The 56,072-nt window shown below is 71.7% G+C and carries 52 protein-coding genes, 1 tRNA gene and 1 riboswitch (1 of these 54 running past the window's edge); of the genes, 24 read left to right on the top strand and 29 right to left on the bottom strand.

Translation table 11 applies throughout. The features are described from left to right. The 3 genes from ACFYNU_RS26955 to ACFYNU_RS26945 form a co-directional block, all read left to right on the top strand. A protein-coding gene (locus ACFYNU_RS26955; protein ID WP_356595534.1) for a TerD family protein crosses the window boundary here: on the top strand, nt 1-64 show its end. 512 nt of this gene lie to the left of the window's left edge; only the last 64 of its 576 coding nucleotides appear in the window; its start codon lies off the left edge, out of view; the stop codon is at nt 62-64. A 51-nt stretch (nt 65-115) separates the two neighbouring features. Continuing rightward, the gene (locus tag ACFYNU_RS26950; protein ID WP_356595532.1) at nt 116-1,249 is read left to right on the top strand and encodes a DUF475 domain-containing protein; all 1,134 of its coding nucleotides are present in this window, start codon (nt 116-118) and stop codon (nt 1,247-1,249) included. A gap of 128 nt (nt 1,250-1,377) precedes the next feature. Further along, entirely contained in the window at nt 1,378-2,115 is a 738-nt protein-coding gene (locus ACFYNU_RS26945) for a Tellurium resistance (protein WP_356595530.1), read from the top strand. Between the two features lie 109 nt (nt 2,116-2,224). On the opposite strand, the gene ACFYNU_RS26940 is transcribed toward ACFYNU_RS26945, so the two are convergent. Continuing rightward, a complete protein-coding gene (locus tag ACFYNU_RS26940) occupies nt 2,225-3,178 on the bottom strand; it encodes a TerD family protein (protein WP_356595528.1) in 954 nt (317 codons plus the stop codon). 190 nt (nt 3,179-3,368) lie between these two features. Between ACFYNU_RS26940 and ACFYNU_RS26935 the strand changes: the two genes are divergently transcribed. From ACFYNU_RS26935 to ACFYNU_RS26925, 3 genes are all read left to right on the top strand, one after another. After that, nucleotides 3,369-4,532, top strand: coding sequence for an HpcH/HpaI aldolase/citrate lyase family protein (locus tag ACFYNU_RS26935; RefSeq protein WP_356595526.1), 1,164 nt, complete (start codon nt 3,369-3,371; stop codon nt 4,530-4,532). An 89-nt stretch (nt 4,533-4,621) separates the two neighbouring features. Next, nucleotides 4,622-7,207: a phosphoribosyltransferase gene (locus ACFYNU_RS26930; RefSeq protein WP_356595565.1), complete on the top strand. Its 2,586-nt coding sequence runs from the start codon at nt 4,622-4,624 to the stop codon at nt 7,205-7,207. After that, entirely contained in the window at nt 7,204-8,037 is an 834-nt protein-coding gene (locus tag ACFYNU_RS26925) for an HAD family hydrolase (protein ID WP_356595524.1), read from the top strand. Before ACFYNU_RS26930 ends, ACFYNU_RS26925 begins: the two co-directional genes overlap by 4 nt. Here the strand turns inward: ACFYNU_RS26925 and ACFYNU_RS26920 are convergent. Beyond that, complete coding sequence (locus tag ACFYNU_RS26920) at nt 8,006-8,632, bottom strand: DedA family protein (RefSeq protein WP_388767444.1); 627 nt, start codon at nt 8,630-8,632, stop codon at nt 8,006-8,008. The two genes, ACFYNU_RS26925 and ACFYNU_RS26920, sit on opposite strands and share 32 nt — an antisense overlap. 109 nt (nt 8,633-8,741) lie before the next feature. On the opposite strand from ACFYNU_RS26920, the gene ACFYNU_RS26915 reads away from it, so the two are divergent. Both ACFYNU_RS26915 and ACFYNU_RS26910 read left to right on the top strand, forming a co-directional pair. Beyond that, entirely contained in the window at nt 8,742-9,881 is a 1,140-nt protein-coding gene (locus ACFYNU_RS26915; RefSeq protein ID WP_356595522.1) for a sensor histidine kinase, read from the top strand. Continuing rightward, nucleotides 9,872-10,516, top strand: coding sequence for a response regulator transcription factor (locus tag ACFYNU_RS26910; protein WP_356595520.1), 645 nt, complete (start codon nt 9,872-9,874; stop codon nt 10,514-10,516). The genes ACFYNU_RS26915 and ACFYNU_RS26910 overlap by 10 nt, the downstream gene beginning before the upstream one ends. A gap of 19 nt (nt 10,517-10,535) precedes the next feature. On the opposite strand, the gene ACFYNU_RS26905 is transcribed toward ACFYNU_RS26910, so the two are convergent. The 4 genes from ACFYNU_RS26905 to ACFYNU_RS26890 form a co-directional block, all read right to left on the bottom strand. Then, the gene (locus ACFYNU_RS26905; RefSeq protein ID WP_031231787.1) at nt 10,536-10,757 is read right to left on the bottom strand and encodes a zinc ribbon domain-containing protein; all 222 of its coding nucleotides are present in this window, start codon (nt 10,755-10,757) and stop codon (nt 10,536-10,538) included. A 9-nt stretch (nt 10,758-10,766) separates the two neighbouring features. Beyond that, nucleotides 10,767-11,399 (bottom strand): DUF4383 domain-containing protein, encoded by a 633-nt coding sequence (locus ACFYNU_RS26900; protein WP_356595518.1) that lies wholly within the window; start codon nt 11,397-11,399, stop codon nt 10,767-10,769. 86 nt (nt 11,400-11,485) lie between these two features. Further along, nucleotides 11,486-12,850: a hypothetical protein gene (locus ACFYNU_RS26895; RefSeq protein WP_356595516.1), complete on the bottom strand. Its 1,365-nt coding sequence runs from the start codon at nt 12,848-12,850 to the stop codon at nt 11,486-11,488. Nucleotides 12,851-12,923: 73 nt separating this feature from the next. Further along, a complete protein-coding gene (locus ACFYNU_RS26890; protein ID WP_356595514.1) occupies nt 12,924-13,727 on the bottom strand; it encodes a DUF4097 family beta strand repeat-containing protein in 804 nt (267 codons plus the stop codon). A 200-nt stretch (nt 13,728-13,927) separates the two neighbouring features. On the opposite strand from ACFYNU_RS26890, the gene ACFYNU_RS26885 reads away from it, so the two are divergent. The 3 genes from ACFYNU_RS26885 (at nt 13,928) to ACFYNU_RS26875 (ending at nt 16,224) form a co-directional block, all read left to right on the top strand. Then, nucleotides 13,928-13,999, top strand: a tRNA-Val gene (locus ACFYNU_RS26885). Between the two features lie 380 nt (nt 14,000-14,379). Further along, nucleotides 14,380-15,732: a hypothetical protein gene (locus ACFYNU_RS26880; RefSeq protein WP_356595512.1), complete on the top strand. Its 1,353-nt coding sequence runs from the start codon at nt 14,380-14,382 to the stop codon at nt 15,730-15,732. A 33-nt stretch (nt 15,733-15,765) separates the two neighbouring features. Continuing rightward, nucleotides 15,766-16,224, top strand: a complete 459-nt coding sequence (locus tag ACFYNU_RS26875) for a helix-turn-helix domain-containing protein (protein WP_356595510.1) — start codon at nt 15,766-15,768, stop codon at nt 16,222-16,224. 20 nt (nt 16,225-16,244) lie between these two features. Here the strand turns inward: ACFYNU_RS26875 and ACFYNU_RS26870 are convergent, their stop codons facing one another. Continuing rightward, a complete protein-coding gene (locus ACFYNU_RS26870) occupies nt 16,245-16,709 on the bottom strand; it encodes a PaaI family thioesterase (RefSeq protein ID WP_356595508.1) in 465 nt (154 codons plus the stop codon). A gap of 84 nt (nt 16,710-16,793) precedes the next feature. On the opposite strand from ACFYNU_RS26870, the gene ACFYNU_RS26865 reads away from it, so the two are divergent. After that, complete coding sequence (locus ACFYNU_RS26865; RefSeq protein WP_356595506.1) at nt 16,794-17,021, top strand: DUF2277 domain-containing protein; 228 nt, start codon at nt 16,794-16,796, stop codon at nt 17,019-17,021. Between the two features lie 30 nt (nt 17,022-17,051). Here ACFYNU_RS26865 and ACFYNU_RS26860 read toward each other — a convergent pair whose 3' ends face one another. The 4 genes from ACFYNU_RS26860 to ACFYNU_RS26845 all read right to left on the bottom strand — a co-directional run bounded on the left by ACFYNU_RS26860 (nt 17,052) and on the right by ACFYNU_RS26845 (nt 21,470). After that, the gene (locus ACFYNU_RS26860) at nt 17,052-17,729 is read right to left on the bottom strand and encodes a VTT domain-containing protein (RefSeq protein ID WP_356595504.1); all 678 of its coding nucleotides are present in this window, start codon (nt 17,727-17,729) and stop codon (nt 17,052-17,054) included. Nucleotides 17,730-18,194: 465 nt separating this feature from the next. After that, a complete protein-coding gene (locus ACFYNU_RS26855) occupies nt 18,195-18,632 on the bottom strand; it encodes a DoxX family protein (protein WP_356595502.1) in 438 nt (145 codons plus the stop codon). Nucleotides 18,633-18,956: 324 nt separating this feature from the next. After that, nucleotides 18,957-20,672 carry an alkaline phosphatase D family protein gene (locus ACFYNU_RS26850; protein ID WP_356595500.1) on the bottom strand — a complete coding sequence of 572 codons (1,716 nt, stop codon included), beginning with the start codon at nt 20,670-20,672 and terminating at the stop codon, nt 18,957-18,959. 132 nt (nt 20,673-20,804) lie between these two features. After that, entirely contained in the window at nt 20,805-21,470 is a 666-nt protein-coding gene (locus tag ACFYNU_RS26845) for an HNH endonuclease family protein (protein ID WP_356595497.1), read from the bottom strand. Between the two features lie 251 nt (nt 21,471-21,721). On the opposite strand from ACFYNU_RS26845, the gene ACFYNU_RS26840 reads away from it, so the two are divergent. Together ACFYNU_RS26840 and ACFYNU_RS26835 are read left to right on the top strand one after the other, a co-directional pair. Next, nucleotides 21,722-22,459, top strand: coding sequence for an ABC transporter permease (locus ACFYNU_RS26840; protein ID WP_356595495.1), 738 nt, complete (start codon nt 21,722-21,724; stop codon nt 22,457-22,459). A 211-nt stretch (nt 22,460-22,670) separates the two neighbouring features. Then, nucleotides 22,671-23,408 carry an N-acyl homoserine lactonase family protein gene (locus ACFYNU_RS26835; RefSeq protein ID WP_356595493.1) on the top strand — a complete coding sequence of 246 codons (738 nt, stop codon included), beginning with the start codon at nt 22,671-22,673 and terminating at the stop codon, nt 23,406-23,408. Between the two features lie 180 nt (nt 23,409-23,588). Here the strand turns inward: ACFYNU_RS26835 and ACFYNU_RS26830 are convergent, their stop codons facing one another. Both ACFYNU_RS26830 and ACFYNU_RS26825 read right to left on the bottom strand, forming a co-directional pair. Beyond that, entirely contained in the window at nt 23,589-24,272 is a 684-nt protein-coding gene (locus ACFYNU_RS26830) for an HAD-IA family hydrolase (RefSeq protein ID WP_356595491.1), read from the bottom strand. Between the two features lie 119 nt (nt 24,273-24,391). Next, nucleotides 24,392-25,354 carry a peptidoglycan-binding domain-containing protein gene (locus ACFYNU_RS26825; protein ID WP_356595489.1) on the bottom strand — a complete coding sequence of 321 codons (963 nt, stop codon included), beginning with the start codon at nt 25,352-25,354 and terminating at the stop codon, nt 24,392-24,394. Between the two features lie 156 nt (nt 25,355-25,510). On the opposite strand from ACFYNU_RS26825, the gene ACFYNU_RS26820 reads away from it, so the two are divergent. Then, a complete protein-coding gene (locus tag ACFYNU_RS26820) occupies nt 25,511-27,556 on the top strand; it encodes an MDR family MFS transporter (RefSeq protein ID WP_356595486.1) in 2,046 nt (681 codons plus the stop codon). Between the two features lie 102 nt (nt 27,557-27,658). Here ACFYNU_RS26820 and ACFYNU_RS26815 read toward each other — a convergent pair whose 3' ends face one another. Next, a complete protein-coding gene (locus ACFYNU_RS26815) occupies nt 27,659-28,156 on the bottom strand; it encodes a GNAT family N-acetyltransferase (protein ID WP_356595484.1) in 498 nt (165 codons plus the stop codon). Nucleotides 28,157-28,273: 117 nt separating this feature from the next. Here ACFYNU_RS26815 and ACFYNU_RS26810 point away from each other — a divergent pair, with 117 nt between their 5' ends. From ACFYNU_RS26810 to ACFYNU_RS26800, 3 genes are all read left to right on the top strand, one after another. Further along, nucleotides 28,274-28,894, top strand: coding sequence for a hypothetical protein (locus ACFYNU_RS26810; protein WP_356595482.1), 621 nt, complete (start codon nt 28,274-28,276; stop codon nt 28,892-28,894). Then, nucleotides 28,894-29,733: a hypothetical protein gene (locus tag ACFYNU_RS26805; protein ID WP_356595480.1), complete on the top strand. Its 840-nt coding sequence runs from the start codon at nt 28,894-28,896 to the stop codon at nt 29,731-29,733. Before ACFYNU_RS26810 ends, ACFYNU_RS26805 begins: the two co-directional genes overlap by 1 nt. A gap of 99 nt (nt 29,734-29,832) precedes the next feature. Continuing rightward, nucleotides 29,833-30,963 (top strand): serpin family protein, encoded by a 1,131-nt coding sequence (locus ACFYNU_RS26800; RefSeq protein WP_356595478.1) that lies wholly within the window; start codon nt 29,833-29,835, stop codon nt 30,961-30,963. A 198-nt stretch (nt 30,964-31,161) separates the two neighbouring features. On the opposite strand, the gene ACFYNU_RS26795 is transcribed toward ACFYNU_RS26800, so the two are convergent. Continuing rightward, nucleotides 31,162-32,274: a DUF2330 domain-containing protein gene (locus ACFYNU_RS26795; RefSeq protein ID WP_356595476.1), complete on the bottom strand. Its 1,113-nt coding sequence runs from the start codon at nt 32,272-32,274 to the stop codon at nt 31,162-31,164. Nucleotides 32,275-32,449: 175 nt separating this feature from the next. On the opposite strand from ACFYNU_RS26795, the gene ACFYNU_RS26790 reads away from it, so the two are divergent. Next, nucleotides 32,450-34,597, top strand: coding sequence for a bifunctional glycosyltransferase 87/phosphatase PAP2 family protein (locus ACFYNU_RS26790; RefSeq protein WP_388767435.1), 2,148 nt, complete (start codon nt 32,450-32,452; stop codon nt 34,595-34,597). A gap of 31 nt (nt 34,598-34,628) precedes the next feature. Then, nucleotides 34,629-35,096, top strand: coding sequence for a GNAT family N-acetyltransferase (locus ACFYNU_RS26785; RefSeq protein WP_356595471.1), 468 nt, complete (start codon nt 34,629-34,631; stop codon nt 35,094-35,096). Here ACFYNU_RS26785 and ACFYNU_RS26780 read toward each other — a convergent pair. The 5 genes from ACFYNU_RS26780 to ACFYNU_RS26760 form a co-directional block, all read right to left on the bottom strand. Then, a complete protein-coding gene (locus tag ACFYNU_RS26780; protein ID WP_356595469.1) occupies nt 35,059-36,024 on the bottom strand; it encodes an ECF transporter S component in 966 nt (321 codons plus the stop codon). The genes ACFYNU_RS26785 and ACFYNU_RS26780 overlap by 38 nt on opposite strands. Next, the gene (locus ACFYNU_RS26775) at nt 36,021-37,730 is read right to left on the bottom strand and encodes an ATP-binding cassette domain-containing protein (RefSeq protein WP_356595467.1); all 1,710 of its coding nucleotides are present in this window, start codon (nt 37,728-37,730) and stop codon (nt 36,021-36,023) included. The genes ACFYNU_RS26780 and ACFYNU_RS26775 overlap by 4 nt, the downstream gene beginning before the upstream one ends. Continuing rightward, nucleotides 37,727-38,800, bottom strand: a complete 1,074-nt coding sequence (locus ACFYNU_RS26770; protein WP_356595563.1) for an energy-coupling factor transporter transmembrane protein EcfT — start codon at nt 38,798-38,800, stop codon at nt 37,727-37,729. The genes ACFYNU_RS26775 and ACFYNU_RS26770 overlap by 4 nt, the downstream gene beginning before the upstream one ends. 649 nt (nt 38,801-39,449) lie before the next feature. Then, a complete protein-coding gene (locus tag ACFYNU_RS26765; protein WP_356595465.1) occupies nt 39,450-40,115 on the bottom strand; it encodes an SCO2322 family protein in 666 nt (221 codons plus the stop codon). Beyond that, a complete protein-coding gene (locus tag ACFYNU_RS26760) occupies nt 40,112-41,383 on the bottom strand; it encodes a prenyltransferase/squalene oxidase repeat-containing protein (protein WP_356595561.1) in 1,272 nt (423 codons plus the stop codon). Before ACFYNU_RS26760 ends, ACFYNU_RS26765 begins: the two co-directional genes overlap by 4 nt. Before the next feature lie 146 nt (nt 41,384-41,529). After that, a riboswitch (cobalamin riboswitch) is annotated at nt 41,530-41,602 on the bottom strand. 376 nt (nt 41,603-41,978) lie between these two features. Here ACFYNU_RS26760 and ACFYNU_RS26755 point away from each other — a divergent pair. The 3 genes from ACFYNU_RS26755 (at nt 41,979) to ACFYNU_RS26745 (ending at nt 45,213) form a co-directional block, all read left to right on the top strand. Next, nucleotides 41,979-43,295: a glycosyltransferase family 4 protein gene (locus ACFYNU_RS26755; protein WP_356595463.1), complete on the top strand. Its 1,317-nt coding sequence runs from the start codon at nt 41,979-41,981 to the stop codon at nt 43,293-43,295. 92 nt (nt 43,296-43,387) lie between these two features. After that, nucleotides 43,388-44,122: a class I SAM-dependent methyltransferase gene (locus ACFYNU_RS26750; protein WP_356595461.1), complete on the top strand. Its 735-nt coding sequence runs from the start codon at nt 43,388-43,390 to the stop codon at nt 44,120-44,122. A gap of 2 nt (nt 44,123-44,124) precedes the next feature. Then, entirely contained in the window at nt 44,125-45,213 is a 1,089-nt protein-coding gene (locus ACFYNU_RS26745) for a prenyltransferase/squalene oxidase repeat-containing protein (RefSeq protein WP_388767490.1), read from the top strand. Nucleotides 45,214-45,262: 49 nt separating this feature from the next. On the opposite strand, the gene ACFYNU_RS26740 is transcribed toward ACFYNU_RS26745, so the two are convergent. The 5 genes from ACFYNU_RS26740 to ACFYNU_RS26720 form a co-directional block, all read right to left on the bottom strand. Then, entirely contained in the window at nt 45,263-45,556 is a 294-nt protein-coding gene (locus ACFYNU_RS26740) for a hypothetical protein (protein ID WP_031231803.1), read from the bottom strand. A 133-nt stretch (nt 45,557-45,689) separates the two neighbouring features. Further along, complete coding sequence (locus tag ACFYNU_RS26735) at nt 45,690-46,526, bottom strand: hypothetical protein (RefSeq protein WP_356595456.1); 837 nt, start codon at nt 46,524-46,526, stop codon at nt 45,690-45,692. Nucleotides 46,527-46,923: 397 nt separating this feature from the next. Then, nucleotides 46,924-47,913: an N-acetylmuramoyl-L-alanine amidase gene (locus ACFYNU_RS26730; protein WP_356595454.1), complete on the bottom strand. Its 990-nt coding sequence runs from the start codon at nt 47,911-47,913 to the stop codon at nt 46,924-46,926. Nucleotides 47,914-47,922: 9 nt separating this feature from the next. Next, nucleotides 47,923-48,612, bottom strand: coding sequence for a class I SAM-dependent methyltransferase (locus ACFYNU_RS26725; RefSeq protein ID WP_356595452.1), 690 nt, complete (start codon nt 48,610-48,612; stop codon nt 47,923-47,925). A gap of 86 nt (nt 48,613-48,698) precedes the next feature. Next, nucleotides 48,699-50,480 (bottom strand): MFS transporter, encoded by a 1,782-nt coding sequence (locus tag ACFYNU_RS26720; protein ID WP_356595450.1) that lies wholly within the window; start codon nt 50,478-50,480, stop codon nt 48,699-48,701. A gap of 223 nt (nt 50,481-50,703) precedes the next feature. On the opposite strand from ACFYNU_RS26720, the gene ACFYNU_RS26715 reads away from it, so the two are divergent. Further along, on the top strand, nt 50,704-52,224 hold the full coding sequence (locus ACFYNU_RS26715) for an MFS transporter (protein WP_356595448.1): 1,521 nt from the start codon (nt 50,704-50,706) through the stop codon (nt 52,222-52,224). 33 nt (nt 52,225-52,257) lie between these two features. On the opposite strand, the gene ACFYNU_RS26710 is transcribed toward ACFYNU_RS26715, so the two are convergent. From ACFYNU_RS26710 to ACFYNU_RS26695, 4 genes are read right to left on the bottom strand one after another with little or no spacing between them, the layout of a single operon-like run. Continuing rightward, nucleotides 52,258-52,863, bottom strand: a complete 606-nt coding sequence (locus ACFYNU_RS26710; protein ID WP_356595446.1) for a response regulator transcription factor — start codon at nt 52,861-52,863, stop codon at nt 52,258-52,260. Further along, nucleotides 52,860-54,203 (bottom strand): sensor histidine kinase, encoded by a 1,344-nt coding sequence (locus tag ACFYNU_RS26705; protein WP_388767428.1) that lies wholly within the window; start codon nt 54,201-54,203, stop codon nt 52,860-52,862. The genes ACFYNU_RS26710 and ACFYNU_RS26705 overlap by 4 nt, the downstream gene beginning before the upstream one ends. Next, nucleotides 54,200-54,925 (bottom strand): ABC transporter permease, encoded by a 726-nt coding sequence (locus ACFYNU_RS26700; protein WP_356595443.1) that lies wholly within the window; start codon nt 54,923-54,925, stop codon nt 54,200-54,202. The genes ACFYNU_RS26705 and ACFYNU_RS26700 overlap by 4 nt, the downstream gene beginning before the upstream one ends. Continuing rightward, nucleotides 54,925-55,842, bottom strand: coding sequence for an ABC transporter ATP-binding protein (locus ACFYNU_RS26695; RefSeq protein ID WP_356595441.1), 918 nt, complete (start codon nt 55,840-55,842; stop codon nt 54,925-54,927). Before ACFYNU_RS26695 ends, ACFYNU_RS26700 begins: the two co-directional genes overlap by 1 nt. Nucleotides 55,843-56,072: the final 230 nt, after the last annotated feature.

Genomic DNA, 56,072 nt, shown 5'->3' with positions numbered 1-56,072 from the left:
GGGACAGGGGTACGCGTCGGGGCTGCGCGGCATCGCTCTAGACTTCGGGGTCAACGTTTCGTAAAGCAGTGCTCTGCGCGGGGGAAAACCCGTTAAACACCAGATGGGGTAGCCAGTGATCCTGAAAACCTTCGGCTGGTCGTTCGCCATCACGGCGGCCGGCCTTGCCTTCGCGGCCTGGCAGTGGGGGTGGGAGGCGTTCGGGATCGTACTGATCCTGTCGATCCTTGAGATCTCGCTGTCGTTCGACAACGCCGTTGTCAATGCCGGGATCTTGAAGAAGATGAATGCCTTCTGGCAGAAGATCTTCCTCACCATCGGCATCCTGATCGCCGTGTTCGGAATGCGGCTGGTGTTTCCCGTCGCGATCGTGGCCATCAGCGCCAAGGTGGGCCCCATCGAGGCCGTCCAGTTGGCGCTGGACAAGCCCGAACAGTACGAGGCCCTGGTCACCGACGCGCACCCGGCGATCGCCGCGTTCGGTGGCATGTTCCTGTTGATGATCTTCCTGGACTTCATCCTCGAAGACCGTGACATCAAGTGGCTCTCCTGGCTGGAGCGTCCGCTGGCCAAGCTCGGCAAGGTCGACATGCTGTCGGTCTGCGTCGCACTGGTCATCCTGCTCATCACGGCCATGACGTTCGCCACCAACGCGCACACCAGCACCGGGTACGAGGACAAGTCCGCCACCGTACTGCTCTCCGGCGTCGCCGGTCTGGTCACCTACCTCGTCGTCAACGGGCTCTCCAGCTTCTTCGAGAACAAACTCGAAGAGGAAGAGGAGCGCGAACACGAGGAGGAGGAGAAGGCCAAGGCCGAAGGCAAGCAGGTCTCGGCCGTCGGACTCGCCGGCAAGGCCGCGTTCTTCCTCTTCCTCTACCTCGAAGTCCTGGACGCCTCCTTCTCCTTCGACGGAGTCATCGGCGCCTTCGCCATCACGAACCACATCTTCTGGATGGCGCTCGGCCTCGGTATCGGCGCCATGTACGTCAGGTCGCTCACCGTCTACCTCGTCCGCCAGGGCACGCTGGACGACTACGTCTACCTGGAGCACGGCGCGCACTACGCGATCGGCGCGCTCGCCGCGATCCTGCTCATCACCATCGAGCACGAGATCCACGAGATCATCACCGGCCTCGTCGGCATCGTGCTGATCGCCGCCTCCTTCTGGTCATCCGTGGTCCGCAACAAGCGAGTTGCGGCAGAAGGTGGCGGAGATACGGAAGACAAGACAACAGTCCAAGTCTGAGTCCGTCTCCTGGGTGTGACCAGGAGGGGATAGCGGGAACGCTCTGAGCGGGGCGGCCTGAGGCGGAAGCCTTCCGGCCGTCCCGCTGTTCACGTTCAGTACTGACAACTGGTGGGGGTGGAGCGGGGATGGCCTTCTGGGACAATCTATGGCGAAACAAGGCATCACAATTCGATTCGGGCAACTCATCGACGAACGCGATCGAGCTGACCAAGCGCAACCCGACGGTCTCGCTCACCAAGCAGGGCGCGGCCACCGGGAATCTCCGGGTCAACCTGTCCTGGCGAATGCGTACTTCGGACATCGAGGGACGCGGGAAACGGGGCGGCGGACTGCTGCGGCACCCGTTCAAACTCTTCAAGCCCGACGTGGTGCAGGCGCACACCCTGGGTGTGGTCAACGTCGACCTCGACATCGGGTGCATGTACGAACTGGCCGACGGCAGCAAGGGCGTTGTCCAGCCGCTGGGCGGATTCTTCGGCAGCCTGAACGAGCCGCCCTACATCAAACTCAGCGGTGACGACCGCTTCGGCGCCCCCTCCGGCGAGACGATATTCATCAACCTCGACCACTGGGAAGAGATCAAGCGGCTGCTCGTCTTCGTCTACATCTACGACCGCACCCCGGCCTTCGACCGGACCCACGCCAACGTCACGCTCTACCCGAGCAACGGCCCGCGCGTCGAGATCGAACTGGACGAGCGGGCCCCGCAGGCCCGGTCCTGCGCGGTGTTCTCGCTGGAGAGGGTGAAGGGCGATCTGGTGGTGCGGCGCGAGGTGAAGTTCGTGTACGGCTTCCAGGCGGAGCTGGACCGGCTGTACGGGTGGGGCCTCCAGTGGGGGCGGGGCTACAAGACGAAGACCTGAGCGGCCGGGCCGTCGAGTCGCCGAGCTGCCGCGTCGCCGGCTGTCGAGGGGGCGCGGGTGCGGGGCGTGGGGGCGCGGTGCGGCGCGGTGTGTGCCGTGCGGTGCGGGCCTACGGCCGTACGAACTGCGGTCCCATCGGCGGTAGCCGGAAATTCGGGTCCGCCGCGGGAGCCGCCGCCGCGGCCGGCTGCGGATATCCGTACGCCGGAGCCCCCTGCGGCACCGGCGGCGCGGACTGCGGCTGCGGACCAGGCGCGGGCGCGTGCGGATAGCCGTAACCGGACTGCGCCGGCGCGGGCTGCGGGTATCCGTAGGCCGGCTGGGCCGCCGCGGGCTGCGGATAGCCGTAGCCGGACTGCCCCTGCTGACCGGCCGGGAACTGCGGCTGCCGCGCGGGCGGTGCCTGCGGAGCGTTCTGGGTGCTCTGGGCGGGCAGGCCGGGAATCAGCGCGGTCGCGGCCTCCGCTCCGTCCGGGCCCTGCGCCGACCCGTCGGGCCCGTCGGCCCCTTCGGTCTCGTCGACCGAGATCCCGAAGGCCGTCGCCAGCCCGATCAGCCCGGTCGGATAGCCCTGGCCCACAGCCCGGAACTTCCAGTGGTTCCCGCGCCGGTAAAGCTCACCGCAGATGATCGCGGTCTCCTCGCCGGTCTCCGGCCGTACATCGAAGACAGCCAGCGGGTCGCCGTCGGCCTGCCCCGCGTCGTACAGCAGGACCCTCAGGTCATGCACATGCTGAAAGCTCGCCCCGTCCGACGACGCCGCGAGCACCACCTGGTCGACACTCGGGTCCAGAGCGGACAGATCGGCCTCGACGGTGTCCGTCAGCCCCTCGGGCACCTGCTTCTTCGGCAGCCGCCTGACCAGGCCCGACGGATGACGAGGCTGGTTGTAGAAGACAAAGTCCTCATCCGAGCGCACACGCCCCTCAGGCCCCAGCAGAAGCGCCGACGCGTCCACGTCAGGGACCCCCGCCCCCGGGGTCCAGCGCAGCACAGCCCTTACGGCCATGGCATTGAGGGGGACGTTCGAGCCCTTCACCATCGCGTGCGTCATGCCGTTCATCCTGCCTTCCCGCAGGCCGCGCGGACAACGTGGGGGCATGGTGGAAGGAGGTCGAGCGAGGGTGAGAGAGGGGCGAGAAGTGGACGAGTTACCTGAAATTCATGCAGGTGTGGAACTCTTGACTCCCGTCCATACGTACTATTACCGGCCACATGTCAACGCGACCACCGTGGCAGTACGGGGGATGTAAATGCGTCACTTCGGGCATATTCCGCCCACTGCTCGGCAAGGGCTGTTCCATCGGGAGCCCGGCGAGTTCACCTCGGCATCCCCGGCCCACATGCTCGCGACAGCCCTCGGGGCCACCCTCTACAGCCCCGCCACCCGGCCACGACTCGCCGACGACATCGTCAAGCTGGCAGGTCGCGGCGTGGTGTCGATGGTGCTGTGCCTTGAGGACTCCATCGACGACTCCGAGGTCGAATGGGCCGAGGAGAACCTCGTACGACAGTTCGCCGACCTCGACCGGCGCGGCGCGGAACTGCCGCTGCTGTTCGTCCGCGTCCGCGAACCGGACCAGATACCCGACCTCGTACGCCGGCTCGGCCCCGCCGCCCACATACTGTCCGGATTCGTACTGCCGAAGTTCACCGAAGAGCGTGGCGTGCCCTTCCTAGAGGCACTGATTTCAGCCGAACATGAGAGCGGGCGACGCCTCTTCGCCATGCCCGTACTCGAATCACCCGAGCTGCTCCACCTGGAGACCCGCGCCGAGACCCTCACCGGCATCGCCCGCACCGTCGACAAGTACCGGGAACGCGTACTGGCTCTCCGGCTCGGCGTCACCGACTTCTGCTCCGCCTACGGACTCCGCCGCGCACCCGATATGACCGCGTACGACGTACGCATCGTCTCCGCTGTCATCGCCGACGTCGTGAACGTCCTCGGCCGATCCGACGGCACCGGCTTCACGATCACCGGCCCCGTATGGGAGTACTTCCGACTCCACGAGCGCATGTTCAAACCACAACTGCGCCGCAGCCCCTTCCTCGAAGGACGCGCCGAGGAACTGCGCACCGCCCTCATCGAGCACGACCTCGACGGACTGCTGCGCGAGATCCAGCTCGACCAGACCAACGGACTGGTCGGCAAGACCTGCATCCACCCCTCGCACGTCATGCCCGTGCACGCACTGTCGGTCGTCAGCCACGAAGAGTTCAGCGACGCCCAGGACATCCTGCGGCCCGAACGGGGCCGGGGAGGCGTACTGCGCTCCTCGTACACGAACAAGATGAACGAGGTGAAACCCCACCGCGCCTGGGCCGAACGCACCATGCGGCGCGCCGAGGCCTTCGGCGTCGCCAAGGAGGACATCGGCTTCGTGGAACTGCTGGCCGCCGGGCTGAGCGAATGAGCACATCCGGCGCCAACGAAACCGGCCCGGACAGCGGGAACGACAGCGGGCTCGACAACGTCGACACAACGGCAGAGGAGAACGGCAACGTGGTGTGGTCGGGGTCATGGGTCGCCGAACGGCTGGGCATCACGCTCGTCGGCGGGGACGAACTGCGCGAGCTGCTGGGCCTGGCCCTGCGCCGCAACCCCAAACGCGCCCACCTCCTCGTCTCCAACGTCCTCGGCAAACACGTCCCGCAGCGGCCCTCCGTCGTCCACGGCGCGGGCGTCGCCCTCGGCGAGCGCGTACGGGACCTGCTCGGCGACGCCGCCGAACAGGCCGTCATCCTCGGCTACGCGGAAACGGCGACCGGCCTCGGCCACTCCGTCGCCGACGGCGTGGCACGCGCCCCGTATCTGCACTCCACGCGCCGTCCCGTGCCCGGTGTCGCCTCCGCCGGCGGGTTCGAGGAGTCCCACTCCCACGCCACCTCGCATCTGCTGCTTCCGGAGGACCCGCAGCTGCTGGCGGGCGACGGACCGCTGGTGCTCGTGGACGACGAGTTCTCCACGGGGAACACGGTTCTCAATACGATTCGCGCTCTGCACGCCCGCTACCCGCGCCGGTGGTACGTGATCGTGGCGCTCGTCGACATGCGCTCAGCCTCCGACCAGAGCCGGCTCGCGGAATTCGCCCAGGAGATCGGCGCCCGCGTCGACCTGGTGGCCATGGCCTCGGGCACGGTCGCCCTCCCGGAGGGCGTACTGGCCCGGGGGCAGGCACTGGTCGCGGAGTACGACAACGCTGCGGGGCCCGGAGCCGGAGTTGATGCCGGAGCCGGAGCTGGAGCTGGAGCTGGAGCCGGTGTTGGGATGAGGGTGGGGGCCCCCTCCCCCTCCCCCTCCCCCCAACCCCCGCCCCTCCCCGCCTCCCGGTCTGGTGCGACCGGAGCCGACGTCGTGCGTGTGCCGCTCGGCTGGCCCGACGGGCTGCCGGACGGCGGACGGCACGGCTTCACCCCCGCCCACCGCGCGCGTCTGGAGGCCGCCGTGCCCGGCATGGCCGCCGCCCTCGCCCAGGAACTCGGCGACGCCCGACACGTACTCGTCCTCGGCTTCGAGGAGCTGATGTACGCGCCCCTGCGCCTCGCACTGGAGCTTGAGCGGTCCGTCACCGGCATCGAGGTCCGCTACTCGACCACGACCCGCTCACCCGTCCTCGCCGTGGACGACCCCGGCTATGCGATACGCAGCCGGCTCGTCTTCCCCGCCCACGACACCGAAGCCTTCCCCGGCGGCGACGGCACCGGCGACCGGTACGCCTACAACGTCGCCGGCGGCGGCTTCGACGCCGTCGTCGCGGTCGTCGACTCCCTGGCGGACTCCCCGGAACTGCACGCCCCGGGCGGCCTGCTCGCCCAGCTCGCCGCTCATGTCCCCCGTGTCGTGCTCGCCGTCGTCCCCTCGTACCTCCCCTCTCCCTCGTACGCTCCCGACCGGCAGGAACCCCCCATGCTGCCCGCCCCTCTCCGTGGCCCCGCCTTCTCCTCGTACGCCGCCGACGACGTCGGCTGGCTCCTCCAGGACCTATCCGACGTGGAACTGGAAGCCCCGACGGAGGAGCGCGAAGAGGCGATACAGAGCGGCGGCGCCCACTACGCGGAGTCGCTGCCCGTCGAATACCAGCCCAGCCCCGAGTACCAGGAACTTTTCCGCTCCGCCCTCGGCACCTCCGCGGCCCGTATCGCCCGCGCCGTCGGCACCGTCACCGACACCGTGCTCGCCGAACACCCGCAGCGCTACGACGACCCGACCTCCCGGGAAGCCACCCAGGCCCGGCCCGTCCTGGTCTCACTCGCCCGCGCCGGCACACCCGTGGGTGTCCTGATGCGCCGCTGGGCCGGACACCGGCACGGACTGGACCTGACGCACTACGCCATCTCCATCGTGCGCGGCCGGGGCATCGACACCAACGCCATCCGCTGGCTCGCCGCCCACCACAACCCCGCCGACATCGTCTTCGTCGACGGCTGGACCGGCAAAGGCGCCATCACCCGCGAACTCGCCGACGCACTGGCCGACTTCCCCGACTTCCACCCCGAGATCGCGGTACTCGCCGACCCCGGCGGCTGCGTACGGACCTACGGCACCCGTGAGGACTTCCTCATCCCTTCCGCCTGCCTCAACTCCACCGTCTCCGGACTCATCTCCCGCACCGTCGTGCGCGCCGACCTGGTCGGCCCCGACGACTTCCACGGAGCGAAGCACTACCGCGAACTCGCCGACGCCGACGTGTCCGGCTACTTCCTGGACACCGTCGCCGCCCGCTTCGACGACGTCACGGACGCGGTGGACACCGAGGTCAAGGAACTCCTGTCCACCGACCGCGCACCCACCTGGGAAGGCTGGGCCGCCGTCGAGCGGATCAGTGAGGAGTACGGCATCCACGACGTGAACCTCGTCAAGCCCGGTGTCGGCGAGACCACCCGCGTCCTGCTGCGCCGCGTCCCCTGGAAGATCCTCGCCCGGCGCGGCGCGGGAACCGACCTCGACCACGTCCGGCTGCTCGCCGAACAGCGCGGCGTACCCGTGGAAGAAGTCGACGGACTTCCCTACACCTGCGTCGGGTTGATCCACCCGCGCTACACCCGTGGCGCCACGGGCGCCGACGGCACGGCGGTGGCCACCTCGTGAACGCGCCCATCTCCTCGGCGGCGCTGGTCGCCAGCGACCTCGACCGCACCCTCATCTATTCGTCCGCCGCGCTCCAGCTCGCCATGCCGGACGCCGAGGCGCCCCGTCTGCTCTGCGTCGAGATCTACGAGCGCCGGCCCCTGTCGTACATGACGGAGACCGCCGCCGCGCTCCTCGAAGATCTCGCCGGTGGCACGGTCTTCGTACCCACCACGACCCGCACCCGCGAGCAGTACTTCCGTATCCATCTGCCGGGCCCCGCACCTCGGTTCGCGATCTGTGCCAACGGCGGTCATCTTCTGGTCGACGGTGAGTCCGACCCCGACTGGCAGGCCACGGTGCGGGACCGTCTCGCCGAGAGCTGCGCCCCGCTCGGGGAAGTCAGGGAGCATCTGCTCGCCGCCGCCGACCCCGCCTGGCTGCTCAAGGAGCGCATCGCCGAGGATCTGTTCGCGTATCTCGTCGTCGACCGCGCACTGCTGCCCGAGGGCTGGGTGAAGGAACTCGCCGAGTGGGCCGACGGACGCGGCTGGACGGTCTCCCTCCAGGGCCGGAAGATCTACGCCGTGCCGCGACCGCTGACCAAGAGCGCCGCCGTGCGTGAGGTCGCCCGGCGGACCGGCGCCGAACTGACCCTCGCCGCCGGTGACTCCCTGCTCGACGCCGATCTGCTGCTGGGCGCCGACCGAGGCTGGCGGCCCGGTCACGGCGAGCTGGCCGACACCGGCTGGAGCGCCCCGCACGTGGAGACACTGACCGAGACCGGTGTGGCCGCGGGGGAGGAGATCCTGCGGCGGCTCAGTCGTGCCGCTTCTCCCTACGGGACCTGACGACCCGCCTGAGCACCAGCGCCAGGACGACGAGAACCGCGACACCCAGGACCAGCTTCGAATACGTCGAGACATAGCCGCTCACCTCCTTCCAGTTCTCGCCGAGCACATAGCCGGCCATGATGAACGCGGTGTTCCAGATCGCGCTGCCGAGTGTGGTCAGACCAAGGAAGAGGGGCAGCGGCATTCTCTCGACGCCCGCGGGCACGGAGATCAGACTGCGGAAGAGCGGAACCATCCGGCCGAAGAAGACAGCCTTCGCGCCATGCCGTTGGAACCACGCCTCCGTCTTCTCTATGTCGCTCGCCTTCACCAGCGGCACCTTGGACGCGAGAGCGATGGTCCTCTCCCGCCCGAGCCACGCCCCCAGCCCGTAGAGCGCGAGCGCGCCCACGACCGAGCCCGCGGTGGTCCACAGCACCGCCGCTATCAGACCTATCTGCCCGGTGCTGGCCGCGAAGCCCGCCAGCGGGAGAATCACCTCGCTGGGCAGCGGAGGAAACAGATTCTCCAAGGCGATTGCTATGCCCGCGCCCGGGGCTCCGAGCGTGTCCATCAAGCTGTTGACCCATTGCTCCGGGCTGTTTCCGATCATGACTCCCACGCTAGATGCCTGCTCAGGCAAGCACATTGAGGCGGACCGTATGGATTACTGAGGTTTCCCGCAGTGTGCGGGTACATGTCCCCGGCTAGCGTTATTGATCGTGAACACAGTGGTGCGTCGAGTGGCGCGGTTCGGGGTGGGGCTCAGTCTGGGCAGCTGCACGGCAGTGGTCGGGATGCTTTTCTCGCTGCTCGTGGGCATAGCTCTGCTCCTCGTGCGGGCGTGGCCGCGCGGGCGTCGCGCGGTCATGCGGCCGGTGGCGGCGGGTGCGCGAAGACTGGTCGACGTGGAGCGGCACCGGCTCCGCACGATGTTCGGCGAGCGGGTCTCGGCGAGTTACGAGCCGGCCGGAGCGCTCCGTTATCTCGCGACGCGCTGGACGGTCGGACTGTTCGGGACCGTCACGCTGTCGACCGCGATGGTCAGCGCCGGGTACAGCACTTTTTTCATCTACGCGTGGGCGATCACCGACCTCAAGCATCCGGGCACGCTCGTGGCGGCCACCTTCGGCGGTCTGTTCCTGTTGTTGCTCTGCGTGCAGGGGTTCTTCGTGACCGCCACCCTCGAAGGGCGGTTGGCCAGGCACTTCCTGGGGCCCAGCCGTCAGGAGGCGTTGGAGCGACGTATAGAACAGCTCGCCGTCAGCCGGGCGGGTGTGGTGGACGTGGTGCATGAGGAGCGCCGTCGTATCGAGCGGGATCTGCACGACGGGGTGCAGCAGCAACTGGTGGCTCTCGGGATGCTGCTGGGCCGTGCCCGGCGCAGCGCTGACCCGCGGCATGCGGACGAGTTGCTGCGGCAGGCGCACGAGCACAGCAGCCACGCGCTGAACGAATTGCGGGAGGTGGCCTGGCGTGTCTATCCGACGGTGCTGGACGAGGCGGGTCTGAAGGCGGCGCTGGAGACGGTCGCCGAGCGGTCCCCGCTGCCGGTGCGGCTGCGCTGCCGGCTGAGTGCCGAACCGCCGAAGGCGGCGGCGACCGTGGCCTATTTCGTGGTCTCCGAAAGCGTCACCAACGCGGTCAAGCACTCGGGGGCGACGAATATCGAGGTGAAAGTGGTCGAGGACTCCCGCACCTTGCGAATACATGTGACGGACGACGGCAAGGGCGGTGCCGATCTGTCGGGCAGCGGACTTTTCGGGCTGTCCCGTCGTGTCGACGCACTCGACGGGCTCCTGCGTATCGACAGTCCGCCCGGTGGACCCACCACGATCACCGCGGAGATTCCATGCGAGTAGTGCTGGCCGAGGACTCGACGCTGCTGAGGGAGGGCCTGGTGCGGCTGCTCTCCGAGGAGGGGCACGAGGTGATGGACGCGGTCGCCGACGCGGGGGCGCTGCTGGCCGTCGTCGCCCATGACCCGCCGGATGTGGTGGTGGCGGACGTACGGATGCCGCCCTCGCACACCGACGAGGGGCTGCGGGCCGCGCTGGAGATCCGCGAGCGGTGGCCCGCGGTGGGGGTGCTGGTCCTCTCCCAGTATGTGGAGAAGAGGTACGCGGCGGAGTTGCTGAGCGCGGACTCGGGGGGAGTGGGCTATCTGCTCAAGGACCGGGTGGTCCAAGTGGACGAGTTCCTCGACGCGTTGGAGCGGGTGGCGGAGGGCCGGGCGGCCTTCGACCCGGAGGTCGTACGGCAGTTGCTGGCCCGCTCCAACCGTACGGATCCGCTGTCCCGGCTCACCGAGCGTGAGCGGGAGGTGCTCGGCGAGATGGCCCAGGGGCACACCAACACGGCGATCGCGCGGCGGCTGTACATCTCGGTCAGCGCTGTCGAGAAGCACTGCAACGCGATCTTCGACAAGTTGGAGATCAGCGGCACGGGCGGCTACAGCCGCCGGGTCCTGGCCATCCTGCGCTACCTCAACACCTAGGGCAGTTCCGGCGGCGGCCCTAGGAGCAGCAGCCCCCGCCGCAGCAGCCGCCTCCGCCTCCGGCCGAGGGAGCGGGGGCCGGTGAGCCCTTCGCGGAGCCGCCCACCGCGACGGTGGACAGCAGTTTCACGGTGTCCTGGTGGCCGGCGGGGCAGGTCGCCGCCGCCGACGACTCCGCCATGGGGCGGCTGAGTTCGAAGGTGGTGTCGCAGGGGCGGCAGCGGTACTCGTAGCGAGGCATGGGGCCAGGCTATCCGGCCGTCCGGTGCGCTCCCTGCCGGTGCCGGGAGGTCACGGCACGGTGGGCGTGGACGGCGCGCTGCCCGGCGGCGGTCCGGTCGCGTCGCTCGTCCTCCACCTGGCCGGGGTGGCGGGCCCGCCAGTAGGGGTTGTTGTGCGGCAGGCCGCCGCTGACTCTCCCGTACATGCCGAAGAACATGAGCAGCAGACCGACCACGAAGCTGAACAGGACGTTCTGGATCCGGAAGTTGAGGGGGTTGAAGCCGGTGTCGATCAGCGCGAGATTGACGAAGCCGCTGAGGATGAAGAGAACGCCGAGGATCATGTTCAGTGTCGACGCGAAGTTCTTGCCGATGAGCATGCCGACGAAGAGCAGGACGCCGACGCAGATGGACAGGACGCTCAGCGCGCCGTTGGTGTTGAGACCGGCGGTGGTGTGGCTGCCGGTGCCGAAGACACCGATCTGGTTGATCAGTCCGAGGATGCCGAACACGAGCAGCACCAGACCGATCAGTCCCGCACCGATCCGGTACACGCGGCTCAGGGTGTGGTCGACGGGCAGGTGCTCGTCGAGCCTGACCCGCCGCCGGTGCTGGTCCTGTCGTTGCCGTACGGGGCGGGAAACGGTCCCTTGACCGGACATGAGCGGCCCCCTTCAGCCGTGCGTGCCTGTGGCCTGCGTACGTACCTCCAGGATCCGTCCGGCACCACCAAGGGACAAATCGGGCGTCAGGCTCCCGCGCCGCGCTCGTCCCGGATCTCCCCGACGACACGGGCCGCCGTGTTGCGGACCGCTTCCGTCTCCACCAGGAAGTGCCACCAGTCGGGATGCCGGCCCTCCAGCCCGGCCACGGCCCGGTCCAGCCGTGCCACGGCGTCGTCCAGCGGGCGCGCGTGCCGGGGGTCCGGGGTGTTGCGGCCCGCCATCGCGAGGCGCTGCGCGTCCCGTACGGCGAACCGTGTCCGGTCGATCTCGTGCTGCGGGTCCTTGGAGACGGCGTTGAGCCGCTGAAGCCGGTCACCGGCGGCGGACACGGCCTCGTCGGTGGAGTTCAGCAGCGCCCTGACCGTGCTGAGCAGGGCTGTCGCGTCGGGCCAGCGCTGCTCGTCGCGCGCCTTCGCGGCCTCCTTCAGCTTCTCCTCCGCCTGGTGCACGGAGGTCTCCGCCTGTGCGGGCACCGGCTGGAGGTCCTGCCAGCAGGCGGCGCTGAAGCGGCGCCGCAGCTCGCTCAGGACGGGCTCCACGGAGCCCGCGCGCGTCGTCAGGGCCTGGGCGCGGGTCCGCAGCGACACCAGCCGCCGGTCGATCTCCGCCGCGCGCTCCGGCAGCCGCTCGGCCTCGGCCCGTACCGCCTCGGCGTCCCGCAGCACCCGGTCGGCGCGCTGAATGGTCTCGGCCACGCCGTGCTGCCCCGCGCCCTGGTTGAGCTTCGTCAGCTCCGGCCCGAGCGTCGCGAGGCGCGCCGCCAGGTCGTCGGCGCGCAGCCCGCTGCCACGGACCGCGTCCAGGGCGTTGCTCGCGGCGAGCAGCGTCTGCCGTGCCCGCTCCACGGCGGGTGCCAGCCGTGCCAGCTGCGTCTCCGCCTTGTCGAGCAGCGGGCCGAGGCCGCGCTCGAAGCGGTCCAGCTCGCCCTTGACCCGGACGAGCTCGTCCTTGGCCCGGGTCAGCTCCGTACGGGCCGTGGAGGCGACGGACGGCTCCAGATCGTCGCGGTCGAGATCATGGGCGTCGACGGCGTTGATGTAGCCGCTGCTGGCCTCGTCGATCCGCTGTCCCAGCCGGGCGAACTCGTCCGCGACCCGCCGCGCGCCCGGCGAACTGTCGACCGCGGTGATCGTCTCTATCGAGATGCGCAGGTCACGCTGGGCGGTGTCCAGCTCGTAGAAGGCGGCTGCGGCGGCGTCCTTGGCAGCCTGCGCGTCCGCGCGCTGGTTCTCGCCGCGCCCGCCGAACCACCGCCGCGTACCCCCGCCCGCGAAGGCCCCGGGCAGGGCCGCGACGATCAACGGCACCGGCAGCAGCATCAGGGTGAGGACATCACGGACGCCACCCGCCCTCGCTCGTGCGTGCGGCTGCGCGTGTGTCGCCGTCACATCCCTCTCCCGTGCCGATTACGCCCCTGCCGAGTACATTCTCCCACCAGGAAGGGACGAACACACGAGTCGGTTAGTTCGCGCTTCGGACTGTGACTTTGCCGTTGTCGCTACGGGCCTTCACCACATGGCCGCTGGCGTCGTCCGTGGGCACGTCCACATCGACGCTCCCGTTGCGGCTCCGGGCGGTCACGGCGTAGGTGGTGCCCGACTTCGGCAGGTCGATCGTGACGGACCCGTTGTCGCTGGACGTGTCCACCGTGTCCGGTACGGAGCTGAGCCCCAGCCGCACCCCGCCGTTGTCGGAGCGGGCGTGCACCGACTTCGACGAGACGCCGTCGGTCGTCACCTTGCCGTTGTCGCTGAACAGATCGAGCCTGCCGCTGGAGTCGCGCACCTGCACGGAGCCGTTGTCGGAGCGCAGGTGCAGGTCGGTGTCGAAACCCGCCGCGCGCACACTGCCGTTGTCGTTCTGCACCTTCACGGCGATGCCGCGCGGGACCTTCACCTTGTGCCGGGACTCGCAGTTGTTCACGACGCCCGTGCACTTCACCTTGAGCGTGAGGGTGTCCTCGTCCAGCTTCCATACGGCGTCGGGCCCCGAGCCGAACATCACCCAGCCGTCGACCTGACGCGTCACCTCGATGTCCTTCACGTCCGCCGGCACCAGCTCGATCGAGGAGTTGCCCGACGCGATGTTCAGCGTCCGGCCGCCGAAGGCGAACGACCGCTTCTCGACCGGCGCGTCGTCGGTGTCGGCGCTCCCGCACCCACCGACGGCGACCACGGCGAGCACGGCGCCGCCGGCGGCGACGAGCGTACGGACGCGGCGGACGCGGCGGGTGCGGCGGGTGTGGTGCGTGCGGTGTGTGTCCACGGTGATCGGTCCCCCAAGATGGTCCTGCGGATGTGCCCCCACCGTACGAATCCCGCCGCCCCGGAACGATCCGGTCGGCCACCGTCTCCGTGGTGGGGATATCCCCCCGCCGCCGCGCTCCGGGGCCGGGCCGGGGGCCCGGTCCGCGAAGGCGTTTGCGGGCGGGGGCCGTGCTCCATGTACGCTGTTGCCTCATCCAAGGGTGCGTAGCTCAGGGGTAGAGCGCTGCTCTTACAAAGCAGATGTCGGCGGTTCGAAACCGTCCGCGCCCACCGGAAGTAACCGCAGGTGAGACCTGATCCGGCCTCTCGTCCAGTACATGGGCGGGGGGCCGTTCTGCGTGATCGGCGACACCGGAAGTCCACATGGCCCTGCCGGCTCTTCTCGCGCTTGCCCGTGCGGCGGTTGGCAAGATGGCGGAGAAATGGGTTGAGTTGGGTTGAAGTGCCGTGTTGTGTGGAGTGATCCGCAGGGGGTGGCTGACCACCGGCCCCGGAACGCGGCGGGACAGGCGCGGCGCCGTGCGCCGCCCGGCGACACCGGGGGAGTGCCACGCGTGCGGACTGACGTCGGGCCGGCCGTCGGCCGGGTCGCTCCGCGCGCCCGAGATGGGCGTGCAGAGGCGGTTCGGGGGCGGTGGGGGCTTGCCTGGGTGTGTGGGGCGTTCGTCGTTGTCGCCGGGGTGCTCGTGCCCGTCGGGCTGCCGCTGGGGTGGGACGAGATCGTCTACGCCAGCAGGTTCGGGCCGTACGGGGGCGGTGTGCCGTTCAGCGCGCCGCGTACGCGCGGGGTGCCCCTGTTGCTCGTGCCCGTCGCCTCGTGGAGCGATTCGGTGGTGCTCCTGAGGCTCTGGATGGGGGCCCTCGCGGGCGGTGCGCTGTATCTGGGGTGGCGGCCGTGGCTGGCGGTGCTGCGGAGGCCGGCGGGGGTGTGGGTGGCCGCAGGGCTGTACGGGAGTCTGTGGTTCGCACTCTTCTACGCCAACTCCGCCATGCCCAACCACTACACGGCGATGGGCGCGGTCGCCGCGACCGGTTGCTTCCTGCGGCGCGATCCCGGGCGGGGCGCGTACGCGGGGATCGCCGCCGGGCTGGCCGTCGTCACGCTGATGCGGCCCAACGACGGTGCCGCCGTGGCCCTTCCGCTGTTCGCCGCCGCGCTGCTGGTCCCCGCGTGGCGGAACCGGGGGCGAGCAGCCGCCGTGGTGGCGGGGGTCGCGGTCGGGGCGGCGCCGTGGGTCGTGGAGGCGTGGCTGCGGTTCGGCGGGGTGGCGCGGCGGCTGACCGAGGCGAGCGACACCCAGGGCGGCATGCGGCCCGTGCTCTCGCTGAAGGCCCATCTCACCGCCCTGGACGGCCCGTTGCTCTGCCGGCCCTGTACGGGGGACACCGTCGCCTCGGGCGTCGTCGAGTGGTGGCTGCTGCTGCCGCTGCTGGTCGTGCTGGGCATGTGGACCACGAGGCGCGCCGGGCGGGCCACCGGGCCGCTGTGGCTCGCGGTCGCCGTCGCGGTGTCCGTCTCGCTGCCGTACCTCTTCCTCGTCCCGTACGCGGCGCCCCGTTTCCTGCTGCCGGGCTACGCCCTGCTGGTGCTGCCCGCCGCCGTCGGACTGCTCGCCGCCGCGGGCCGGGCGCGCCGCTCACGCCCGCTCGCCGTCGCGCTCGCCCTCGTACTGCTGGGGCACGGCGCCGTACAGATCGCGCAGGTACGGACCCATGTGAGCGTCCAGGAACGGGCGCGCGGCGACTGGCAGCGGATCAGCGCCGTACTGCGCGAGAACGGGGTACGGCCGCCGTGCCTGATCAAGGGGAACAGCTCCGCGATCCCCGTCGCGTACACCGCGGGCTGCGCCTCCGCCGCCATGGACGACCCGGCTCCCGCCACGGCGGTGATCCTGCGCCGCAGCGAGCCGCCGCACTGGGCGCGCGACTGGCGGCGCCACGCGGTGCCCGGCACGTACAACCCGGGCTGGTCCGTCGCCGTACGGCCTCCGGCGGCGCCGTGACCGGCGGCCCGGCCCGGCTCCTACACTCGGCACATGCGGTGGAACGAGATCGGTGACGTCGACTGCTCGGTCGCGCGGGCCCTGTCGGTGGTGGGGGACCGCTGGACGCTGCTCGTGCTGCGCGACGCGTTCCTCGGCGTACGGCGCTTCGAGGACTTCCGGGCGAACACGGGCGCCTCACGCCCCCTGCTGACCGAACGGCTGGCCACGCTCGTGGAGCACGGGGTGCTGCGGCGGGTGCGGTACCAGGAGCGGCCAGAGCGGTACGAGTACCGGCTCACCGAGAAGGGCGTCGGTCTGTACCCGGTGCTCGTCTCGCTCCTGACCTGGGGCGACCGGTGGATGACGGGCGACGACGGTCCGCCCGTACGGCTGCGGCACGAGACGTGCGGGCACACGACGACGCCCGAGCTGGCCTGCCCCGACTGCGGCGAGCCGATCGACCCGCGGGACATGCGGCCGGTGCTGAGGGCCGACACGGCCCAGGGCTGAGATGCCCCGAAGGACACCCCCTAGGCCGCCGGCTGCCCTTCGGGGCGCAGGATCATGCAGGTCGTCGTCGCGTGGGCGATCAGCTTGCCGCGTTCGTCCGTGACCCTGCCCTCGGCCGTCGCCGTCCGCCGGCCCACGTGGATCGTCGATCCCACCGCCGTGAGCCGTCCCGCGTCCACGGCGACCGTACGGATGTAGTTCACCTTCAGCTCCAGCGTCGTGAAACCCACCCCCGCCGGCAGTGTGGTGTGGACCGCACAGCCGAGGGCCGAGTCGAGCAGCGTCGCCGCAATACCGCCGTGGACCGTGCCCAGCGGGTTGGCGAAGTCCGGCTTCGTGCTGAGCGACAGGACGACACGGCCCTCGTCCAGTTCGTCGAAGGTCATGCCGAGGAGCCGTCCCACGGAGGGCAGGTCGGTGGGCTGCCCGGCCGCCCAGCGCAGCAGTTCGAGTCCGGACATCGTGGTGAGGTCGGCAGTCGTCATGCGGCAGAAGCTATCAGTTCTGTTTCTGAACCCACCAGGGCCCACCAGGGCCCGCCAGGGGCGGCGATCGGTCACACTGGAGGTATGTGCCGCAGCATCAAGACTCTCCGTCCGCCCGTCATCCCCGAAGAGGCCACCGAGGAGGAGATCAGGGCCGCCGCCCTTCAGTACGTACGCAAGGTCTCCGGCTTCCGCGCGCCCGCCGCCCACAACCGTGAGGTGTTCGACCGGGCCGTGGAGGAGATCGCCGCCTCCACGATGCGGCTGCTCGACGGCATCGAGGTACGGGGCGCGGCCCGCACGCAGGCCTGAGACCGTCCGTCGGGACGGCTCGGGACGGGCTCAGACGACCGGGGCCGCTACCTGTCCCGGTGCGCCGTTCCGACGCCGTGCCGGGCGGCGTACCAGATACGCGGCCACCGACCCCGCCGCGAACAGCGCCAGCAGGGACACCGCCGCGCCGAACCAGCTCGCGCCGAGCCACTGGCCGCCGAAGTAGCCGAGCCCCACGCTGTAGCCCGTCCACGCCACGGCCGCCAGTGCCGACCAGGGCAGGAACTCCTTCACCCTGCGGTGCGCCGCGCCCGCGCTCAGCGAGACCACGGAGCGGCCCGCCGGGACGAAGCGGGCGATCACCACGAGGATCCCGCCGCCGGTGAGGGACGCGCCGAGGCGTTCCTGCGCGGTGGTCAGCCGGCGTGAGCGGGCGATGGCGCGCGCCAGCCGGTCCCCGCCGCGCCAGGCGAGGCGGTACGCGACGAAGTCGCCGAGTACGGAGGCGACGGCCGCGCACACCATCAGCACCAGCAACGAGGGCACTTCCTGCGGCACATGAGCCACGTGCGACACCTTGCCGGCCGCGTCGGCGACCGCCGAGGTCCCCGCTGCCGCCGCCGTCGCGGCCGTGATCACCAGTACGCCGCTGGGCAGCACGGGCAGGAACACGTCCAGAAGAACGGAGAGCGCCACAACGGCGTAGATCCATGGGCTGCCGGTCAGCGCGCCCAGACTCTCCAGCACTTTCGCATTCCCCGTTTCCGTAACGAAGCCGAAATGCCCCGGCCTCGTGTCCCCCCGACCGCCGGCCCCCTCGCGCGAAGTGACGAGAGGGTGGCTGTCAGCCATACAGCGTACGCCTGTGTGGTGGACCACCTTCCCACGGGGCGGGTGTTGTCCACCTCCTGTTTGTCGGATGGCTGAGATCGGGGAATGGCCGAATGTGGGCGTCCGGCTGTGTCCGCCGGACAGGGGCCCGGCGGACGGGAGCCCACCGGACGGGACTTCGCCGGACAGGGGCCCGGCGGACGGGACTTGGCCGGACGGGAGTCCATCCGGCAGGACTTCGCCGGACGAGGCTCCGCCCGAGAGGAGTCTGCCGGACAGCACGGCGCCCGGACCCCGCCGAAACGGGATCCGGGCGCCTGCGCTGCTGTTCGAGCTGTCCGGCCGCCGGTCAGGGCGCGGCCGTGGTGAGCTGATCGCCCGTCAGGCCGCGACCGCTGTGGGCTGGTCGTGGCGCTCCGGCTCGCGTGTGCCGCGCGTGCCGATGAGCCGGTCCAGCGAGAGCGCGCCGGGGCCGACGAAGACGATCAGCAGGAAGGCCCAGCAGAATATCGCCGAGGCCTCCCCACCGTTCTGCAGGGGGAACAGCCCGTCGGGCTGGTGGACGTTGAAGTAGGCGTACGCCATGGAACCCGAGGCCACGAACGCGGCGATCCGGGTACCCAGACCGAGGAGGACCAGGCTGCCTCCGACGAGCTGGATGACTGCGGCGTACCAGCCGGGCCAGGTGCCGGCTTCGAGCGTGTCCTTGCCGAGGACGCCGAAGAGTGTCGCGGCGCCGTGGCAGGCGAAGAGCAGTCCGATCACCATTCGGAAGAGTCCGAGGGCGTACGGCTGCGCGTGGTTGAGACGTGTGGACATGGGGGGTGGGGCTCCTTCGGTTCGGGACGTAACCGACGAGATGCCTCACGTTAGGCAGCCCTAAGGAATGCTTGCAAGTTCAACATCCCGCTGACGGATGTTTCTCGGCCGAACGTCCGTTCTCCGGTGCGAAGGTGAGGTCATGGCGTCTGACCTGCTTCTTCCGATCAACTTGTCGCGACTGCGACGGAGATCCCGAAAATCTGGGCATGGGCGGACCAATGTCCGGTACGGAGGAACCGGGCGCAGCGGGCGAATGCGGGCGAAGGGCTGCCCAAGGGGACGTATGTACGGCCCCGAGGTCACCTCGGCATCACCGCGGCATCACCGTGTCGCCAACTCCCGTTCGTCGACGGTCACCAGTCGCGCCGCCTCGCCGGGCTCCCCGTCCCGCGCCCGCACCTGCGCCAGGCTCAGCCGCGCGGACCGTCCCCGCAACGTCAGCGTCATCAGCTGATTACCGAACCACGGGCCACCGGTCTTCCCCCAGGAGACGGAGGGGGTGCTCACCCGGCCGTGCCGGGCGAACGCGAGCCCCAGCCGCCGGCCGGCCCTGCTCCAGCCGAAGCGGAAACCGAGACGTATCGAGAGCGGGATGGAGTTGTGCACGGGGGAGCAGGTGAGCTGGACGACCCGCGACCGCGGCTGAGCCGTGCGCCAGCGCGGCTCGGCGACATACGCGTGGTGCACATCGCCCGACAGCACACAGACCGTCGCCGGCGCGCCGGGCCCGCTGCCCACCTCGGCGAGCAGATTCGCCAGCTTCTCGAACGATGTCGGGAACGCCGCCCAGTGCTCCAAGTCCGCCGCGCGGCGCAGCTTCTCGCCGAAGCGCGCCCAGCGCGGCCCGCGCTCGCCCCCGGCCAGCGCGGCGTTCCAGCTCTCCGCGTCGTGGACCAGCGGCGGCAGCAACCAGGGCAGGGAGGTGCCGATCAGGAGGTGATCGCGGTCGTCCGGATCGGTCAGCGCCTGCTCACGCACCCAGCGCGCCTCGTCCGGATCCAGGATCTCCCGCTGCCCCTCCGCCAGGACGCGGGCCGCCCGCGAGTCGACCATCAGCAGTCGCGTCCGGCCGAAGTCGCGGCGGTAGCTCCAGCGCACACAGGCCGGATCGGCGTCGGCCTCGACGGCGAACTCCCGCAGCCGCTCGGTGCCGTCCGGCTCCGCCCGTACGGCGGCGTACAGCTTGTCGGCGGCCAGTTCGGCGGGGGAGAGATTCCCGAGGTGCTGATACACCCAGTACGACATCAGACCGCTGAGGATGCGCTCCCGCCACCACGGCTTCGTACGCATCTCGGCCAGCCAGGACGCGCTCGTGTTCCAGTCGTCGATCACATCGTGATCGTCGAAGATCATGCAGCTCGGCACGGTGGAGAGCAGCCAGCGGACCTGGGGGTCGCTCCACGACTCGTCGTAGAGGTAGGTGTACTCCTCGTAGTCGGCGACCTCCGCGCCCGGCGGCTCGGCCAGATCGCGGCGCCCGGCCAGCCGGCGGCGCGTCGCCTTCGACGTCTCGTCGGCGTACACCTGGTCGCCGAGGAGGATCAGGACGTCCGGGCGTACGGCTCCGGGGTCGGCCGTGAGGGCCGCGGCGAGGGTGTGCAGGGCGTCGGGCCCGACGGGGTCGGGCTCACCGACCGGCGCCGAGGCCCAGCGGCAGGAACCGAAGGAGACGTGCAGCTCGGGCGCGTCGGGGTCCGGGGCGCCGGGGTCCGGGGCGGTGTGCGGGGCGCCGGGGTCCGGGGTGGCGGCCGGCGTACGGATCACGCTCGGCGGGTACGGGGAGTCCTCGGGCGGCCAGACGCGCGCCTCGTCCAGCAGCACCTCGTACGCGACCGTGGTGCCGGGGGCCAGCCCGGTCACCGGGATCAGGGCGTAGTGGTGCCCGGCGATCAGAAACGTGCGCGACGAGCCGTACGCGCCGCCCTCGCAGCGGACCTCGGCCGTGCACGGCCGGTCCGTCTCGACCCAGATCGTGGCCGTGCCGGCGGATTCCCCGTCGACATAGCGCAGCAGTGGTCCCAGGCGCAGCCCGGTCATGGTGCCTCCTCCGTCGCCCCGTACGGTACGGAACGACGGAGGGGCCCGACCAGGTTCCGGTCTGTGACAGGCGGCACGATCAGCTGCCACGGGTGGTTTGTCCGCCTGTCGGCGGTGGTCCGGCAGGCGTCGTCAGCAGCCGTTGAGGACGCTCTGGAGCTTGCTCTTCTCGGCCGAGTCGACGCTCAGGTTGTAGGCGTGCTTCACGTCCACCCACATGCGGGCGTACATGCAGTGGTACGAGGCGCTCGGCGGCATCCACTCCGCCGGGTCGCGGTCGCTCTTGGACTGGTTGACGTTGTCGGTGACCGCGATCAGCTGCGGGTTGCCCAGGTCGTTGGCGAAGCTCTGGCGCTGGGCGGTGGACCAGCCGCTGGCGCCGGAGGTCCACGCCTCGGCGAGCGGAACCATGTGGTCGATGTCCACGTCACTGGCCGCGGTCCAGGTGGCGCCGTCGTACTCCGAGAACCAACTGCCGCTGGTCGCCGCACAGCTGGAGTTCGTCACGACGTTCGAGCCGTCGCGCTTGAGCACCGTCTCGCGCGTGTCGCAGGCGCCCGACTGGGTGATCCAGTGCGGGAACAGGTCACGGCTGTAACCGCTGGTGGAGCCCTCGGCGCGCTCGGTCAGCTGACCGAGGTAGGTGCGCGCGGTGGAGGCGGCGATCGGGGTGGGCGGGGATGCCTGGGCGGGCGTCGGGGCGACGAGCAGCGCGGTGGCCGAGACCAGCGCGGCGGACGCGGCGATGACGGCTATTCGGCCGGCGGGACGGCCGTGACGCGCGTAGATACCTGACATGCGAACTCCCTTGTCGTGGGGGCGGGAAGCTGATCGACCGGAACCGGGTGGGGCCGGAACCGAACGCTCATCGTCGCGGTGCCGGATTGCTGTGAGGTGGGCACCAGGTAACAGGGTGACGACATGGGCACGTCACATCAAGAGTTTTGGGACGTCAGTCGTGGGACTTGGGGCGCGTCAACCGCTCGCACGCGGGCGCTATCTGACGTACAGGCAAAATGTCCGTCACGGAACGGGGTTGGGTGAGGCACATGCTCTTGAAGGTCGATCTCACATTCGGAGTCGTCCTGGCGGTCCTGCTGGTCGCCGCCACGGGCACCGCCGCGCTCGCGCACCTCGGACGGGGGCGCGAGATCGCGACCGCCGGGGTGCGGGCGGCGGTCCAACTCGGCGCGGTCTCCCTGGTGATCGGGTGGGTCGTCGGGTCCGTGCCCGCTCTGCTGGCCTTCATCGTGCTCATGTACGCGGTGGCCGTACGCACCGCGGGGCGCCGCATCACGGACAACGGGACCTGGTGGTGGGCCGCGGTTCCCATCGGGGCGGGCGTGGCACCGGTGGTCGCGGTGCTGCTCCTCACCGGGCTCGTACCCGTCAAGGGCATCGCCCTGATCCCCATCACCGGCATCCTCATCGGCGGCGCGCTGACGGCGACGGTGCTCGGCGGACGGCGCGCGCTCGACGAACTCGGCGCGCGCCGGGGCGAGGTGGAGGCCGGCTTCGCGATCGGTCTGCCCGACCGGGACGCCCGGCTGGAGGTCGCGCGCCCGGCGGCGGCCGACGCGCTGCTGCCGGGGCTGGACCAGACGCGGACGGTGGGGCTGGTGACGCTGCCGGGCGCCTTCGTCGGGATGCTGCTGGGGGGTGCGTCGCCGTTGTTCGCGGGCGCGGTGCAGCTGTTCGTGCTGGTGGCGCTGATGGCGGTGCAGGCGGTGGCGGTGAGTGTGGTGCTGGAGCTGGTGGCGCGGGGGGTGGTGCGGCGGGGTGGGTAGGGGGCTCTTTCCTCTGTACCCACCCCTTCCCGGAACCGGGGTGCGCCCCGGACCCCCGGGGGTGCGGGGTGGTTGTTTTCGCCGGGCGGTTCCGGTCCCGCTTGAACGAGTTGTTCCGGCCCTACCCCTGTCGGGTCTCGGCTGGGCCCATGGTGGTTCCGCTGTCGGCGGACCGGCTGGATTTCAGGCGGTGGCCCGCAAGGATGGCCGCATGCGGAAGAACATGGTGGTGCGTCGGCTCGATCTCGGGTACTTCATCCGGCCCGCCTCAGAAGTGGGCGGCCCGCAACCACGAGTCGAACCCGTTCTTGCTTATCTGGTGCGACACGACAACGGGCTGCTCCTCTTCGACACCGGCATCGGGGACGCGGACCCCGAAACCGAAGCGCACTATCGGCCGCGCCGCCGTGCGCTGCGCGATGCCCTCTCGGCGTCCGGAGTCGCCCTCGCCGACGTTTCCATGATCGTGAACTGCCACCTGCACTTCGACCACATCGGCGGGAACCCGCTCTTGGCCGGCAAGCCCATCCTGGTGCAGGACATCGAACTGGCCACCGCACGCCGGGGCAACTACACGGTCGACGAGCTGATCGACTTCCCCGGTGCCACCTACGAGGAAGTCGCCGGCGAGATAGAGGTCTGGCCCGGTGTCTGGATCATTCCGACGCCCGGTCACACCGAAGGGCACCAGTCGCTGGCCCTCCTGCAGAGCGACGGCACAGTAGTACTCGCCGGCCAGGCATACGACCTCGCTTCCCACTTCGCATCCGAGCAATTGGCCCGCCACGCGACATCTCGCGGCGAGGAACAGCCGCTCCCTCCCTATCGGCCCTGGCTGGATCGACTCGCCGACTTCGACCCACGACGTGTGTTCTTCGCCCACGACTGCTCGGTCTGGGAACCAGCCGAATGGTGTCCGTCGGCCGGGGCCGGTGGCGGTGACGTGTGATTCACGACGCCCGCCCGGCCGCTTCCCCTGACAGGAACGCGAAAGGGCGGGCACCGTGTTGTGGCGCCCGCCCGCTTGTGGTCCACGCCGGCCCGGCCGCGGCCTACGGCCGCCGCGCCGGTCCCTACCCAGGGGTCCGGGGCTCGCCCCGGTTTCGGGAAGGGGCGGGAACGGGGAGTGTCACGCACCCACGTGGACCTCGAACGTGCCGTCCGGCAGCGGGGTCGTGACGCGGACGTCCGTCAGGTCGTACGTGTGGGCCGTCGGGGACAGTGATGCCGCCCGCGGGCCCACCCCCAGCACCCGCATCCCCGCCGCGCGCGCCGCCGTGATGCCCGCGTCGGAGTCCTCCAGGGCCAGGCAGTCCGCCGGGTCGACGCCCAGTTCGGCGGCGGCCTTCAGGAAGCCCTCCGGGTCCGGCTTGCTCGCCGAGACGCCTTCCGCCGTGACGCGGACCGAGGGGATCGGGAGGCCGGACGCCGTCATACGGGCCGTCGCGAGCGCCTCGTCCGCCGAGGTGACCAGCGCGTGCGGCAGCTCGGCGATGGCCGCCATGAACGCGGGCGCTCCCGTGATGGGGACCACGCCGTCCAGGTCCGCCGTCTCCTGCGCCAGCATCACGCGGTTGTCCGCGAGGTTCAGCTCCATCGGGCGGTCCGGCAGCAGTACCGCCATCGTGAGGTAGCCCTGGCGGCCGTGGACGACCTTCAGGGCCTCCTCGGGGTCCAGACCGTGCTCGATCGCCCAGCGGCGCCAGCAGCGTTCCACGACGGCGTCGGAGTTGACGAGGGTCCCGTCCATGTCGAGCAGTAGCGCGCGGACGGTCAGGACGGTGGTCGTCGTGGTCGGGGCGTTGGCCGGCATCGGCGGACTCCAAGCAGGGGATGAGCACAGACAAGAGCGGCCCCCGCCCGCCGGTCAGGGATACGGGCGGGAACCGCTTTGTTCAACGACTATACAAAGTAGGTGCGGGATCACGCCAGTCAGTCCCGGCCCCAGCCCTCTCCCCGGCCGGGCCCGCCGTCGCCCCCACCGCCGCCGCCCTGCTCCCGGCCCCTCCCGCTGGTCTCCGCCTCCAGCGCGCGCCGGGTGTTCGGACCGTACACACCGCTCGGGTCGCCCTCGACGCTCTTGTACGACTGGTAGACGCGGACCGCCGCTTCCACGCGCTCGCCGAACCGGCCGTCGTACGCGTCGTTGTACAGCCAGACCTCCGACAGTCTGCGCTGAAGCTCCTCCACCGCCGCCCCGCTGTCCCCGCGCCGCAGGCCGGTCCCGGCTCCCGCTCCGGCCCCCTGTGTCGCCCCCGTGCCGTCCGGCGGCGCCTGTGTCGAGGGGGTGCCCGGCGCGGCGGGTTCCGTCGTCGCCGACGGCGGCCCGCTCGTGGCCGGCTTCGAAGCCGACGCGGACGCCGATGCCGAGGCCGACGCCGAAGCGGAGGCCGAGGCGGAGCCCGACGCCGGCTTCGACGCCGAGACCGACGGATCCGGCAGCGCACTCGCCGTCGTCAGCCCCGAGTTCAGATCGGACGTCGCCTCGTCGTCCCCGTCGCCCCCGGTGAACAGCCCCCCGGCGTACGAGACCGTGCCGATCACCGCCACGGCCGCCGCCGTCAGCGCCACCCTCGCGAACGTCCGGCGCCCACCGGTCCGTTCCGGATCGGCCGCCGCGCCCGGCGCCGTCGTCCGCAGCCCCGGCAGCGACAGCTGCATCGTCTCGGCCGGGTCGGTCCCCTCCGACCGGTCGCCGCCCCACAGGGGCGGTGGCGGCGGGATGGACGGTACGGCCCCGTCCGGGTCCTCCAGCGCCACGTACGGCCGTATTCGCAGCGGGTCGAAGTCCTCGGCCGCCGCTATCGCCGCCCGCTCCGAGCAGTCGCAGCCGGCCCCCGGTCGGCCGTACGCGTCCCGCGGCGTACCGCATTCGGGACAGAGCTGTCCGGTCAATGTGGGTCCCCTCCCTTGGGCTGTCAGCGATTATGCAGCCCGGCCCCGCACCGGCAGAGGTGGGCCGTGCCGCCCGCCGCGTTCGGCAGGACATAACAGGCCATAAGCGGTCGGAACAATCAGGATGGGGGCAGACGCAGACCCGAGGAGATGCCGATGGCTCAGGAAGTGAGCACCCCGCCGCCGAGTCCGGTCCCCGGCGAGGGCCTGAGCCGGCGGACCATCTTCGTCTCCATCGGCGCCCTGCTGCTCGGCCTGCTGCTCGCCGCGCTCGACCAGACCATCGTCTCCACCGCGCTGCCCACCATCGCCAGCGACCTCGGCGGCCTCGACCATCTGTCCTGGGTCGTCACCGCGTATCTGCTCGCCTCGACCGCCGCCACCCCCCTGTGGGGGAAGCTCGGCGACCAGTACGGCCGTAAGAAGCTCTTCCAGACGGCGATCGTGATCTTCCTCGTCGGCTCGGCCCTCTGCGGCATCTCCCAGAGCATGGCCGAACTCATCATCTTCCGCGCCCTCCAGGGCCTCGGCGGCGGCGGGCTCATCGTGCTGTCGATGGCGATCGTCGGCGACATCGTCTCGCCACGCGAACGCGGCAAGTACCAGGGCCTGTTCGGCGCCGTCTTCGGCGCCACCAGTGTCCTGGGCCCGCTGCTCGGCGGACTGTTCACCCAGCATCTGAGCTGGCGCTGGGTCTTCTACATCAACCTGCCCATCGGCGTCGTCGCCCTGGCCGTCATCGCCGCCGTCCTGCACATCCCGGTGCGCTCCACCAAGCACACCATCGACTACCTCGGCACCTTCCTCATCGCCTCCGTCGCCACCTGTCTGGTCCTCGTCGCCTCGCTCGGCGGCACCACCTGGCCCTGGGGCTCGGGCCAGATCATCGGCCTCGCCGTCCTCGCCGTGATCCTGCTCGTCCTCTTCATCCGGGTGGAGCGGCGGGCCGCGGAGCCCGTACTGCCGCTCGGGCTCTTCCGTATCAGGACCTTCGCGCTCGTCTGCGTCATCAGCTTCATCGTCGGCTTCGCCATGTTCGGCGCCATGACCTATCTGCCGACGTTCCTCCAGATCGTGCAGGGCGTGTCACCCACCCTGTCCGGTGTGCACATGCTGCCGATGGTGTTCGGGCTGCTCATCACCTCCACCGTGTCGGGCCAGATCGTCAGCCGTACCGGCCGCTGGAAGGTCTTCCCGATCGCCGGCACGGGCATCATCGCGGTCGGGCTGCTGCTGCTCCACCAGCTCAAGGTCAACAGCGGCACCTGGGAGATGAGCGCGTACTTCTTCGTCTTCGGCGCGGGTCTCGGCCTCGTCATGCAGGTGCTCGTGCTGGTCGCGCAGAACTCCGTCCGTTACGAGGACCTGGGCGTCGCCACCTCCGGCGCCACCTTCTTCCGCTCCATCGGCGCCTCGTTCGGTGTCGCCATCTTCGGCACGATCTTCACCAACCTGCTGCGGAACAAGCTCACCGACTCCCTCGCCGGGCAGCGGCTGCCGCCGGGCGTCACCCCGGGCGGACTCGCCTCCGACCCGCGCTCCGTGGGGAATCTGCCGCCCTCGATGCGCTCCGGGGTGCTCAACGCGTACTCGACGTCCATCACGGACGTCTTCCTGTTCGCCGTGCCCGTCGTCCTGGTGGCCTTCGTCGTCGCCTGGTTCCTCAAGGAGGACAAGCTGCGCGGTTCGGTGACCGCCCCCGAGGTCTCCGAGACCCTGGCCAGCAACCCGGTCGAACGCTCCTCGCGCGACGAGTGCGCCCGCGCGCTGTCCGTGCTCGGCACCCGCGAGGGGCGCCGGAAGATCTACGAGAGGATCACCGAGAGATCGGGGTACGACCTGCTCCCGGCCGCCAGTTGGATGCTGCTGCGCATCCGGCGCCACGGCGTGGTCGAGCCCGCCCGGCTCGCCGACGCCACCCCCGTACCGCTGTCGGTCATCAACGACGCGTCCCGGCAGATCGAGGAGCGCGGCCTGGCCCGGCGGGACGGGCTGGGGCTGGTCCTCACCGAGCACGGTCTGGACGTGGCGAGGGTACTGGCCCGGTCGCGTGAGGAGTCGCTCGCCGAGCTGCTGGGGGACTGGTGGGGGCCGGACCGGCCGACCGATCTGGTGCGGCTGGTGGAGGAGTTGAGCGACGAGCTGGGCGGGTCCGACGCGGAGCGGCCGGGCACGGAGCCGCGCGGCGACCACTCGGTGTGAGTCTCGGCCACCTGAGTCTCCGCCACGCGAATCGCTGTCACGTGGGTCTCGGCCACCCGAGTCTCCGCCGCCTGGCTTTCCGCCACCTGATTCACGCTGCGATCACGGCGCGTCCGTGAGGTCCTTGCCGAACCAGATCTCGGAGTACGGACCTTCGTTGTACGCGGGAATCTCCGCGTAACCGCACGCGGCGTACAGACCCCGCGCCTCCATGAGGTCGAGGCGCGTGTCGAGCACGATCCGTGTCGCGCCGAGCCCGCGCGCCGCCGCCTCCAGCGCCGTGAGCAGCGCGCGACCGCCGCCCGTGCCGCGTGCGGCGGGGCGGACGTACACCCGCGTCAGCTCGGCCGTGGGTGAGCCGGGGCCGTCCAGCAGCAGTACGCCCCCGCACGACTGGGGCTCGCCCCCGTACCGCCCGACGACGAACTCGCCCGTGGGCGCGGCGAGTCCATCGGGCGGGTCCTCGGCCAGGCCCTCGTCGATCTCCGCCTCCGTCGCCGGGCGCCGCCAGTAACGGCTCGCGACCTCGTCGTAGTAGTCGCGGCGCAGCCGGGTGGCCTCGGGGGTGGCGAAGGACTCGGGGCGGACGTTCCAGTTCATGGTGATCTCCCTATCCCGGCCCGGCGCTGTTTGGCGAGCGGATTCCGGGCAACCCGACTCCCTGAGGCGCCCCTTCACCGGAACACGAGTCGAGTACGGGAATCCAGGAAGGCAACCATGTCCACTGTCCTGATCGTCGTCGCGCTGATCGTGGTGATCGCCGCCGCAGTCGCCGCCGTCCTGTACTACGGGGGCGGCAAAGGCGGTGGACGCGGCGGACTGAAGCGGCGGTTCGGCCCCGAGTACGAGCGTGCCGTCAACCGGCACCACGGAGATGTCAAGGCCGCCGAGAACGAGCTGAAGGAGCGGGTCAGGCTCCACGGCGAGCTGCGTCCGCACCCGCTGCCGGCCGAGGCGCGTGACCAGTACGTCGCCCACTGGGCCGGTCTCCAGGAGCGTTTCGTCGACTCCCCGCGACAGGCCGTCGTGGAGGCCGACAAGCTGATCTCCCGGCTGGCCGCCGACCGCGGCTTCCCGGACGCCGACCAGCATTCCGAACAACACCTCGACGCGCTGTCCGTGCACCACGCGCATCAGGTGGACGGCTACCGCAGGGTGCACCACGCCGCCTCGGAGGCGGGTCAGGGCGCGAGCACAGAGGAACTGCGCGAGGCGATGGTCGCGGCGCGCCAGCTCTTCGAGCGGCTGGTGCTGGACACCAAAGAGGACAGCCCCCGGCACCGTCCCGGAATCCCGGGCCGGAGCCCCGCACTGAGGCCGAAAGGGAGTGGCGTGTGATGACGTACGACGCGAAGGAACCCGGTAAGTACGACCCGAAGGAATCCGGTAAGGAATCCGGTGAGAAGGCCGCCGGCAAGGAGGAGCGCGTGCTCAGGAGTGAGCGCGGCAGCAGGCCCGTGACACCGGTCGTGCCGCTGTCCGAGACGGAGGGCGCCGCCGCGACCACCGGCACCGGAGCGGGCTCGGACGTGGGCTCCCGGCCCGCGCGGCCGACGGCGCCGCCTCCCACACCTCCCCTGACGGCGCCCGCCACTCCGGCCACGTCGGCCGCGGGGCCCGCCACGGCGCCGAGAACAGCGCGTGGGAAGGCCGAGGCCCCGGAGAAGGACCCGCTCGCGGGCCCGGTCCAGGACCCCGTGCACCCGGTGCACACGGCCTCGCCCACGACCACGTCGGGATCCGCGGCCACGTCGGCGCGTGAGACCGCATCTCCGGCCACGTCGGCGCGTGAGACCTCGCCCACGACCACATCGGGACCCGCGACCACGTCGGCGCGTGAGACCGCGCCCGGCCGGGCGCCGGAGACGGCGCCGCCGCAGGCGCCCCGGCTGATCCCGCAGGACGAGTCCGACAAGCTGAACCTGCGCCTCCAGGAAGCGCTGTCCACCTTCATCGACGGGCCCCGGCGCTCGGTCGAGGAAGCGGCGGACGTACTGGAGGAGGCGACCAAGCGCCTCACGGCCGCCCTCGCCGAACGGCCCCGTGCCCTGCGCGACAGTTGGGACACGGACGGGACCGGCGGCGGTAAGTCGTCGGCCGGCGCGGCCGACACGGAGGATCTGCGGCTCGCGCTGCGGAGCTACCGCGAGGTCACGGAGCGGCTGCTGCGGATCTGAGGCAGGGGCATCCAAGAACCCGGGGACGGCCGCGTTGGGACCGCGGTCGTCCCCGTCTGCGTGCCCGCATCACCCCGCCGCGCGTCGTACGCTCACCGCATGGGACAGGTGACAGGAATCACGACACACGCCGGGGCGATGCGGGCACTCGCCGAGCGATGGCTGCGGGTACGCGGCGAGGACGAACGCGGTGAGGGTGAACTCGGCCCGGTGGACGGCGACTTCGTCTGTTCGCCCGTGGGCCTGTGGCTGGCGCTCGGCGCGGTGACCGCCGGGGCGCGCGGCGAGACGGCCGGTGAACTGGAGGCCCTGCTGGGGCTGGACGGGGAGAGGGACGTCGCCGGGGCCGTGACCGAAAGCGCCCGCGCGCTGGCCCGTACCCGGCAACTGGCCGTGGCCACCCGGGTGTGGAGCCAAGTCTCGGTCTACCGCGCGTACCGGGAAGCGCTTCCCGACATCGCCTTCGATCCCATGGATCCCGCCGAGATCGACACCTGGGTACGGGAGGCGACCGGCGGGCTGATCGAGAAGCTGCCCCTGGACATCGACGGGGGCACGCTGCTCGCCCTTGTCAACGTCCTCGCGCTGAAAGCGCGTTGGGCGTACCCGTTCGACGCGGCGGACACCGCCGACCTGCCCTTCACGGACGCGGCCGGGGCGGTGCGTGACGTACCGACCATGCGCAAGCAGCTCCACTCGGGCGCCGCGTGGACGGTGGGCGGCACGCAGGTGGTCGAACTGCCCTGCGAGGGCGGCGAGTCCGCGGTGCGGGTGCGGTTCGTGCTGGGCGCGGAGGGGGCGCGGGCGGCGGACGTCCTGCCCGCCGCGTGGGCGCCGCTGTCGCGCCGCGACGTGATCGACGCCGAGGCGATCCATCTCGCCCTGCCGCGGCTCGAACTCCGTACGAAGACCGAGGTCACGGCCCAACTGGCGGCGCTCGGTGTGACGTACGCGACGAGTGACGCCGCCGACTTCTCCGGTCTTTCGCCGACATGGCTCGTGATCGAGAGGGTCGTGCAGGAGGCGGTGGTGAAGGTCGCCGAACTGGGCGTCGAGGCGGCGGCGGTGACGGTGATCGCGATGCGCGCGGGGGCGGCGGCGCCGAGGCGCGTCGTACGGATCGCCTTCGACCGCCCGTTCGGCGTGGTGGTCCTGGACGGCACGGGCGAGGTCCCGCTGTTCGCGGGCTGGCAGGCGAGCGCGCCGCGCGGGCCGGTGGCCGCGGGGTAACGCGACCCGGCGGGGCGGCGTCCGGCGGACCGGCGCCCGAACCAGCGCGCTTCGTCGCGAGGGGTGCCGTCGGCGAGACCTGTCATTTCCCGGCCGGGGCCGGGGCCCGAGGCGGGCGAGGAGCAGCAGGTCTTCGGCCCTGCGACGCCACTTCCGCGAGGAACGGACAACCCGTGTCAACGGGGCGCGGATCACCGTCTACGTACGGGACCACGGCCCGTCGGCCCGGTGAGACCGGCGGCGTACCCGTAGCACCGCCGTGCCCACCACCAGCAGGATCAGCAGCACGAACACGCCGCCCACCGTCGCCAGCCACGCCGGGACGCCCGCGAACACGCGCAGTTCGTCGTCGTAGTGGACCTGCCGGTACGGCGTGTCCGACGCTGTCGCGCGCAGCTCGTGGTCCGCGTCGATGCGTTCGGGGCGCGGGAAACGCTGATCGATCGCGGTGAGGAACGGCCGCCCGCCGCCCGCCAGTTCGTCCACCGCCGGTGACTCGGCCGCCGCGATCCGGCCCGCGAACCGCACCCGCGGCGCGTCGCCGCCGATGGCGTCGCGCGGTTCCATCCGGTGGTCGGCCAGCACGTACAGGCCCAGCGACTGGGGCTGGTCCGCCAGACGGGAGAGGCGCATCGGGTAGATCAGACGGTCGCTGGCGAAGCTCAGCCGGAGCGGGTCGAGCGTGCCGGCCAGCGTCGCGCCGTCCTCCTCCGGGGCCAGCCGCACCGCCACGTACTCCCACTCCTGGTCCACGTACGGCTTCAGCCCCGTCGCGAGATCGGGCGGCAGGTCGAAGCCGTTCGTGTCGAGCCACTCCCGCAGCGCGTCCGGGTCCGTCGCCGTCAGGCGGGCCACGTCGAAGGCGCCGAGGCGTTCGCGGCCGACGACACCGACTTCGGGCGCGCCGGGGGCGGTGGGCGGCGCGCCGGCGGTGGCCCCGTCGTCGTCCGAGGCGAACGGCCAGTCGCCGTCGCGCGGCCAGAAGTAGTGGCGCGTGCGCCGTTCGGGCGCCGTGAGGCCGTCGAGTTCGGAGAAGAGGGCCGGATCGCCCAGTTCCACCTCCGCGCGGCTCGGCACCGGCATGATCCACGCGGCCTCCGGCGCGTTCCCGTTCACCGTGAAACGCATCACGATCTGCTCCGTCGTCCCGTCCCAACGGACCACCGACGTCTCCCTGTCGACGCCCATCGTGGACTGCCGGCCCGGCACCATCGCGCCGCAGCCGCACGCGTACGCCGGCGCGATCAGTGATCCGAGCTGCGTCAGGAGCAGCGCGCACACCACCAGAAACGCCCGTTGAGCCTTCCGCATCCCCCGTGCCCCCCTCGCGTCAACCCAACGCCTCAGACGGCCCAGCACGCCGCTCCGGTTCCGCGTGCCGACTGTGGTGTCATCGGTGCTTTCATCGGCATTTGGACAAAACAGGGATGACACTCAGGCGAAGAGGGGGTTGCCTGAGTCTCCACAGTGGGGGAATGCGAGGCTCATGACCCAGGGTCGAGGGTTGGAAACGGAGGGTCGGCGCGGCGTGGCGAATGCGGAGCAGGGCGTGCGGGGCAGTACGGCGGCAGGGAGCGGATTCGGGGTCGCGGGGAGCGGATACGGTGTCGCGCGCGCGGTGCTGTGGGCGCTGGCGGCCGGTCTCGCGGTACGGCAGGCCGTGGCGGTCCTGCGGCTGCCCCCCGGTGAGCGGTTGCTCGATCTGGAGACGTGGATCGGGGAGAACGGCGTCCTGCACGTGTCCGGCTCGCTCTACGAGAGCGGGAAGTTCACCGGCACCCCCTTCGCCGGTCTGGTCCTCAAACCACTGGGGCGGGCCGCCGAACAGGCCCTCGGTGTCGCCTGGACCCTCGGCACACTGCTGCTCGTCGTCGCCCTCGGCCTCGTCGCGGCGCGCGCCCTGCCGGGCACGGTGTCACGCCGTACGCGGCTGCTCGCCGCACCGGTCGCGATCAGCCTGCTCATGCTGTCCCTGCCGGTCCGCAACAGCTTCCATCTGGGACAGACGAGCATAATCCCGGTCCTTCTGGTCCTCGTCGCCTTCTTCGTCGCGCGCGGCGACCGGGGCCAGCCCGGCCCCGGCATCCTCATCGGTCTCGGCGCCGCCCTCCAGCCCGCCGTGCTGCTGTTCGCACCGCTGCTCTGGCTGACCGGCCGCAGACGCCAGGCCCTGACCACCCTCGGCACCTTCGCGGCCTGCACGGCGCTCGCCTGGGTGGCGCTGCCGAGCGACTCGTGGACGTATGTCACGCGCCATCTCGCGGGCGCGGGCCTCGGCGAGAGCCCCGACAGCCTCGCCAACCAGTCCCTGCACGGCGCGCTGCTGCGGTTCGGCCTCGAAGGGCCGCTGGAGATCGCCCTGTTCGTCGTGCTGGCCGCCGCCGTCTGCTTCGTCGGGCTGCGCCGCGCCGCCCGCTACGCCCTGGACGGGCAGCTGCTGCTCGCCGTCGCGATCACCGGCTGTGTGGCCGTCGCGGTCTCGCCGACCGCCTGGCAGCACCAGCTGGTGTGGGTGCTGCTCGCGCTCGTCGGCCGGGTCGGCAAGCGGGCCGCCGACCGGCCCGTGTGGCCGGTGGTCGTGGTGATAGTGATGACGCTGCCGGGCAGGATGATGCTGCCCAACATGACGCTCCTGCACCCCGTGCGGGACAACGTGCTGCTGATCACGGCCCTCGCCGCCGCCTGCGCCGTACCGTTCCTCACCCGTACCTCGCCGTTCTTCGACCGGCCGATCCCCACCGCGTACGCGAAGCCCGTCGCCGCCCGCTGGAGACGGGTGCCGCTCGCGCCCTTCTGGCGGCGGCTCGTCAGCCGGCCGAACCTGCTGCTCGAACTGCTCGCCATCCGCGTCGGCTACTCCGTCTACTCGCACATCCGCGCCGCCGCCACCGGCGGACGCGAGGCCGCCGAGTCGCACGCGCACCAGGTCATCGCCATCGAGGAAGCGCTCGGCATCGACATCGAGCGGTGGGCCAACCACGCGGTCGTGAAGGCGGGGTGGGCGGAAGGATTCTTCGACTTCTACTACACCTCGTTCCACTTCGTGGTGCCGCTCGCCATCCTCGCCGTCCTGTACGTACGACGGCCCGCCGACTACCGCTGGGCCCGCGCCTCGCTCGCCTTCGCGACCCTGCTCGCGCTCCTCGGCTTCTGGCTCTACCCGCTCGCGCCGCCGCGCCTGATGCCGGGCCTGGACTACATCGACACCGTGCACGGCCCGCAGGACCTGGCGAACCCCGACTACGGCCCGATGACGACCATCACCAACCAGTACGCGGCGATGCCGTCTCTGCACTTCGGCTGGTCGCTGTGGTGCGGGATCGTGATCGTGCTGCTCGCGCCCAAGCTGTGGATGAAGCTGCTGGGGCTGCTGCACCCGCTGTTCACGGTCTGCGCGATCGTCGCCACCGCCAACCACTGGGTGCTGGACGCGGTGGGCGGGGCGCTCGTCGTGGGCGTCGGCTTCACCCTCACGTACGTGCTGTCGGGGCCGCGCCGGCTGGCGGGGGCCGAGCCGACGGCCGCGTCGATGCCGCCGACCGGAAGGAACCCGGACCGGAAGGGCTCGGGCGACATGACCGCGCCCGAGGTGCGGGAGGCGGGCCCGAAGTCGACGGCGCGACAAATCACTTGAGCCACGGCGTGGCGCTTCTATCGTTCCCGCCATGACGACGACGCTCCGGCTGGAGAAGATCACCCCCGCCAACTTCGAGGCCGCGGTGGGGGTGCGGGTCCGCCCCGACCAGCGGCATCTCGTCGCACCGGTCGTGACGTCCCTCGCCGAGGCGTACGCGCACCAGGACACCGCCTGGCCCCGGCTCATCCTCGACGGTGACCGGGTCGTCGGCTTCCTGATGGCCTTCCTCGACATCGACTTCGCGGGCGACGGCACAGGCCGGGACATCCGCTCCGGACTGTGGCGCCTCAACATCGCCGCCGGTGAACAGGGGCGCGGCTACGGCCGCTTCGCGGTCGAGTCCGTCGCCGCCGAGATCCGCCGCCGCGGCGGCACCCGGCTGACCGCCACCTGGGAGCCGGGCGACGACGGGCCCGAACGCTTCTACCTGCGGCTAGGGTTCCGGCCGACGGGGGAGATCAGCGGGGGTGAGACGGTGGGCGAGCTGGAGCTGTGACCGCGTCCGGGACCGGTCCCCGCTTCCGCCGCCACTTCCGCCCCCGTGCCTGTCCCTGTTCGTGCGCCGGTGCCGGTGCCGGTCCCTGGTCCGGTGCCTGGTCGTGGTCTCGCCCGTCGAAGGTGATCTCGGGGTCGAACGAGGCCCGGCGGGTGGCCCGGCGCAGTGCCTTGAGGACCGTGGCGCCGATCGTCAGGGTCAGTACGGCGGTGAGCACCGCCCGTCCCAGGTCCCAGCCGAAGGACGTCGCCGCGCAGTACGCGAGGAAGCGCACCAGGTTCTCGTGGACCGGGTCGCCCGGCCGGAACGAGATCCCGGACGAGAGCCCGCCGATATAGGTCCAGCCCTGGAGATTCATGAGCGTGCCGTACACGAAGGCGGCCACCGCCCCGTACGCAGCGAGCATCAGCGACTCCCCGCGCCCGCGCAGCCGGTCCGCGCCCGGCAGCAGGCCCGCGCCCATCGTGAACCAGCCCATCGACAGCATCTGGAACGGCATCCACGGCCCGACACCGCCCGTCAGCAGCGCGGACGCGAACATCGTCACCGAGCCGAGGACGAAGCCGAAACCGGGGCCGAGCACCCGGCCGCTCAGCACCATCAGGAAGAACATCGGTTCCAGCCCGGCCGTCCCCGCCCCGAGCGGACGCAGCGCGGCGCCGACGGCGGCCAGCACGCCGAGCATCGCGACCGCCTTGGCGTCCAGACCGGAGTCGGCGATCGTCGCGACGACGACGGCCACCAGGAGCGGGAGCAGGGCGGCGAAGAGCCAGGGCGCGTCCTGGGAGTGGGCGAGCCCGGAGGCGGAGTCGGCGAGCAGCGGCCACCCGAAGGCGACGACGCCGATCGCGCTGACGAGGGCGAGCGCGGCGACGGAGCGGGGACCGAGGCGTACGGCGCGGGCCCGGGGTTCGGGCGGGGTGCTCATGCCGGGTCCCCCGCGGCCAGCGCCCGGCTCACCTGGGACACCGTCAGCCACTCCTGCGGGGCCATGATCTTCGCGACCTGCGGTGCGAACGCCGGTGAGGAGACGACGACTTGGGATGTGGGGCCGTCGGCGACGATCTCGCCGTCGGCCATGATGACCACCCGGCGGGCGAGTTCGGCGGCGAGTTCCACGTCGTGGGTGGCCAGCACGATCGCGTGTCCGTCGGCGGCGAGCGCGCGCAGGATGTCCACGAGGCGGGCCTTGGCCGCGTAGTCGAGACCGCGCGTCGGTTCGTCCAGGAGCAGCAGCGGGGGCCGGCCCGTCAGCACGATCGCCAGCGCGAGGGCGAGGCGCTGCCCCTCCGACAGGTCGCGCGGATGTGTCGCGTCGGGCACGTGCGGCAGCAGTTCGTCGACCAGCGCGCGGCAACTGCCGGGTGTGGCGCCCGCGTCGGTGTCCGCCGCCGCGCACTCGGCGGCGACCGTGTCCGCGTACAGCAGGTCGCGCGGCTCCTGCGGGACGAGCCCGACCTGGCGGATCAGCTCGCGCGGATGCGTACGGTGCGGGGTGTGCCCGCCGACGGTGACGGAACCGGACGACGGTTCGACCATGCCGACGAGGGTGGCGAGCAGGGTGGACTTGCCCGCGCCGTTGCGGCCCATGAGCGCGACGGTCTCGCCCGGGGTGATGGTGAGGTCGATGCCGCGCAGCGCCTCGACGCGCCCGCGACGGACGGTGAGGCGGGTGACGGTCGTGACGTCGGTGGCCGGCATGGGCCGCGGCCGGCGGTGCAGCAGACGGCCGAGCGCGGTACGGGGGGTGCCGGGCCGGGCCCCCGGCGCCGCGGCCGGGGTCCGGGAGGGCGCCAACGGCGGCACCGTTGTCGCGAGTTGGGCGCGCAGGTCGCCCGCCCGGCGGCGGGCGTCCCGCACCGACAGCGGCAGCGGGTCCCAGCCGGCCAGCCTGCCGAGCGCCACGACGGGCGGGTGGACGGGGGAGCGGGCCATGATCCACTCCGGTGCGCCGACGACCGGGGCCTCGCCGGGGCCGGGGAGGAGGACGACCTGGTCCGCGTACTGCACGACCCGCTCCAGCCGGTGCTCGGCCAGCAGCACGGTCGTCCCGAGGTCGTGCACGAGCCGTTGCAGCACGGCCAGCACCTCCTCGGCCGCCGCCGGGTCGAGCGCGGACGTCGGCTCGTCCAGGACCAGCACCTTCGGGTGCGGTGTGAGCACCGAGCCGATCGCGACGCGCTGCTGCTGGCCGCCGGAGAGGGTGGCGATCGGGCGGTCGCGCAGCTCGGCCAGGCCCAGCAGATCCAGGGTCTCCTCGACGCGGCGCCGCATCACGTCGGGGGCCAGGCCCAACGACTCCATGCCGTAGGCCAGTTCGTCCTCGACCGTGTCGGTGACGAAGTGGGCGAGCGGGTCCTGGCCCACCGTGCCGACGACATCGGCGAGTTCGCGCGGCTTGTGGGTGCGGGTGTCGCGGCCGTCGACGGTGACCCGGCCGCGCAGCCGGCCGCCGGTGAAGTGCGGGACGAGCCCGGACACCGTGCCCAGCAAGGTGGACTTGCCGACGCCGGAGGGGCCGACGAGCAGCACCAACTCGCCCTCGGGGATGGTGAGATCCACCCCCTGCGATGCGCCGAGGGCGGGGGCCGGCGCGTCGGCGTACACCACCGACACCTGCTCGAACCGGATCACCGGGTCTTCTCCTTGTGCGTGAGGGCGGGCGGCAGGGGTGCGACGAAGGCCGGCAGCAGACCGAGCAGGATGCCCGCGGCGGGCCACAGCGGCAGACCGGGTGCCACGAGCGGTACGACGCCGGGGTGCAGCCCCACCGGGTCGTAGGCGCCGGCCCGGATCATCACCACCGCGACGGCCGCCCCGGACCCCGCGACCAGCCAGGCCCGGACGCCCCACCGGTCGGGGCGGTAGCGCGTACGGACCGAACGGCGACCGCCGAGCCGCAGACCGGCGAGCGCGGCGACGAGCCCGATGCCGAGGAGCGGCAGACCGTAGGAGGCGCCTTCGGCGGCGAGAAGCCCGTACGACCCCGCGCAGACACCCAGCAGACCGCCGAGGGTCAGCGCGGTGGTGGTGTGGCGGACGCGCGCCGGTACGGCGGCCGTGCGGCCGTACCCGCGCGCGTCCATCGACGCGGCGACGGCGACGGACCGCTCCAACGCGCCCTCCAGGACGGGCAGTCCGATCTGGAGGACGGCCCGCACCCCGCCGGCGGGCCGGCCGCGCAGGCGGCGGGCGGTGCGCAGCCGCAGGACGTCGGCGACCATGTTCGGCGCGAAGGTCATGGCGACGACGACGGCGACACCGGCCTCGTACAGCGCGCCCGGCAGGGACTTGAGGAGTCTGGCCGGGTTGGCGAGCGCGTTCGCCGCGCCGACGCAGATGAGCAGCGTGGCGAGCTTGGCGCCGTCGTACAGCGCGAACACCAGTTGCTCGGCCGTCACCCGGCCGCCGATCCGGATGCCCTGCGCCCAGTCGGGCAGGGGCAGTTCGGGCAGGGTGACGATCAGACGCGTGCCGGGGATCGGCGAGCCGAGGACGGTGGAGAAGAGAAGCCGGACGGCGATGACGGCGAGCCCCAGCTTGACGAAGGCCCCGTACGACCGGGCCCACGGCGCGTCGGTCCGCCGCGCGGCGACGACATATCCGGCGACCCCGACGAGCAGCCCGAGCAGCAGCGGATTGGTGGTCCGCGACCCGGCCACGGCCAGCCCGAGGGCCCACAGCCACCAGGCCCCGGCGTGCAGGGCGTTGCTGCGGGTGGCCTCGGGCGCCCGGAGGGAGCCACGACGGGGGAGCCGCCCCGCCCGGCGCCCCGGGGGACGCGTGTCCGGGTCGGCGTCCCGGCGCGGGTCGGTGCCTGGCGGTACGCCGGCGGCGCTGTCCGGGCCGGTGTGCCGGCCGGTTTCCCGGCCGACGGGGTCGTTCGCGCCCGCGTGCACGCGCGCCGCGGCGGAGGGCTTCGGTACGAGGCCGGTGTCGGTCTCGCGTTCGGGATCCGGGTTTTCGGCTGTGCTCCTGCCGGTCGGTACGTCCGGGGGCGCAGCGGCGGGGTCGTTCGCGCCCGCGCGTGCTTCGGCGGAGGGCTTCGGTACGTGGCCGGTGTCGGTCTCGCGTTCGGGATGCGGGTTTTCGGCTGTGCTCGTGCCGGTCGGTACGTCCGGGGGCGTACCGGTGGGGTCGTTCGCGCCCGCGCGTGCTTCGGCGGAGGGCTTCGGTACGTGGCCGGTGTCGGTCTCGCGTTCGGGATGCGGGTTTCCGGGTGTGCTCGTGCCGGTCGGTACGTCCGGGGGCGTACCGGTGGGGTCGTTCGCGCCCGCGCGTGCTTCGGCGGGGCCGTCCGGAGCCGGGTCCGTGCCGGTCGACCCGCCCGGCCGGGGGGCTCCGGCCGGGCGGTCAGGCGCGGCGACGGCGGGCCTGCCAGAGGGCGGCCGTGGCCAGGGTGAGTACCGCCGCGGCTCCGGCGAGGATGCCCACCGACGGGGAGCCGCCGGTGTCCTCGTCGTCCTTCTTCTGGAGCGCGCCCGTGGCGCGGGACTCCGTGGGCGTCGGCCCTTCGGCCGCTATCTGTTCGCCGCACCCCGACTTCGGGTAGCCCGTGATCCCGCACAGCAGCGCGTCGCCGTTGTAGCGCAGCGGCTTCGCCACCGCCGCCAGCGCGTCCGCGCTCGTCGCCTCGGGAGCCACCCGCGCGCACGCGGCGAGCCGCGGGGGCGGCTTCTCGCCGGCCGGGGCGTCCGCCGCCGTGCCGGGGTCGACCACCACCGCCACCCGCTTGCTGCCGGACTTCGCGGGCGTGGACCCGCAGACCGCCGCGAAGTCCGGTGTCTCGCGGGGCTTCGCCGCGTCCTGGCTGTCCGCGCTGACCGCGAAGCGGAAGCCGTTGACCGTGCCGTCGGCGGGGCGGTCGACGGCCGGCCCCTGGGTGGCGTAGGTCCATGCCGCGCCGTCGTTCTCCCAGAACGACCAGTAGCGGTAGCCCGCCGCCTGGGCCGTCCCGGCGCCGGTGAACGCGGCCAGGAGGGCGAGGAGCGGGACCAGGAGGAAGGAGGCGCGCCTCATGACCGGCGCCGCTTCGCCCGCAGCACGAACAGCGTCCAGATCGCGCACGCGGCGACGAGCCCGACGGCGATCGTCCACAGGTTCCCGGACATGCTGCTCTTCTCCGCCTTCTGGTCCGCCAGCACCTTCTGCTGCTCGGCGGTCGTCAGCGGCTTCGGCCCGATCCACTTGGGCGTGGGACCCGTCGCGTTGAGGGCCTTGACCAGGTCGATGCCGTCGAACGTACGGGGGTCGGTGCCCGTCGTATGCGCGGCGAAGATCAACTGGGCGTACGCGGCGGGGCCGTTCTGCTTCGCCCAGGCGGCCGAGTTCTTCTCCAGCCACTTCATGGAGGTCTTCGCCTGGTCGCCGTAGCCCGCCGTCGTCAGCGCGACGATCGCGTCCGCCGTGTTGCCGTGGTCGGGCAGCGGCGCCGAGTCCTCGGCGCCGGGCATGGGCGGCTGGTCGAGATGGCCGGTCCTGGCGAGGGCCTTCACCAGATACGCGGCGCCGTTGCGCGCCGCGCGCTCCGGCGTGAGCGGGTGCAGGTCCAGGCAGTCGGGCGCCGGGCCGGGCTCGACGCCGGTGGTGACCATCCGCTTGCCGACCCCGCCGAGCAGACCGGCGGCCGTGGCATCGGCGTTGGGGAGCAGTTTGCCGGACTTGTCCGGCTGGTAGCCGAACGCGCCGCCGCCCTCCTTCGCGTCGCAGGGGATCGCGAAGCTGATCAGCGACTGGTACGGGGTCCGGCCCTCCGTCGACAGCCTCTTGCCCACCGGGGCGCCGCCCGCGGCCAGTGCTCCTATCACCAGCGCCGTGGAGTTGGCGTCGCTGGGCGCGCCCGCGCTGTAGCCCCAGCCGCCGTCCTTGTTCTGCGCGGAGGCGAGCCAGCTGATGCCGTTGTTCATGGCGTCGGGGTACTTGGTGAGGGCGGCCAGTGTCTGCACGGCGGCGGCCGTCGAGTTGGTGTCCACCACCGTCGTCGCGTCGCACGGCTTCGTGGCGTCGGGGCGGTACGCCGGGAAGGCGCCGCTGTCGCACTGCTGGCCCAGCAGCCAGTTGACCGCGGAGTCGGCGGGCATGACGTTCACGGCGCGCTGCGCCAGCATCGCGAGGGACTGGCGCCAGACGCCGTCGTAGGTCGGGTCCGTGGTGCCGTACATCCCGGCGGCGGGCGGACCGTCGGCCGCCGGGGCGGCGGAGGCCGTGGAGGGGGCGGCGGCCACGCACAGGACGGCGAATGCGGCGCACGCGGCTGCGCTGCGCGCCGCGCGGCGGCGAACGGTGATCATGGCGGGTGGAGCCTCTCCTGCGGGAATGCGGGAACGCGGGAACCGGGCAGGCACGCTCAGGCACCAGGCTCCGGCTCCGTATGCCTCGACGGTGCCGGCCACCGGCGGTTTCCGGTGGCGCGAGCCGGTCACGTCCGCGTCCGGGGTGTTCCGGCTCGCCGCCGGTGAGGGCGGCTCACGGTTGCGGGTCAGCGCCGGATTCGCACCGGCTTCCCCCCGTACGGGCATGATGACGACGCGCTCACTCTACCGGCCCCTTTTCGGCCGCCCCGGACACCGCCGCCCGTATCCCCGGCCCCGCCCGGATGTCGGGTTCGCCCCAAACGTCGGGCGGGGTGATCGCGGAGGCCGGGCGAGTGGCGGCCCGTGTTTGTTGACGCTCCGTCAGGAGATGCGTCCCGCCGCCGTGTCCGGCCGGGCCGCCACAGGCCCGTCGTGGCGCGAATCACCCGGTCCCGCCCCGCTGCCCGTCCTTACCTGCCGGTAGATTCGAGGTTCGCTGTGTGCTCCCGTCCACCCGGCGGGAACTTGTTCCGGATTGACGCGAGCGGTTACGCTCCGGCGAAAGTGAAGTGAGAAGTGAGGGCCGAGAGTGACCGCTGAGGCCATAGAGGCGGGTAGCCCCACGGGGCCCGCCGCCACCTCCGGCGCGCCGGACCGGCCGCTGCGTATCGCGCTCCTCACCTACAAGGGCAACCCCTTCTGCGGCGGCCAGGGCGTCTACGTACGACACCTCTCCCGCGAGCTGGCCCGCCTCGGGCACAGCGTCGAGGTCATCGGCGCCCAGCCCTACCCCGTGCTCGACGAAGGCGTCCCGCTCACCGAACTCGGCAGTCTCGACCTCTACCGGCAGCCCGACCCGTTCCGGACCCCGAAGCGCGGCGAGTACCGCGACTGGATCGACGCCCTCGAAGTCGCCACCATGTGGACCGGCGGCTTTCCCGAGCCGCTCACCTTCTCGCTGCGGGCCCGCCGTCATCTGGCCGCCCGCCGGGGCGAGTTCGACGTCGTGCACGACAACCAGACGCTCGGCTACGGGCTCCTCGGCGACCTCGGCGCCCCCCTGGTCACCACCATCCACCACCCCATCACCGTCGACCGGCGGTTGGAGATCGACGCCGCCGACGGGCGGCGCGCCCGTGCCTCCGTACGCCGCTGGTACGGCTTCACCCGTATGCAGAAGCGCGTCGCGCGCCGGCTGCCCGCCGTGGTCACCGTCTCCGGCAGCTCGAAGCAGGAGATCACCGACCATCTCGGCGTACGGCCCGAGCGCATCCGGGTCGTCCCCATCGGCGCCGACACGGGACTGTTCTCGCCGGACCCCGCCGTACCGGAGATACCGGGCCGGATCGTCACCACCTCCAGCGCCGACGTGCCGCTCAAGGGCCTGATCCATCTCGTCGAGGCGCTGGCCAAGCTCCGTACGGAGCAGCCGCGGGCGCATCTCGTCGTCGTCGGCAAGCGCGCCGAGGACGGGCCCGTCTACCGGGCCATCGAGAAGTACGGGCTCGGCGACGCCGTCCAGTTCGTCAAGGGCATCTCCGACGCCGAACTGGTCGACCTCGTGCGCGGCGCGCAGATCGCGTGCGTGCCGTCCCTGTACGAGGGGTTCTCGCTGCCCGCCGCCGAGGCCATGGCCACCGGCACCCCGCTGGTCGCCACCACCGGCGGCGCGATCCCCGAGGTCGCGGGGGCCGACGGCGAGACGTGTCTGGCCGTGCCGCCCGGCGACGCGGACGCGCTGGCCGGCGCGCTCAACAGACTGCTCCGTGACGGGGAGTTGCGCCGGCGGCTCGGCGCCGCCGGGCGTGAGCGGGTACTGAGCCGGTTCACCTGGGCGCGCGCCGCCGAGGGCACCGCCGAGCTGTACCGCGCGGCCGTCGCCGCCCGCGCGGGGGCGGCGCGCTGATCCCGTAACCCCTCTCCCGTACCGCCTTTCCCCCACTTCCCGACCTTCCGACCCCCCGACCTTCCGACCCCCGACCGCGAAAGCAGGAACTCGTGCTGACCGTGGACTTCTCCCGTTTCCCGCTCGCCGCAGGTGACCGGGTGCTCGATCTGGGGTGCGGCGCGGGCCGGCACGCCTTCGAGTGCTACCGGCGCGGCGCCCAGGTCGTGGCCCTCGACCGGAACGGTGCGGAGATCCGCGAAGTCGCCACCTGGTTCACCGCGATGAAGGAGGAGGGCGAGGCGCCACCGGGCGCCACCGCCACCGCGATGGAGGGGGACGCGCTGAACCTCCCCTTCCCCGACGAGTCCTTCGACGTCGTGATCATCTCCGAGGTCATGGAGCACATCCCCGACGACAAGGGCGTGCTCGCCGAGATGGTCCGTGTCCTGCGGCCCGGCGGCCGGATCGCCGTGACCGTGCCCCGGTACGGCCCCGAGAAGGTCTGCTGGACGCTCTCCGACGCGTACCACGAGGTGGAGGGCGGCCATATCCGGATCTACAAGGCCGACGAACTCCTCGGCCGGATGCGGGAGGCCGGACTCCGGCCGTACGGCACCCATCACGCGCACGCCCTGCACTCGCCGTACTGGTGGCTCAAGTGCGCCTTCGGCGTCGACAACGACCAGGCGCTGCCCGTTCGCGCGTACCACAAGCTGCTCGTCTGGGACATCATGAAGAAACCCTTCGCGACCCGCTTCGCCGAGCAACTGCTCAACCCCGTGGTCGGCAAGAGCTTCGTCGCCTACGCCACCAAGCCGCACCTGCCGACGGCGGAGGGCAAGTGACATTGCCCGGTCGCGGCCCCGACCGCACCGAACACCTCGTCCTGCCCGGTGTTCTGACGGCGGATCAGGCGGCGCGGACCGTCGAGGGCATCCTCGCCGTCCAGCGCCCCGACGGCGCCATCCCCTGGTTCCGTGGCCACCACCTCGACCCGTGGGACCACACCGAGGCCGCCATGGCGCTCGACGCGTCCGGCGAACACGAGGCGGCGGCGCGCGCGTACGAGTGGCTGGCCCGGCACCAGAACGAGGACGGGTCCTGGTACGCCGCCTACGACGACGGCGAGGCCGCCCGGCCCACCGACCTGAGCCGCGAGACCAACTTCTGCGCCTATCCGGCCGTCGGGGTCTGGCACCACTATCTCGCCACCGGTGACGAGGCGTTCCTGGACCGGATGTGGCCCGTCGTGTACTCCGCCGTCGAGTTCGTCCTGGCGCTCCAGCGGCCCGGCGGGCAGATCGGCTGGAAGCGCGAGGCCGACGGCACCGCCGTCGACGACGCGCTGCTGACCGGCAGTTCGTCCGTGCACCAGGCGCTGCGCTGCGCGCTCGCCATCGCCGAGGAACGCGAAGAGGCCCAGCCCGACTGGGAGCTGGCGGCCGGATCGCTGGCGCACGCGATCCGCGCACACCCCGAACGGTTCCTCGACAAGAGCCGCTACTCGATGGACTGGTACTACCCGGTCCTCGGCGGCGCGATGACCGGAGCGCAGGCGAAGTCCCGTATCGAGGAGGGCTGGGACCGCTTCGTCGTGCCCGGACTCGGCGTGCGCTGCGTGCTGCCCAACCCGTGGGTCACCGGTGGCGAGAGCTGTGAACTGGCCCTGGCGCTCTGGGTGGTGGGGGAGTCCGACCGGGCGCTGGAGGTGCTCCAGTCCATCGGGCATCTGCGCGCGGACGGCGGAATGTACTGGACGGGCTATGTCTTCGAGGGTGAGAAGGCCGTCTGGCCCGAGGAGTTGACGAGCTGGACGGCGGCCTCGCTGCTGCTGGCCGTGGCCGCGCTCGGGGGGGACGAGGCGACCACGGCGGTCTTCAGCGGTGAGAGGCTGCCGTCCGGACTTGAGCCGGACTGCTGCGAACGGGTGGGCTGACGGCGACCGGACGACCGACGTGATGTCTGACGTGGCGTCAGATGCGTTGTCAGATGCGGCGTAGTCGCCCGGCGAGTGCGTGGCCGATGAACAGGTAGACCACGGCCGCGAGACCGTAACCGCACACCACCCGTGCCCATGCCTCGTCGAAGGTGAACAGGTCGTAGGACCAGCCGGCGAGCCAACGTGCCGCGTCCTGGACGAAGTTCACCAGGTCGTTGGCGCGGTTGGCGTCCAACAGGTACATCAGAATCCACAGGCCCAAGATGAAGGCCATGACATCCGCGATCACTATGAGGATCGTGGCTGCTGCGCTGCTTCCACTGCGTTGACGTGAGGCCATGACGACCGTGTTGCCGCTTCGGCGCGGGTGAAACCCTTATCTGTCCCACATGCTGTTTCTGATACGCCGACGGCCCCCCGCCCGGCAGGGGCGAGGGGCCGCGATGGTGCGCTGCCGCGGGTGTGCGTGGCGGTCAGCCGCGCTGGATGCCAGTCGTGTCCTGGAGCAGACCGCGACGGCCGTCCTGCGTCTGGGCGACCAGACCCGGACCGCGCTGCTCGACGGCCAAGTACCAGGTACCGGGCGCGAGTTCCGCGATCGGGGACGGCGAGCCGTCCTCGCCGTACAGGGGACGGGCCACCGGCACGGCGAACCAGAACGGCTCGAAGTTCCCGGCCGGGCCGTCCTGCTTCGGGACCGGCGTGGGCGGCAGGGCGCCCGAGGGCTGACCCGGACCGGGCTGGCCCGGCTGCGGACCGCCGTACGACGGCTGAGGCTGACCCGGCTGGCCACCGTACGGCTGCTGCGGGGCGCCCGGGTAGCCGTAACCCTGGCCGGGGTGGCCCTGCTGGCCGTACGGCGAGGCGACCTGCGGCTTCGGGGCGCCCACGAGGGGCGCCTTGAGCGCGGGCACGAGCGGGGTGGCGAGGGCGCCACCGGCGAGCACGATGCTGGAGAGCAGGCCGAGGATCATCCCGGCGCCCGCGTTGTCCGAGTCGATGATGTTCCAGAACGAGGTCCACAGGGCGAAGATGGTCAGGGCGACACCGAACTGGCCGAGGTCGAGACCTGCCACCTTGCGGCCCGGCATGCCACGGCCCACGACGATCAGCGCGGCGCCGACGATGCCCGTGACGAACATGCTCATCACGAGGCCGAGAAAGTCCCAGGCGTTCGGGGAGTCGTAGCCCGAGCAGTCGACACCTGTCGGGCAGTCGACGCTGGACAGGCCGAGGAACGAGGCGATGAACAGCACCACCGCTGCTCCGATCACCACGCCATCGCCTCGTGTGAGGGAGCGGATGTTCACGTGAAAAGTCCTTCTTGGATCGTCTCGTCGGGGCGGTCGCCACCGGCGCGAGGGCGACGGTGCGAGGTGCGAAGCTCGGGGGCGGCTCCCTATCGTACGGATGAATCTACCGTCTGCCCGAGCGGGTCGTCTTCTCGGTTCCGGGCCGCCTCGTGAGAGGACAACGGCAAGCCCTCCAACGGTTGCGGGAGTGCGCGCCGAAAGAATCGATCGCGGTCTTTTCGTTGTGAATCCGTTGCCGTTTCCGGCTGTTCGGGCAGGCGCTCGGGCGGGTGTCCGGTCGGTTGCCCAGGCCGTTGCCCGGACCGTTGCCCAGGCCGTTGCTCGGGCGACTGTTCGGCCGATGTTCCGGAATCCTTACCGCCAGTTGTCGCCGTCCGGTGTTCCCCGTACGCCGTTAACGCGTGAGGAAACCGCTGATGCCGTCCGCCATTCCGCGCGCCGCCTTCTGGCGCCAGTCGGCGCTCGTCAGCAGGGCGATGTCCTTGGCGTCACGCATGTTGCCGCACTCGATGAAGACCTTGGGAACGGTCGACAGATTCAGTCCGCCGAGGTCGTCGCGCACATCAAGTCCGGTGCCGCCTCCGAGGTAATTGGAGGGAGCGCTTCCGGTCGCGCGTACGAAATTGCCCGCGACGCGTTCACCGAGATCGCGCGAGGGAGCCACGATCTTTGTGGTGTCCGCCCCGCCGGACTTCACCAGTGCCGGGAGGATGACATGGAAGCCGCGGTTGCCGACGCCCGAACCGTCCGCGTGGATGGAGATGACGGCGTCCGCCCCGGCCTTGTTGCCGATTTCCGCGCGCTCGTCCACACAAGGTCCCCACGGGCGGTCGTTCTCGTGTGTGAGTTTCACGGTCGCCCCCTCTTTACGGAGGAGAGTGCGGAGGCGCTGTGAAACATCGGCGGTGAATTCGGCCTCGGTGTAACCCGCGTTGCCCGAGGTGCCCGTGGTGTCGCATTCCTTGCGGTTGGTTCCGATGTCCACGAGCTTGTTGATCTCGGCGGTGTGCTGGAAGTTGCCCGGGTTGTGCCCGGGGTCGATGACGACGATCTTCCCCGCGAGCGGCCCCTCGCCCGGCGCGGGCCGCGCGTCCCCCGGAGCGCCGTCGTCGCCCGGCGAGGACTTCGACGAGGACGCCGACGGCGACTTCGACGAGGACGGCGAGCCGGACGGCCTCGGCTCGGGTCCGGAGGAGCCCGGCCGCTCGCCGGCGGTCGACGTGGCCGCGGCGTGGACGGTGCCCCCGTCGTCGGACCCGCCGGTGGACTGCCAGATCAGCCAGCCGGCGAAGGCGGCGGGCACCAGGGCGCCGATCGAGAGGATCAGCGTGCTGCGCGGGATCCGGCGGCGGGGGGCGGGGAAGTGGCTCTCGTCGTACGACACGCGGCGATGCTAGTGCGTGCGGGACGGAGCGTCAGGTTCCGGCGTCGGCAGGTCGCCCGTACGTCGCAGGACTCGCAGCGACTCGTGCGCCGACACCTCGGCGAACGCGCCGGACGCCAGCGCCCGCTGCCACACCCGGTACGGGGCCTGGCCGCCGTCCGCCGGGTCGGGGAACACGTCGTGGATCACCAGCAGCCCGCCCTCGGCGAGACGCGGTGCCCAGCCCTCGTAATCGCCGTTCGCGTGCTCGTCGGTGTGGCCGCCGTCGATGAACACCAGCCCCAGCCGGCCGCCCCACACGGCCGCGACCTGCGGGGAGCGGCCGACCAGCGCCACGACATGGTCCTCGAGACCGGCCGCGTGGAGCGTGCGGCGGAAGGACGGCAGGGTGTCCATCCGGCCGACCTCGGGGTCGACCACCGACGGGTCGTGATACTCCCAGCCGGGCTGCTGCTCCTCGCTGCCCCGGTGGTGGTCGACGGTCAGCGCGGTGACACCGGCGGCGCGGGCGGCGTCGGCGAGCAGGATCGTGGAACGGCCGCAGTACGTGCCGACTTCGAGCAGCGGCAGCCCGAGAGCGGCGGCCTCGGTGGCGGCGGCGTACAGCGCGAGACCCTCACCGGTCGGCATGAAGCCCTTGGCGGACTCGAAGGCCGCGAGGACCTCGGGGGCGGGGGCGGGGGCGGTCCCGGCGGTCATGCGTTCCTCCTGCTGGACGGTGCGGGTGCGGGTGCGGGGCGTGTGCGGCGTACGGGCCACGGTCGGCCATGTTTCCGTACGGCGTCCTACGACCGCACCGCTGCCCTGGGCGCCAGGACCAGGTCCACCTCCACCGCGACAGCGCCGCCGAGATATGTCACCGGATGCGCGTACGGGGCGTGGCCCGTGGCCGAGCCCGCCAGCACGTACCGGCCGGCCGCCGGGGCCGCGAGGGTGTATCTGCCCTCGTCGTCCGCCGTGGTGAGACCCGCCTGACGGCCGCCCGGGTCGATCAGCGTGACGTTCGCCCGCGAGACGGGAGCGCCGTCGGCGTCGAGCACCCGGCCGTGGAAACCCCGTACCTCGCGCGCGGCGGTGTCGCGTGCGGACACGCCGCCGTCCTCGCTGCTCGCCAGCAACTCGGTCCGGGCCGAGGCCCGCTGGGACGGCAGGAACGCCGCCAGCGCCAGACCGCCGAGCACGGCCGCGGTGGCGATCACGAACGAGATACGGAAGCCGTGCATGCTGGGCACCGCCGTGGGACCCGTACCGATCGCCGTACGCGCCAGCACCATCCCGATGACGGCGCTGGAGACCGACGTACCGATCGAACGCGCCAGCGTGTTAAGCCCGTTGGCCGCGCCGGTCTCCGTCGGGTCGACGGCACCGACGATCAGGGCGGGCAGCGACGAGTACGCGAGACCGATGCCCGCGCCGAGGATCACCGAGATCACCACGGTCTGCCAGGCGGCGCTCATCATGAGCAGGCCCGCGCCGTAACCGACCGCGATGACGGCCATGCCGATCATCAGAGAGATCTTCGGGCCGCGCCGCGCCGAGATCCGGGCGTAGACGGGGGCGACGAACATCATCGTCAGACCGAGCGGGGCGACGCACAGACCCGCGACCACCATCGACTGGCCGAGGCCGTAACCGGTGGAGGTGGGGAGCTGGAGCAGCTGCGGCAGGATCAGCGACACCGCGTAGAACGCGACGCCGACCATCACCGAGACGAGGTTGGTGAGCAGCACCTCACGGCGCGCGCTGGTGCGCAGGTCGACGAGCGGGGCCTTCAGCCGCAGCTCCATCCAGCCCCACAGGCCGAGGATCACGACGGCCGCGCCGAACAGACCGAGCGTCGTGGACGAGGTCCAGCCCCAGGTGCTGCCCTTGGTGACCGGCAGCAGCAGGGCGACGAGTCCCGCGGAGAGTCCGAGCGCGCCGAACCAGTCGAACCTGCCGCCGGCCCGTACCGAACTCTCCGGTACGACGAGGACGGTCAGCAGCATCGACAGCACACCGAGCCCGGCGGCGCCGAAGAACAGCGTGTGCCAGTCGGCGTGCTGGGCGACGAACGCGGCGGCGGGCAGGGCGAGTCCGCCTCCCACGCCGATCGACGAACTCATCAGCGCCATGGCCGAGCCGAGCTTCTCGCGGGGCAGCTCGTCGCGCATGATGCCGATGCCCAGCGGTATCGCGCCCATGGCGAAGCCCTGGAGGGCGCGACCGGCGATCATCACGGTCAGATCGTCGGTGAACGCGCAGATCAGCGAGCCGACGACCATGACGGCGAGACTCGCGAGCAGCATCCGGCGCTTGCCGTAGAGATCGCCGAGCCGCCCCATGATCGGGGTGGACACGGCACCGGCGAGGAGGGTCGCCGTGATGACCCACGTCGCGTTGTCGGGCGAGGTGCGGAGCAGCGCCGGCAGGTCCTTGATGATCGGGACGAGCAGGGTCTGCATCACGGCGACGGTGATGCCGGCGAACGCCAGCACGGGTACGACACCGCCGGTCCCCCGCTTACGCGGAACGGCCCCGGGGAGGGGGCCGGATCCGGCGTACTGGTCGGGTGTCGCTTCTGGCATAGGTGGAGCCTCCGGGCAGACGAAAGGTGTGCGAAGAGTGGGTGGGGGCCGGAAGGAAGATGCTTGAGGCCACTAACTAGCTGCAAGCTGAACGCTTACGGGCCGCGCCCCTATTCCTGCCCGGACCACTCGTCGGCCATGGGGCCTAGGCCCCCCGGTCAGGTGTTCTGTAGGCCGATATCCCGATGTACGGGGCAGGGGTGGGGGTGGAACTATTACCGCCATGGCTCACGTCCCGGCAGGCGCCGACCCCGAAACCGACCCCGAAACCGACACCGATCCCGACACCGATCCCCACAGTGCGACCGCTACCGCGACCGAGACCGACGGCGCGGGCAAGCGCGGCGGCGCCGGTGTGCGGTCGATCCGGACCCGTACGTGGGCCGTCATCCTCGCCGCGTGCGCCGGGCAGTTCCTCGTCGTACTCGACGTCTCGGTCGTGAACGTCGCCCTGCCGTCGATGCGCACCGACCTGGGCCTGAGCACCATCGGCCTCCAGTGGGTGCTCAACGCCTACTCGATCGCCTTCGCCGGTTTCATGCTCCTCGGCGGCCGGGCCGCCGACATCTTCGGGCGCAAACGGATGTTCCTCGCCGGGCTCGGTGTCTTCACCGCCGCCTCCCTCGCCGGCGGTCTCGCGCAGGAGGGCTGGCAACTGCTCGCCGCCCGTGGGGTGCAGGGGCTCGGCGCCGCCGTACTGGCTCCCGCGACCCTCACCATCCTGACCGCCGCCGTCCCCGCCGGACCGGCGCGGACCCGGGCCATAGCCACCTGGGCGGCCGTCGGCGCCGGCGGTGGCGCTGCGGGCGGGCTCGTCGGCGGGGTGCTGACCGACGCGCTGTCCTGGCGCTGGGTGCTGCTGATCAACGTGCCCGCCGGGGCGCTGGTCCTGCTCGCCGCCGTGCTGTGGCTGGCGGAGAGCCGGGCCGAGGAGGCGCGGCGCCGGCTGGACCTGCCGGGCGCCGTCCTGGTCACCGGCGGTCTCGCCGTCGTGGCGTACGGCATCGTGCAGACCGAGGAGGCGGGCTGGGGGGCCGCCGCGACGCTCGTGCCACTGATCGGCGGACTCGCGCTGCTCGCGGCGTTCCTGCTGGTGGAGGCGCGTACGAAGGCGCCGCTGATGCCGCTGAGACTCTTCCGGGTCCGGGCGGTGTCGGCGGCCAACGCGGGGATGCTGGTGACCGGTTCGGCGTCGTTCGCGATGTGGTTCTTCATGACCGTCTACGCCCAGAACGTCCTCGGCTACACACCCCTCGAAGCGGGCCTCGCGCTCATACCGAGTTCGCTGAGCGTGGTGCTCGGCTCCAAGCTGGCGCCGCTGCTGATGCGGCGGATCGGCGCCCGGCACGTCGCGGTCCTCGGCGCGCTCGTGGGCGCCGTCGGGTTCGGCTGGCAGTCGATGATGACCGCCGACGGCACGTTCCTCAGGACGATCCTGGGGCCCGGCATCCTGATGATGGCCGGCGCCGGGCTGGCCATGACACCGCTGGCCGCCCTCGCGACGGGGAGCGCGGCACCCGGCGAGGCCGGGCTCGTCTCCGGACTGGTGAACACCTCGCGGACCATGGGCGGGGCCGTCGGCCTCGCGGTCCTGTCGACGGTGGCGGCGGCGCGCACGTCCCACGGGACGGGGCCGGGCGCGCTCACCGAGGGGTACGCGCTGGCCTTCCGGACCGGCTCGGGACTGCTGCTGGTGGCGGCGGTGCTGATGTTCTTCTGGCTGCCGCGCCACTCGGACACCTAGGGACTTTCCGGATACGTCCTGGGGTGTGTCCGCTCAGAGCCAGCCCTGCTGACGGGCCGCCCGTACGGCCTCCATGCGGTTACGGGTGTGGGTCTTGCCGATCGCCGACGAGAGATAGTTCCGTACGGTCGACTCCGACAGACTCAGCCTCGCCGCGATGTCGGCGACGGTCGCCCCGTCCACGGAGGCGTTCAGCGCGTCCCGTTCGCGTGCGGTCAGCGGGCTCGGCCCGGCGCTCAGCGCGGCGGCGGCCAGCGCCGGATCGATGACGGTCTCGCCCGCCAGCACCCGCCGGATCGCCTCGGCCAGCTCCTCCACCGGCCCGTCCTTGACCAGGAACCCGGCCGCGCCCGCCTCCATGGCCCGGCGCAGATAGCCCGGCCTGCCGAAGGTGGTGAGGATCAGCACCCGGCAGTCGGGGACCTCGTCGCGCAGGTCGGCGGCGGCGTCGAGACCGCTGCGGCCGGGGAGTTCGATGTCGAGCAGTGCCACGTCGGGGCGCGCGGTGAGCGCGCTGGGGACGATGGCGTCCCCGGTGGCCACCTGGGCGACCACCTCCATGTCCTCCTCCATGCCGAGCAGGAGCGCGAGGGCGCCGCGCATCATGCCCTGGTCCTCCGCGAGAAGGACTCTGATCATGCCGGTCGCTCCGCTTCCGTGAGTGAGGACGGCGCCCCGGTGGGCGCGTCCGCCGTCGGATCCACCGGGAGGACGGCTGTCACCCGGAACCCGCCCCGTGCCGCCGGTCCCGCGTCGAGTGAGCCGCCCGCCGCGGCCAGCCGCTCGGTGAGGCCCCTGAGACCCGTACCCCTGCCACCCGTACCCCTGCCACCCGTACCCCTGCCGCCCGTACGCCCGCCGCCGGTGCCGTCGCCGAGTCGGTCGCCCGCGCCGTCACCCGCGCCGCCGTCCGAGCCGTCGGCCGGTCCAGAGCGTACGCCGCGACCGTCGTCCGTGATCACCAGCCGGACCTGTTCGGGCGCGCCGTCGACCGTGATCTCGCACCGGGCCGCCCCGCTGTGCCGTACGGCGTTGGTGACGGCCTCCCGTACGACCCAGCCCAGCAGCGCCTCCGTACGCGGCCCGAGCGGCGGCCCCGACTGCCGTACGACGGGCTCGATCCCGGCCGCGGTCAGCGCGGAGCGCGCCCGGTCCAGCTCGGTGGTCAGACTGCTGTCGCGGTAACCGGTCACGGCCTCGCGGATCTCCGTCAGCGCCTGCCGCCCGACCGATTCGATGTCGGTGATCTGCTCCAGCGCCGCGTCCATGTCGCGCGGCGCGAGCCGGCGCGCGGCCTCCGACTTCACCACGATCACCGACAGGGTGTGGCCGAGCAGGTCGTGCAGATCGCGCGAGAAACGCAGCCGCTCCTCCTCGACCGCCGAACGCGCCAGCTCCTGCCGGGTGTCACGCAGCTCCACGACCGTCTCGGACAGGGCCAGGATCGCCGCCGTGACCAGCATCGAGATGGCCGTGCCGTACGCGATGGTGACCGCGCCCCAGCCGTCGTGGAGCGCCGCGACGACCGCGACCGTCACCGTCAGCGGCGCGCCGACCAGGGCGAGGTGTCTGCCGCGCAGGACCGTGCCGCAGGCGAGCCCGAACAGCGGGAAGAACAGCAGCCAGCTGCCGCCGTAGGTGCCGCCGAGACCGAACGTCATCACGGCCATCCCCGCCAGCGACCACCAGGTGGCCGGACTGTTGCGCGCCCTCGGGTGGAAGGCCCGGAACACCACCCCGATGTAGAGGGAGTTGAAGACGAACAGACCGATGGCGCCGAACCAGGGGTTGGGGGTCTCGCCCTGGACCAGGTTGGAGAAGGAGCCGAGGCCCAGCAGCAGCCACGGCAGCATGGCGAAGCCGGAGGCCGGCCCCGGCCGTCGCCTGCGGGCCGCCTTCGTCCGCCGGCGTGCGGTCCTGGTCTCCTCGCGCCGTGCCTTCGTCCGCACGCGCCGGGCTTCGGTCGCCTCGTCGGTCATACCGTCCTCGCAGATTTCCGGTAGGACGTCACAGCGTACGAACCGAACACCGCCAGCCAGCCGAGGAGTACCGCGACCGTCGTGATCCCCGGTGCGTGGCCCTCGGTGGTGGCCCAGCCGAGCTCGGCGAAGCCATGCGCGGGCGTGTACTCGGCCACGGACCGCAGCCACCCCGGGAACGCCTCGATCGGGAACCAGAGCCCGCCGAGCACCGCGAGGCCCATCAGCGCGGCCACGTTGAACACTCCGGCGGTCTGCGCGGAGTGCCGGTAGCCGTTGCCGATCCCGAAGAGCGTGAACGGCAGTGTGCCCACCCACAGCAGCAGGACGAGCACCACCCACTGCCACCCGGCGAGCCGCACGCCGTTGGTCAGGGCGCCGGCCGTCAGCACCGCCAGGATCGCGGGCAGGACGGTCACCGAGCTGGTGACCGCGCGGCCGAGCACGACCTGACGGGGCCGCATGGGGGTGATGCGCAGCAGACGCAGCCAGCCGAGCGAACGGTCCTCGGCGATGCCCGTGCCGACGCTGACGGCGGCGCCGAGCGCGCCGTACGCGGCCATGCCGACCATGGCGGTCGTCTTCCAGCCGTCGGCGCCGTCGTCGGCGGCGCCGATGTTGGTGAAGAGCAGATACATCAGCACGGGCATCCCGGCGCTGAAGACGACGAACCCGGGGTCGCGCAGTGTGCGCCGTACTTCGAGCCTGATGTAGTGCGGCATCACACCGTCTCCTTCGTGTCGTGTTCGCCGGTCAGCGCCAGGAAGGCGTCCTCCAGCGTCGCGTGGGCGACCTCCAGGCCGCTGACCCTGCCGAGGCCGACCAGTGCCATGACGGTCGCGTCGGAGTTGTCCGTACGCAGCCGGGCCCGGTCGCCCCGTATCTCCACCGACACGACGCCCGGCAGCGTGCCGAGCCCTTCCGTGCCGCGACCCGCCAGATCGAAGGCGACGAGATGCCCGCCGACCGTGCGCTTGATGCGCTCGCCGCTGCCGTCGGCGACGATCCGGCCGCGGTCGATGACGACGATCCGGTCGGCGTTCCGGTCGGCCTCCTCCATGTAGTGCGTGGAGAACAGGACGGTGTTGCCCCGGCGCGCGTAGGCCCGCATCGACGCCCAGAACGCGCGCCTGGCCTCCACGTCGAGGGCCGCCGTCGGCTCGTCGAGGACGATCAGCTCGGGGCCGCCGGCGAGGGCGACGGCGAAGCGGACGCGCTGCCACTGGCCGCCGGAGAGCTTGTCGACGCGGCGGGCGGCGAGTTCGGTGAGTCCGGCGAGGCGCAGGGCCTCGGCGACGGGCAGCGGATGCGGATAGGTGCTCGCCACGAACGACACGAGTTCGCCCACCGTCGCGCGGCGGATCGGCCCGCCGTCCTGGAGCATCGCGCCGACCCGCCCCGACCGCACCGCGTGCTCGGGGGCGTCGCCGAAGAGCCGGACGCGCCCGCTGTCGGGCTCGTCGAGACCGAGCAGCAGATTGATGGTGGTGGACTTTCCCGCGCCGTTGCGGCCGAGGAGGGCGACGGTCTCGCCGCGCGCGATGTCCAGGTCGACGCCGTCCACCGCGCGTACGGGGCCGAAGGCCTTGACGGCTCTTTCGACGCTCACCGCGCGGTCGGTTGCTCTGGGCTGTGTCATGCCGACGACGCTACGGAGAGGGGGTGGGCCTCCGGCAGATGCGCATGTACGGACTCGGCCGGGACAAATGTCCTACGGATCTCCTACGGGCGGGGGGGGGGGGGGGGGGGGGGGGGGCGGGGCGCCCCCCCCGCGCCGCCCCCCCCGCGCCCCCCCCCCCCCCCCCCCCCCCCCCCCGCGCGGCGCCCCCCCCGCCCCCCCCCCCCCCCCCCCCCCCGGCGGGGGGGGCC

The organism is Streptomyces sp. NPDC006643 (assembly GCF_042870175.1).
GTDB lineage: Bacteria > Actinomycetota > Actinomycetes > Streptomycetales > Streptomycetaceae > Streptomyces.
Note: the sequence above shows the minus strand (reverse complement) of the source record. Positions and strands in the feature narration are given on the sequence as shown.

Bases quoted from the DNA above. Each gene is read 5' to 3' on its own strand.
- ACFYNU_RS26945 (WP_356595530.1), top strand. From the start codon at position 1,378: ATGGCCTTCTGGGACAATCTATGGCGAAACAAGGCATCACAATTCGAT.
- ACFYNU_RS26940 (WP_356595528.1), bottom strand. From the start codon at position 3,178: ATGAACGGCATGACGCACGCGATGGTGAAGGGCTCGAACGTCCCCCTC.
- ACFYNU_RS26935 (WP_356595526.1), top strand. From the start codon at position 3,369: ATGCGTCACTTCGGGCATATTCCGCCCACTGCTCGGCAAGGGCTGTTC.
- ACFYNU_RS26920 (WP_388767444.1), bottom strand. From the start codon at position 8,632: ATGATCGGAAACAGCCCGGAGCAATGGGTCAACAGCTTGATGGACACG.
- ACFYNU_RS26910 (WP_356595520.1), top strand. From the start codon at position 9,872: ATGCGAGTAGTGCTGGCCGAGGACTCGACGCTGCTGAGGGAGGGCCTG.
- ACFYNU_RS26905 (WP_031231787.1), bottom strand. From the start codon at position 10,757: ATGCCTCGCTACGAGTACCGCTGCCGCCCCTGCGACACCACCTTCGAA.
- ACFYNU_RS26900 (WP_356595518.1), bottom strand. From the start codon at position 11,399: ATGTCCGGTCAAGGGACCGTTTCCCGCCCCGTACGGCAACGACAGGAC.
- ACFYNU_RS26875 (WP_356595510.1), top strand. From the start codon at position 15,766: ATGCGGTGGAACGAGATCGGTGACGTCGACTGCTCGGTCGCGCGGGCC.
- ACFYNU_RS26870 (WP_356595508.1), bottom strand. From the start codon at position 16,709: ATGACGACTGCCGACCTCACCACGATGTCCGGACTCGAACTGCTGCGC.
- ACFYNU_RS26865 (WP_356595506.1), top strand. From the start codon at position 16,794: ATGTGCCGCAGCATCAAGACTCTCCGTCCGCCCGTCATCCCCGAAGAG.
- ACFYNU_RS26855 (WP_356595502.1), bottom strand. From the start codon at position 18,632: ATGTCCACACGTCTCAACCACGCGCAGCCGTACGCCCTCGGACTCTTC.
- ACFYNU_RS26850 (WP_356595500.1), bottom strand. From the start codon at position 20,672: ATGACCGGGCTGCGCCTGGGACCACTGCTGCGCTATGTCGACGGGGAA.
- ACFYNU_RS26845 (WP_356595497.1), bottom strand. From the start codon at position 21,470: ATGTCAGGTATCTACGCGCGTCACGGCCGTCCCGCCGGCCGAATAGCC.
- ACFYNU_RS26840 (WP_356595495.1), top strand. From the start codon at position 21,722: ATGCTCTTGAAGGTCGATCTCACATTCGGAGTCGTCCTGGCGGTCCTG.
- ACFYNU_RS26835 (WP_356595493.1), top strand. From the start codon at position 22,671: ATGCGGAAGAACATGGTGGTGCGTCGGCTCGATCTCGGGTACTTCATC.
- ACFYNU_RS26830 (WP_356595491.1), bottom strand. From the start codon at position 24,272: ATGCCGGCCAACGCCCCGACCACGACGACCACCGTCCTGACCGTCCGC.
- ACFYNU_RS26820 (WP_356595486.1), top strand. From the start codon at position 25,511: ATGGCTCAGGAAGTGAGCACCCCGCCGCCGAGTCCGGTCCCCGGCGAG.
- ACFYNU_RS26815 (WP_356595484.1), bottom strand. From the start codon at position 28,156: ATGAACTGGAACGTCCGCCCCGAGTCCTTCGCCACCCCCGAGGCCACC.
- ACFYNU_RS26810 (WP_356595482.1), top strand. From the start codon at position 28,274: ATGTCCACTGTCCTGATCGTCGTCGCGCTGATCGTGGTGATCGCCGCC.
- ACFYNU_RS26805 (WP_356595480.1), top strand. From the start codon at position 28,894: ATGACGTACGACGCGAAGGAACCCGGTAAGTACGACCCGAAGGAATCC.
- ACFYNU_RS26800 (WP_356595478.1), top strand. From the start codon at position 29,833: ATGGGACAGGTGACAGGAATCACGACACACGCCGGGGCGATGCGGGCA.
- ACFYNU_RS26795 (WP_356595476.1), bottom strand. From the start codon at position 32,274: ATGCGGAAGGCTCAACGGGCGTTTCTGGTGGTGTGCGCGCTGCTCCTG.
- ACFYNU_RS26790 (WP_388767435.1), top strand. From the start codon at position 32,450: ATGACCCAGGGTCGAGGGTTGGAAACGGAGGGTCGGCGCGGCGTGGCG.
- ACFYNU_RS26785 (WP_356595471.1), top strand. From the start codon at position 34,629: ATGACGACGACGCTCCGGCTGGAGAAGATCACCCCCGCCAACTTCGAG.
- ACFYNU_RS26780 (WP_356595469.1), bottom strand. From the start codon at position 36,024: ATGAGCACCCCGCCCGAACCCCGGGCCCGCGCCGTACGCCTCGGTCCC.
- ACFYNU_RS26765 (WP_356595465.1), bottom strand. From the start codon at position 40,115: ATGAGGCGCGCCTCCTTCCTCCTGGTCCCGCTCCTCGCCCTCCTGGCC.
- ACFYNU_RS26740 (WP_031231803.1), bottom strand. From the start codon at position 45,556: ATGGCCTCACGTCAACGCAGTGGAAGCAGCGCAGCAGCCACGATCCTC.
- ACFYNU_RS26725 (WP_356595452.1), bottom strand. From the start codon at position 48,612: ATGACCGCCGGGACCGCCCCCGCCCCCGCCCCCGAGGTCCTCGCGGCC.
- ACFYNU_RS26720 (WP_356595450.1), bottom strand. From the start codon at position 50,480: ATGCCAGAAGCGACACCCGACCAGTACGCCGGATCCGGCCCCCTCCCC.
- ACFYNU_RS26715 (WP_356595448.1), top strand. From the start codon at position 50,704: ATGGCTCACGTCCCGGCAGGCGCCGACCCCGAAACCGACCCCGAAACC.
- ACFYNU_RS26710 (WP_356595446.1), bottom strand. From the start codon at position 52,863: ATGATCAGAGTCCTTCTCGCGGAGGACCAGGGCATGATGCGCGGCGCC.
- ACFYNU_RS26705 (WP_388767428.1), bottom strand. From the start codon at position 54,203: ATGACCGACGAGGCGACCGAAGCCCGGCGCGTGCGGACGAAGGCACGG.
- ACFYNU_RS26700 (WP_356595443.1), bottom strand. From the start codon at position 54,925: ATGCCGCACTACATCAGGCTCGAAGTACGGCGCACACTGCGCGACCCC.
- ACFYNU_RS26695 (WP_356595441.1), bottom strand. From the start codon at position 55,842: ATGACACAGCCCAGAGCAACCGACCGCGCGGTGAGCGTCGAAAGAGCC.